At 63.5% G+C, this 53,832-nt stretch carries 59 protein-coding genes and 1 tRNA gene (1 of these 60 only partly in view); 41 read left to right on the top strand and 19 right to left on the bottom strand.

All coding sequences use genetic code 11. The features are described from left to right. Positions 1 to 368: the 3' portion of a DedA family protein gene (locus C2I19_RS08265; RefSeq protein ID WP_103902225.1), read on the top strand. The gene continues 250 nt to the left of window position 1, outside the view; 368 of the gene's 618 nt are visible here — the last part of the coding sequence; the start codon falls outside the window, past its left edge; its stop codon occupies positions 366 to 368. A gap of 64 nt (positions 369 to 432) precedes the next feature. On the opposite strand, the gene C2I19_RS08260 is transcribed toward C2I19_RS08265, so the two are convergent. Then, positions 433 to 759: an FKBP-type peptidyl-prolyl cis-trans isomerase gene (locus C2I19_RS08260; protein WP_103902224.1), complete on the bottom strand. Its 327-nt coding sequence runs from the start codon at positions 757 to 759 to the stop codon at positions 433 to 435. Positions 760 to 897: 138 nt separating this feature from the next. On the opposite strand from C2I19_RS08260, the gene C2I19_RS08255 reads away from it, so the two are divergent. Beyond that, positions 898 to 1,695, top strand: a complete 798-nt coding sequence (locus C2I19_RS08255) for a DUF2189 domain-containing protein (RefSeq protein WP_103902223.1) — start codon at positions 898 to 900, stop codon at positions 1,693 to 1,695. A gap of 10 nt (positions 1,696 to 1,705) precedes the next feature. Further along, positions 1,706 to 2,656 (top strand): D-2-hydroxyacid dehydrogenase, encoded by a 951-nt coding sequence (locus tag C2I19_RS08250; RefSeq protein WP_103902222.1) that lies wholly within the window; start codon positions 1,706 to 1,708, stop codon positions 2,654 to 2,656. Positions 2,657 to 2,798: 142 nt separating this feature from the next. On the opposite strand, the gene C2I19_RS08245 is transcribed toward C2I19_RS08250, so the two are convergent. Next, on the bottom strand, positions 2,799 to 3,278 hold the full coding sequence (locus tag C2I19_RS08245; protein ID WP_199181114.1) for a DUF1841 family protein: 480 nt from the start codon (positions 3,276 to 3,278) through the stop codon (positions 2,799 to 2,801). A 119-nt stretch (positions 3,279 to 3,397) separates the two neighbouring features. Here C2I19_RS08245 and C2I19_RS08240 point away from each other — a divergent pair, with 119 nt between their 5' ends. Next, positions 3,398 to 3,877 (top strand): glutathione peroxidase, encoded by a 480-nt coding sequence (locus C2I19_RS08240; protein WP_103902221.1) that lies wholly within the window; start codon positions 3,398 to 3,400, stop codon positions 3,875 to 3,877. A gap of 141 nt (positions 3,878 to 4,018) precedes the next feature. Here C2I19_RS08240 and trmB read toward each other — a convergent pair whose 3' ends face one another. Together trmB and C2I19_RS08230 are read right to left on the bottom strand one after the other, a co-directional pair. Further along, positions 4,019 to 4,699: a tRNA (guanosine(46)-N7)-methyltransferase TrmB gene (gene trmB / locus C2I19_RS08235; protein WP_103902220.1), complete on the bottom strand. Its 681-nt coding sequence runs from the start codon at positions 4,697 to 4,699 to the stop codon at positions 4,019 to 4,021. Between the two features lie 37 nt (positions 4,700 to 4,736). Beyond that, a complete protein-coding gene (locus C2I19_RS08230) occupies positions 4,737 to 5,654 on the bottom strand; it encodes an NAD(P)H-binding protein (RefSeq protein WP_103902278.1) in 918 nt (305 codons plus the stop codon). A 39-nt stretch (positions 5,655 to 5,693) separates the two neighbouring features. On the opposite strand from C2I19_RS08230, the gene C2I19_RS08225 reads away from it, so the two are divergent. The 6 genes from C2I19_RS08225 to arcC all read left to right on the top strand — a co-directional run bounded on the left by C2I19_RS08225 (position 5,694) and on the right by arcC (position 12,441). Then, on the top strand, positions 5,694 to 6,722 hold the full coding sequence (locus tag C2I19_RS08225) for a CDP-6-deoxy-delta-3,4-glucoseen reductase (RefSeq protein ID WP_103902219.1): 1,029 nt from the start codon (positions 5,694 to 5,696) through the stop codon (positions 6,720 to 6,722). A 162-nt stretch (positions 6,723 to 6,884) separates the two neighbouring features. Continuing rightward, a complete protein-coding gene (locus tag C2I19_RS22720; RefSeq protein ID WP_255410693.1) occupies positions 6,885 to 7,016 on the top strand; it encodes a DUF3149 domain-containing protein in 132 nt (43 codons plus the stop codon). A gap of 466 nt (positions 7,017 to 7,482) precedes the next feature. Further along, complete coding sequence (gene arcD / locus C2I19_RS08220; RefSeq protein WP_199181113.1) at positions 7,483 to 8,934, top strand: arginine-ornithine antiporter; 1,452 nt, start codon at positions 7,483 to 7,485, stop codon at positions 8,932 to 8,934. Between the two features lie 73 nt (positions 8,935 to 9,007). After that, positions 9,008 to 10,240, top strand: a complete 1,233-nt coding sequence (locus C2I19_RS08215) for an arginine deiminase (RefSeq protein WP_103902218.1) — start codon at positions 9,008 to 9,010, stop codon at positions 10,238 to 10,240. Between the two features lie 136 nt (positions 10,241 to 10,376). Beyond that, positions 10,377 to 11,387: an ornithine carbamoyltransferase gene (locus C2I19_RS08210; protein WP_103902217.1), complete on the top strand. Its 1,011-nt coding sequence runs from the start codon at positions 10,377 to 10,379 to the stop codon at positions 11,385 to 11,387. Positions 11,388 to 11,496: 109 nt separating this feature from the next. Continuing rightward, positions 11,497 to 12,441, top strand: coding sequence for a carbamate kinase (gene arcC / locus C2I19_RS08205; protein ID WP_103902216.1), 945 nt, complete (start codon positions 11,497 to 11,499; stop codon positions 12,439 to 12,441). A 71-nt stretch (positions 12,442 to 12,512) separates the two neighbouring features. Here the strand turns inward: arcC and C2I19_RS08200 are convergent, their stop codons facing one another. Next, entirely contained in the window at positions 12,513 to 12,767 is a 255-nt protein-coding gene (locus tag C2I19_RS08200; protein WP_103902215.1) for a RebB family R body protein, read from the bottom strand. Between the two features lie 78 nt (positions 12,768 to 12,845). Beyond that, on the bottom strand, positions 12,846 to 13,883 hold the full coding sequence (locus C2I19_RS08195) for a patatin-like phospholipase family protein (RefSeq protein ID WP_103902276.1): 1,038 nt from the start codon (positions 13,881 to 13,883) through the stop codon (positions 12,846 to 12,848). A 270-nt stretch (positions 13,884 to 14,153) separates the two neighbouring features. Here C2I19_RS08195 and C2I19_RS08190 point away from each other — a divergent pair, with 270 nt between their 5' ends. The 5 genes from C2I19_RS08190 (at position 14,154) to C2I19_RS08170 (ending at position 18,212) form a co-directional block, all read left to right on the top strand. Beyond that, positions 14,154 to 14,495 carry a PadR family transcriptional regulator gene (locus C2I19_RS08190; RefSeq protein WP_103902214.1) on the top strand — a complete coding sequence of 114 codons (342 nt, stop codon included), beginning with the start codon at positions 14,154 to 14,156 and terminating at the stop codon, positions 14,493 to 14,495. Beyond that, positions 14,492 to 15,598: an HAAS signaling domain-containing protein gene (locus C2I19_RS08185; RefSeq protein ID WP_103902213.1), complete on the top strand. Its 1,107-nt coding sequence runs from the start codon at positions 14,492 to 14,494 to the stop codon at positions 15,596 to 15,598. Before C2I19_RS08190 ends, C2I19_RS08185 begins: the two co-directional genes overlap by 4 nt. Before the next feature lie 29 nt (positions 15,599 to 15,627). After that, complete coding sequence (locus tag C2I19_RS08180) at positions 15,628 to 15,921, top strand: DUF1700 domain-containing protein (RefSeq protein ID WP_103902212.1); 294 nt, start codon at positions 15,628 to 15,630, stop codon at positions 15,919 to 15,921. Positions 15,922 to 15,940: 19 nt separating this feature from the next. Further along, on the top strand, positions 15,941 to 16,699 hold the full coding sequence (locus C2I19_RS08175; RefSeq protein WP_103902211.1) for a hypothetical protein: 759 nt from the start codon (positions 15,941 to 15,943) through the stop codon (positions 16,697 to 16,699). Positions 16,700 to 16,787: 88 nt separating this feature from the next. Then, complete coding sequence (locus C2I19_RS08170) at positions 16,788 to 18,212, top strand: S41 family peptidase (protein ID WP_103902210.1); 1,425 nt, start codon at positions 16,788 to 16,790, stop codon at positions 18,210 to 18,212. Between the two features lie 49 nt (positions 18,213 to 18,261). Here the strand turns inward: C2I19_RS08170 and C2I19_RS08165 are convergent, their stop codons facing one another. Both C2I19_RS08165 and C2I19_RS08160 read right to left on the bottom strand, forming a co-directional pair. Further along, positions 18,262 to 18,819, bottom strand: a complete 558-nt coding sequence (locus tag C2I19_RS08165; RefSeq protein WP_103902209.1) for an adenine phosphoribosyltransferase — start codon at positions 18,817 to 18,819, stop codon at positions 18,262 to 18,264. Between the two features lie 114 nt (positions 18,820 to 18,933). Next, on the bottom strand, positions 18,934 to 20,247 hold the full coding sequence (locus C2I19_RS08160; RefSeq protein ID WP_304529148.1) for an NCS2 family permease: 1,314 nt from the start codon (positions 20,245 to 20,247) through the stop codon (positions 18,934 to 18,936). Positions 20,248 to 20,397: 150 nt separating this feature from the next. On the opposite strand from C2I19_RS08160, the gene gmk reads away from it, so the two are divergent. The 10 genes from gmk to C2I19_RS08110 all read left to right on the top strand — a co-directional run bounded on the left by gmk (position 20,398) and on the right by C2I19_RS08110 (position 29,471). After that, positions 20,398 to 21,030 carry a guanylate kinase gene (gene gmk, locus C2I19_RS08155; protein WP_103902207.1) on the top strand — a complete coding sequence of 211 codons (633 nt, stop codon included), beginning with the start codon at positions 20,398 to 20,400 and terminating at the stop codon, positions 21,028 to 21,030. Positions 21,031 to 21,113: 83 nt separating this feature from the next. After that, positions 21,114 to 21,320, top strand: coding sequence for a DNA-directed RNA polymerase subunit omega (gene rpoZ, locus C2I19_RS08150; protein ID WP_043578754.1), 207 nt, complete (start codon positions 21,114 to 21,116; stop codon positions 21,318 to 21,320). A gap of 19 nt (positions 21,321 to 21,339) precedes the next feature. Next, on the top strand, positions 21,340 to 23,496 hold the full coding sequence (locus C2I19_RS08145; protein WP_103902206.1) for a RelA/SpoT family protein: 2,157 nt from the start codon (positions 21,340 to 21,342) through the stop codon (positions 23,494 to 23,496). Then, complete coding sequence (gene thiS, locus C2I19_RS08140; RefSeq protein ID WP_103902205.1) at positions 23,493 to 23,702, top strand: sulfur carrier protein ThiS; 210 nt, start codon at positions 23,493 to 23,495, stop codon at positions 23,700 to 23,702. The genes C2I19_RS08145 and thiS overlap by 4 nt, the downstream gene beginning before the upstream one ends. Positions 23,703 to 23,752: 50 nt before the next feature. Beyond that, positions 23,753 to 24,547, top strand: a complete 795-nt coding sequence (locus C2I19_RS08135) for a thiazole synthase (protein ID WP_103902275.1) — start codon at positions 23,753 to 23,755, stop codon at positions 24,545 to 24,547. Between the two features lie 164 nt (positions 24,548 to 24,711). Further along, entirely contained in the window at positions 24,712 to 24,924 is a 213-nt protein-coding gene (gene rpsU / locus C2I19_RS08130; protein WP_043578765.1) for a 30S ribosomal protein S21, read from the top strand. Positions 24,925 to 25,034: 110 nt separating this feature from the next. Further along, on the top strand, positions 25,035 to 25,481 hold the full coding sequence (locus tag C2I19_RS08125; RefSeq protein ID WP_103902204.1) for a GatB/YqeY domain-containing protein: 447 nt from the start codon (positions 25,035 to 25,037) through the stop codon (positions 25,479 to 25,481). 22 nt (positions 25,482 to 25,503) lie between these two features. Continuing rightward, complete coding sequence (gene dnaG, locus C2I19_RS08120) at positions 25,504 to 27,297, top strand: DNA primase (protein ID WP_103902203.1); 1,794 nt, start codon at positions 25,504 to 25,506, stop codon at positions 27,295 to 27,297. Between the two features lie 74 nt (positions 27,298 to 27,371). Then, entirely contained in the window at positions 27,372 to 29,300 is a 1,929-nt protein-coding gene (gene rpoD / locus C2I19_RS08115) for an RNA polymerase sigma factor RpoD (RefSeq protein ID WP_103902202.1), read from the top strand. 92 nt (positions 29,301 to 29,392) lie between these two features. Then, positions 29,393 to 29,471, top strand: a tRNA-Ile gene (locus C2I19_RS08110). A 35-nt stretch (positions 29,472 to 29,506) separates the two neighbouring features. Here C2I19_RS08110 and C2I19_RS08105 read toward each other — a convergent pair. After that, entirely contained in the window at positions 29,507 to 30,490 is a 984-nt protein-coding gene (locus C2I19_RS08105; protein WP_103902201.1) for a zinc-binding dehydrogenase, read from the bottom strand. Positions 30,491 to 30,590: 100 nt separating this feature from the next. Between C2I19_RS08105 and C2I19_RS08100 the strand changes: the two genes are divergently transcribed. The 4 genes from C2I19_RS08100 (at position 30,591) to C2I19_RS08085 (ending at position 33,736) form a co-directional block, all read left to right on the top strand. Further along, positions 30,591 to 31,481, top strand: a complete 891-nt coding sequence (locus C2I19_RS08100) for a LysR family transcriptional regulator (protein WP_103902200.1) — start codon at positions 30,591 to 30,593, stop codon at positions 31,479 to 31,481. Positions 31,482 to 31,544: 63 nt separating this feature from the next. Then, positions 31,545 to 32,297: a DUF1223 domain-containing protein gene (locus C2I19_RS08095; protein WP_103902199.1), complete on the top strand. Its 753-nt coding sequence runs from the start codon at positions 31,545 to 31,547 to the stop codon at positions 32,295 to 32,297. 89 nt (positions 32,298 to 32,386) lie between these two features. After that, positions 32,387 to 32,734 (top strand): hypothetical protein, encoded by a 348-nt coding sequence (locus tag C2I19_RS08090; protein WP_103902198.1) that lies wholly within the window; start codon positions 32,387 to 32,389, stop codon positions 32,732 to 32,734. A gap of 99 nt (positions 32,735 to 32,833) precedes the next feature. Next, positions 32,834 to 33,736, top strand: coding sequence for a DUF3667 domain-containing protein (locus tag C2I19_RS08085; RefSeq protein ID WP_103902197.1), 903 nt, complete (start codon positions 32,834 to 32,836; stop codon positions 33,734 to 33,736). Positions 33,737 to 33,768: 32 nt separating this feature from the next. On the opposite strand, the gene mltA is transcribed toward C2I19_RS08085, so the two are convergent. Beyond that, entirely contained in the window at positions 33,769 to 35,019 is a 1,251-nt protein-coding gene (mltA, locus tag C2I19_RS08080) for a murein transglycosylase A (RefSeq protein ID WP_103902196.1), read from the bottom strand. A gap of 210 nt (positions 35,020 to 35,229) precedes the next feature. On the opposite strand from mltA, the gene C2I19_RS08075 reads away from it, so the two are divergent. Beyond that, positions 35,230 to 35,544, top strand: coding sequence for a BON domain-containing protein (locus tag C2I19_RS08075; protein ID WP_233201146.1), 315 nt, complete (start codon positions 35,230 to 35,232; stop codon positions 35,542 to 35,544). Between the two features lie 63 nt (positions 35,545 to 35,607). Here C2I19_RS08075 and lysA read toward each other — a convergent pair whose 3' ends face one another. Beyond that, entirely contained in the window at positions 35,608 to 36,840 is a 1,233-nt protein-coding gene (gene lysA / locus C2I19_RS08070) for a diaminopimelate decarboxylase (protein ID WP_103902194.1), read from the bottom strand. Between the two features lie 120 nt (positions 36,841 to 36,960). On the opposite strand from lysA, the gene C2I19_RS08065 reads away from it, so the two are divergent. Beyond that, positions 36,961 to 37,881: a LysR family transcriptional regulator gene (locus C2I19_RS08065; RefSeq protein WP_103902193.1), complete on the top strand. Its 921-nt coding sequence runs from the start codon at positions 36,961 to 36,963 to the stop codon at positions 37,879 to 37,881. Here the strand turns inward: C2I19_RS08065 and C2I19_RS08060 are convergent. Further along, positions 37,878 to 38,582, bottom strand: a complete 705-nt coding sequence (locus C2I19_RS08060; RefSeq protein ID WP_103902192.1) for an alanyl-tRNA editing protein — start codon at positions 38,580 to 38,582, stop codon at positions 37,878 to 37,880. The genes C2I19_RS08065 and C2I19_RS08060 overlap by 4 nt on opposite strands. Before the next feature lie 154 nt (positions 38,583 to 38,736). Between C2I19_RS08060 and C2I19_RS08055 the strand changes: the two genes are divergently transcribed. Further along, entirely contained in the window at positions 38,737 to 39,414 is a 678-nt protein-coding gene (locus tag C2I19_RS08055; RefSeq protein ID WP_103902191.1) for a pseudouridine synthase, read from the top strand. A gap of 68 nt (positions 39,415 to 39,482) precedes the next feature. Here the strand turns inward: C2I19_RS08055 and queF are convergent, their stop codons facing one another. Both queF and murJ read right to left on the bottom strand, forming a co-directional pair. Then, entirely contained in the window at positions 39,483 to 40,316 is an 834-nt protein-coding gene (gene queF, locus C2I19_RS08050; RefSeq protein ID WP_103902190.1) for an NADPH-dependent 7-cyano-7-deazaguanine reductase QueF, read from the bottom strand. A gap of 46 nt (positions 40,317 to 40,362) precedes the next feature. Continuing rightward, positions 40,363 to 41,898 carry a murein biosynthesis integral membrane protein MurJ gene (gene murJ, locus C2I19_RS08045; protein ID WP_103902189.1) on the bottom strand — a complete coding sequence of 512 codons (1,536 nt, stop codon included), beginning with the start codon at positions 41,896 to 41,898 and terminating at the stop codon, positions 40,363 to 40,365. Positions 41,899 to 42,027: 129 nt separating this feature from the next. Between murJ and rpsT the strand changes: the two genes are divergently transcribed. Then, complete coding sequence (gene rpsT / locus C2I19_RS08040; protein WP_046155534.1) at positions 42,028 to 42,291, top strand: 30S ribosomal protein S20; 264 nt, start codon at positions 42,028 to 42,030, stop codon at positions 42,289 to 42,291. Between the two features lie 142 nt (positions 42,292 to 42,433). Next, positions 42,434 to 42,847, top strand: coding sequence for a tetratricopeptide repeat protein (locus C2I19_RS08035; RefSeq protein ID WP_103902188.1), 414 nt, complete (start codon positions 42,434 to 42,436; stop codon positions 42,845 to 42,847). Positions 42,848 to 42,907: 60 nt separating this feature from the next. On the opposite strand, the gene C2I19_RS08030 is transcribed toward C2I19_RS08035, so the two are convergent. The 3 genes from C2I19_RS08030 to fabI are packed head-to-tail and all read right to left on the bottom strand — an operon-like array spanning position 42,908 to position 45,799. Beyond that, positions 42,908 to 44,059, bottom strand: coding sequence for an acetate/propionate family kinase (locus C2I19_RS08030; RefSeq protein ID WP_103902187.1), 1,152 nt, complete (start codon positions 44,057 to 44,059; stop codon positions 42,908 to 42,910). Next, positions 44,056 to 44,991: a phosphate acetyltransferase gene (locus tag C2I19_RS08025; protein WP_103902186.1), complete on the bottom strand. Its 936-nt coding sequence runs from the start codon at positions 44,989 to 44,991 to the stop codon at positions 44,056 to 44,058. The genes C2I19_RS08030 and C2I19_RS08025 overlap by 4 nt, the downstream gene beginning before the upstream one ends. A 10-nt stretch (positions 44,992 to 45,001) precedes the next feature. Next, positions 45,002 to 45,799 (bottom strand): enoyl-ACP reductase FabI, encoded by a 798-nt coding sequence (gene fabI, locus C2I19_RS08020; protein WP_233201145.1) that lies wholly within the window; start codon positions 45,797 to 45,799, stop codon positions 45,002 to 45,004. A gap of 234 nt (positions 45,800 to 46,033) precedes the next feature. Between fabI and C2I19_RS08015 the strand changes: the two genes are divergently transcribed. The 5 genes from C2I19_RS08015 to C2I19_RS07995 all read left to right on the top strand — a co-directional run bounded on the left by C2I19_RS08015 (position 46,034) and on the right by C2I19_RS07995 (position 50,136). Next, complete coding sequence (locus C2I19_RS08015) at positions 46,034 to 46,288, top strand: FmdB family zinc ribbon protein (RefSeq protein WP_103902185.1); 255 nt, start codon at positions 46,034 to 46,036, stop codon at positions 46,286 to 46,288. Further along, complete coding sequence (locus tag C2I19_RS08010) at positions 46,288 to 46,965, top strand: DUF502 domain-containing protein (protein WP_103902184.1); 678 nt, start codon at positions 46,288 to 46,290, stop codon at positions 46,963 to 46,965. The genes C2I19_RS08015 and C2I19_RS08010 overlap by 1 nt, the downstream gene beginning before the upstream one ends. Before the next feature lie 77 nt (positions 46,966 to 47,042). Then, positions 47,043 to 48,836, top strand: coding sequence for an aspartate--tRNA ligase (aspS, locus tag C2I19_RS08005; RefSeq protein WP_103902183.1), 1,794 nt, complete (start codon positions 47,043 to 47,045; stop codon positions 48,834 to 48,836). Between the two features lie 203 nt (positions 48,837 to 49,039). Beyond that, entirely contained in the window at positions 49,040 to 49,309 is a 270-nt protein-coding gene (locus C2I19_RS08000) for a hypothetical protein (protein ID WP_103902182.1), read from the top strand. Positions 49,310 to 49,521: 212 nt separating this feature from the next. Beyond that, positions 49,522 to 50,136, top strand: a complete 615-nt coding sequence (locus tag C2I19_RS07995; protein ID WP_103902181.1) for a peroxiredoxin — start codon at positions 49,522 to 49,524, stop codon at positions 50,134 to 50,136. Positions 50,137 to 50,200: 64 nt separating this feature from the next. On the opposite strand, the gene C2I19_RS07990 is transcribed toward C2I19_RS07995, so the two are convergent. Together C2I19_RS07990 and C2I19_RS07985 are read right to left on the bottom strand one after the other, a co-directional pair. Continuing rightward, a complete protein-coding gene (locus tag C2I19_RS07990) occupies positions 50,201 to 51,415 on the bottom strand; it encodes an MFS transporter (RefSeq protein ID WP_103902180.1) in 1,215 nt (404 codons plus the stop codon). A 125-nt stretch (positions 51,416 to 51,540) separates the two neighbouring features. Then, positions 51,541 to 52,116 (bottom strand): arylesterase, encoded by a 576-nt coding sequence (locus tag C2I19_RS07985; RefSeq protein ID WP_233201144.1) that lies wholly within the window; start codon positions 52,114 to 52,116, stop codon positions 51,541 to 51,543. 19 nt (positions 52,117 to 52,135) lie between these two features. Here C2I19_RS07985 and C2I19_RS07980 point away from each other — a divergent pair, with 19 nt between their 5' ends. Together C2I19_RS07980 and C2I19_RS07975 are read left to right on the top strand one after the other, a co-directional pair. Then, on the top strand, positions 52,136 to 52,834 hold the full coding sequence (locus C2I19_RS07980) for an ABC transporter ATP-binding protein (RefSeq protein ID WP_103902178.1): 699 nt from the start codon (positions 52,136 to 52,138) through the stop codon (positions 52,832 to 52,834). Then, positions 52,831 to 53,832: ABC transporter permease (locus tag C2I19_RS07975; protein ID WP_369406685.1), on the top strand; the 1,002-nt coding region annotated here is incomplete at its 3' end. The genes C2I19_RS07980 and C2I19_RS07975, both read left to right, overlap by 4 nt.

Here is a 53,832-nt window from a genome sequence, read left to right as displayed (position 1 = left end):
TCAAACCCATTGCCCGCATCCTGACCCAGGAGCGTTTCCAGGCGGTGCAGGAGAAGTTCGAGAAATACGGCAACTGGGTGCTGTTCGTCGCGCGCTTCCTGCCGGGCCTGCGTTCCCCCATCTTCATCACCGCCGGCATGACGCGGCGCGTGCCCTACTGGCGCTTCCTGTTGATGGATGGCTTCGCGGCCTTGATCTCGGTGCCGGTCTGGGTTTATCTCGGCTATTACGGCGCGGCCAACCGCGAGTGGCTGATGACCATGGTGCATCGCGGCCAAGCCGGCATCCTCAGCGTGGTGGCTTTGCTGCTGCTGGTGGTGGGCGGTGTCTGGTACAAACGTCGCCGCGAATCCTGCATCAAGAAGTGAGCGGATCGAATGCAAATGAAAAGGCCATCCCGCGGGATGGCCTTTTTGCTGGAAACGAAGCGGATCAGCCGACCTGCAGCAGCTCCACGTCGAATACCAGCGTGGCGTGCGGCGGAATCACGCCGCCGGCGCCGCGCGCGCCGTAGCCCAGCTCGGACGGGATGGTCAGCTTGCGCTTGCCGCCGACCTTCATGCCCTGCACGCCCTGGTCCCAGCCCTTGATCACATAGCCGGCGCCCAGAGGGAAGCTGAACGGCTGCATGCGGTCCTTGCTGGAATCGAACTTGGTGCCGTCGGTCAGCCAGCCGGTGTAGTGGACGGTGACTTCCTGGCCGGACACGGCTTCGGCGCCTTCGCCGACGACCAGTTCTTCAATGATCAATTCGCTCATGCGGTTTCCTTCGCGCAAAGGGTGGCAACGCCGCGATTGTAGCAGCCGGATCGATGGTTTGTGTTTTCCCTTGCTTGGCATATAACGAAATTCAGACCACCCGGTCTTCGTTCTCTCCGCTACCCAAGGGGGTGTGCCATGGATGTTCTTCATCACGATCATGATCACGATGCGCCGCAGGTGAAACCGGTGGCGCGCAAAGTGGAGCTGGCGCAGACGATGCAATGGCTCAAAAAAGGCTTTCGCGACTTCCAGAAGGCGCCGGCAGACTGCCTGTTCTACGGCGCGCTGTTCGTGCTGATGGGCTATCTGCTGGGCGCCTATGTCGAGCAGGCGCCCGAGCTGGTCATCACTTTCGCCACCGTTTTCCTGCTGGCCGGCCCTTTTCTCGCCATCGGCCTGTACGACATCGCCAAGCAGATGGAAGCCTTCGACGGCCATGGCCGCGTGAAGCTGTTGCACAGCGTCACCTCCTGGCGCGTCAATATGCCGGGCTTCAGCCTGTATGCCGTGTTGCTGGCGGTGCTGGTGTTCGGCTGGTTCCGCGTGTCGCTGCTGATGTTCGCGCTGTTCTACGACACCGCCGCGCTGCCCAGCCTCAATGAAATCGTCGCCGACGCGTTCAAGGCGGGCAATGTGGAATTCCTGGTCGCCTACTTTGCTGTTGGTTTCCTGTTCGCCCAGTTGGTGTTCTCGGTCAGCGTGGTGGCTATCCCGCTGCTGCTGGACAAGGAGGTGGACACCATCACGGCGATGATAGCCAGCGTGCGGGCGGTCTATCGCAATGTGCTGACGATGGGCGTGTGGGCCGCTATCATTGTGGCCATGTCGGTGGTGGGTTTCGCCACCTATTACCTGGGCCTGATCATCATCATGCCGGTGCTGGCGCTGGCCAGCTGGCATGCCTATCGGGATTTGATCACCTTCGAGAGATGACCGCCACGCAATGACGCACAACGTCGTGTTTCTGGACCGGGACAGCCTGCCTGTCCCGGTTCCCGTTTTCAGCTTCCCCGCCCATTACCGCGAATACCCGTCCACTTCCATCGAGCAGATCGCCGTCCGCGCGGCCGAGGCCGATATCGTCATCAGCAACAAGGTGCCGCTGTCGCGCGAGACCATAGCGGGGTTGCCCAATCTGAGGCTGATCGCCATCGCCGCCACCGGCTATAACCACGTGGACCTGGACGCCTGCCGCGAGCGCGGCGTGGCGGTGTGCAATATCCGCCATTACGGCGATCACACGGTGGCCGAGCATGCTTTCACGCTGATGCTGGCGCTGATGAAGAATCTGCCGGCCTACCAGCGGGACGTCGCCGCCGGCATTTGGAGCCAGAGCAAGCAGTTTTGCCATTTCGGCGCGCCGATACGCGAGCTGCGCGGCGCTATGCTGGCCATCGTCGGAGGCGGCGGCATCGGACAACAGCTGGCCGCCATGGCGCGCGCTTTCGGCATGGAAGTGATCTTCGCCGAACGCAAGGGCGCGGCGCAGGTGCGCGAGGACAGGGTGTCGTTTGACGAGGCGCTGGCGCGCGCGGACGTGGTGTCGCTGCATTGCCCGCTGACGGAGGACACGCGCGGCATGATCGCCCAGCCGGAGCTGATGGCGATGAAGCCGGGCGCCATTCTGATCAATACCGCGCGCGGCGGCCTGGTGGACGAGGCCGATCTGGCGGCCGCCTTGAAGTACGGCCAATTGGGCGGCGCTGGTTTCGATGTGCTGAGTTCGGAGCCGCCGCCGCCGGATAATCCGCTGCTGAAGGCCCGGCTGCCCCATCTGATCGTCACGCCGCACGTGGGTTGGGCCAGCGGCGAGGCGATGCGCCGGCTGGCCGCGCAATTGGCCGGCAATATCGAGGCGTTTGCGCGCGGCGAGGCGCTGAATCGTCTGGTGTAGCGCCGGCGCGGAAGGACTTTGAGTTAAAAGCTTTGAAGTGTATTAAGAGTTTACTATGCTGAAATCACTTGGCCGGCTTGTCCGGCCAAGTTGCCCCGCTTGTTGAGCCGTGGCTGGTCCTCCCGCCACGGTATTTTTTCGCCTAGTCCGGGATATCGTTGGGATTGACGCGCGCTTGCTCTTCCTCGCCCATGCCGAGCTTGCCGCGGACGCAGGAAATGTAGCGGTTGACGTCGGGGCCGCCGCCATAGCGCTGGGCATGCCAGATCATCTCGCTCAGGCACTCCATAAACTCATGCTGCGCGCGATGTTCGTCGCCATGGCGCAGCGCTAGCTGGGCATACAGCGAGCGGATGCCGAAGGGCTGATCGATGGAGCGTTGCTCCTCGATAGCCACGTGCAGGCCCAGATGGAGGAAAGGATTGGTCTCGCCCATGTCCGGCGTCCATTCCTGCTCCATGAAGGCTTCCGGATTCTCCAGGATGGGATGGTACTCCGGGTGGTCTATAAGAATGGTTAGGACGATTTTCTCCAAGTCGGACAGAGGCTGGCCGGATTTGGATTTGTTCCAGGTGTCGAAGAAGAAGCGGCGGGCATCCTGGCGGCTGGGATTGAACAACATTGTTAAGACCTCGGGCGGTTTCTGGCGTGGCTCGCATCGGGCGCGCCTTGGCGCGGCAGGGGTCGGCGAGGCGCGCGGCCGCTGTGCGGGCTGCGGCATTATACGGTAGGGAGCTTGCCATGACCACGCTCTACGATTTCAGCGCCCATCGGGCGGACGGCGCTCTCGAGGCGCTTTCGGCCTACGAGGGCCAAGTCATTTTGCTGGTGAACACCGCCAGCGAGTGCGGCTATACCCGGCAGTACGCCGGCCTGCAGGAGTTGCAGGATTATTTCGCCGGCCAGGGTTTCCACGTGCTCGGCTTTCCATGCAATCAGTTTGGCGGACAGGAGCCGGGCAGCGAGGAGGAGATCGTCGCCTTCTGCCAGGGCCGTTTCGGCGTGTCGTTTACGCTGTTCGCCAAGGTGGAGGTCAATGGCGACGGCGCGCCGCCCTTGTGGCGTTGGCTGACCCAGGCAGAGTCCACGCATCCGCATCCGGTGAAATGGAATTTCACCAAGTTCCTGATCGATGGCCGCGGACGCGTGGTCAAGCGCTATGAGCCGGCGGTGGAGCCGCATGAGCTGGTGGAGGACATCAAGGCGTTGTTGGCGAGGTGAGGGGACTCGCCTTGTCGAGGCTGGGCGATGATGTCGGCTGCGGGCATGGCTTTGGGGCCAGCCTGTGTCGCCTAGGTCAGGGAGAGGGGCGCATGCGCGGGTATGGCCTATTGGGCCAACCCGCGCGACGGGAAAGGCGTTTTATTTGCGGCGGAAGATCACATCCCACACGCCGTGGCCAAGCTTGATGCCGCGGGCTTCGAACTTGGTCAGCGGGCGGTAGTCCGGGCGCGGGGCGTAGCCGTCGGCGGTGTTTTCCAGGTCGGCGTTGCCGCTCATCACTTCCATGATCTGGATCGCGTAGTCTTCCCAATCGGTGGCGGCGTGCAGATAGCCGCCCGGCTTCAGCTTCTTCACCAGCTTTTCCACCAGCGGCGACTGGATCAGACGGCGCTTGTTGTGGCGCTTCTTGTGCCACGGGTCGGGGAAGAAGATATGCACGCCGTCCAGGCTGCCGTCGGCCAGCATGTGGTCCAGCACTTCCACCGCGTCGTGGCGCATCAAGCGCAGATTGCTCAGCGCTTTCTCTTCGATCAGCTTGCACAGATTGCCGACGCCGGGGCCGTGCACCTCTATGCCTAGATAATCCTTGTCCGGATTGGACGCGGCGATCTCGGCGGTGGCGCCGCCCATGCCGAAGCCGATTTCCAGGATCTTGGGCGCGGCGCGCCCGAAAGCCTGTTCCAGGTTGATCGGCTCGGGACGGTATTCAATGCCCCATTTGGGCATGCCTTCGTCCATCGCCCGCTGTTGGCCCGAGGACAGATGGCCCTGGCGCAGCACGAAGCTGCGGATCGCACGTTTGAAAGCCGGATTTTCCATTTTGCTGGCCTGCTGAAAACTCAAAAAAACCGCGATGTTACCGAATCTCGGCGTAGCTTGCGAGTATCGCGGCCCGTCGCCGCTCATCTTGCCCCAAGGCGTCCAGATAATCGAGCGCGCTAGGCCACTGCAGGCGGACGCGCAGTTCGCGCCGCAGCCTGCCGTTGTCCAAGCGTCGGGATTCGGCCAAGAATGACCACAACTGGGGCGGAACGCTGGCCTTGGCCTGTTCGCGCGGCAGCTGCGGCGGGCAGGGCAGGTCCAGGGTTTCGCCCAGCGCCCGGTACCAGCGGCTGACCGGCAGCGGCAGGTCGTCGCAGGCATTGTAGACGCGAATGCCGGCGCGGCGGGATAGCGCGGCCACGCATAGCCGAGCCAGATCGTCGGCGTGGATATGGTTGCTCCAGCTATCCTCGGCATCGACGATCAGCGGCGCGCCGCTGGCGAAGCGGGCCAGCGGCAGCCGTTCGTCTGCATAGATGCCGGGCGCGCGCAGTATGGTCAGCGCGCTGCCGCGGCGAATCGCGAAACGCCGCAGTTGCGATTCGGCGTCGAGGCGGCGTCGCGCGCGATCGTTGGCGGGACGCAGGGGCGAGGTCTCGTCCAGCAGTCCGCCGCCGGCATCGCCGTAGACGCCTGTGGTGCTGATGTAGATCCATTGCTGTGGTATGCTGTCGGCTTTTGCCAACGCGTACAACAACTTGCGCATTCTCGGGTCGCTTTTGCCGCTAGGCGGAGGCGGGGCCGTCAGCAGCGCGGCGTCGGCCAAGCCGGCCAGCCGTCCCAGGCTCGCGGCGTTGTCCAGATCGCCGAGCATCGGCCGGGCTCCCAGCGCGCGCCAAGGCGCGGCGGCTTCTTTGGTCCGGCACAGGACCAATACCCGCCAGCGGCGCAGCAGCAGGGGGAGGGCGCGCCGCGCGACATCGCCGGCGCCGATGATAAGTAAGGTACGCATGGCGTGCATTTTAGCCAGAATTCGGGATTGAGAAACGACATGACTTGCCAGGTGAAGGTGCTCCCCAGCGGGCATACATTCGGTGTGGAAGCGCACGAAACCATTCTTGAGGCCGCTTTGCGTCAGGGCGTGGGCTTGCCTTATGGTTGCCGCGACGGCGCCTGCGGCGCCTGCAAGGGCAAAGTGGTGGAGGGCGAGGTGAGCCAGGACGGTTTCCAGGAAAAGGCGCTGAGCTCAGCCGAGCAGGCCCAGGGCATGGCGCTGTTCTGCTGCGCGCGGCCGAAGGGCGACATCAGCATCGAGGCGCGCGAAGTGACAGGCGCCGGCGATATCCAGATCAAGACGCTGCCGTGCCGAGTTGAGAAAATCGAAAAGATGCACGATGTGGCGGTGCTGAAGCTGAAGCTGCCGGTATCCGAGCGCCTGCAGTTTCGCGCCGGCCAATACATCGACATTCTGATGAAAGATGGCAAGAAGCGCAGCTTCTCCATCGCCAACGCGCCGCATGACGACGCTTTCCTGGAACTGCACATCCGCAATCAGCCGGGCGGCTCGTTCTCCGAATACGTGTTCCACCAGATGAAGGAGCGCGAAATCATGCGTTTCAAGGGACCGCTGGGCTCCTTCTTCCTGCGGGAAGATTCGGACAAGCCCATCGTGTTCATCGCCAGCGGCACCGGTTTCGCGCCGGTGAAGGGCATCATCGAGCACGCGATCCAGCATGGCATCACCCGCCCGATGATTTTCTACTGGGGCGCCCGCAGCAAGGCGGACCTGTATATGGCGGACTTGGCCGAGAGCTGGGCCGCGGCGAATCCCAATATCCGCTACATTCCGGTGTTGTCCGAGGCCTTGCCCGAGGACAACTGGACCGGCCGCACCGGCTTCGTGCATCAGGCGGTGCTGGAGGACTTCTCCGATCTGTCTGGCCATCAAGTGTATGCCTGCGGCGCGCCGGTGATGGTGGAGGCTGCGCATGGCGCTTTTACCCGCGAACGCGGCTTGCCGGAAGACGAGTTCTTCTCCGATGCCTTTTTCCTGGCCAAGGACATGGGCGGCGGAAAATAGACAAGCGATTGATCTGTATATAGAAAGCCCGCGACGGATGCCGCGGGCTTTTTTATTTCCACGGATGACATCCGATTGATTTGGGTCAATTCCACTGATTTCTACAGGGTTATTATGTCGTTGGCAAGGCGCTGGATCGCGGAATCTGGATGGGAGAACACGATGGAGTTGCTGACCTTGATGTTGTCGGACGACGTGGGGCGTCTGAGTTTGTTGACCATAGTAGTGGCTGCGCTGGTGGTGCTGGGCGCGTTGTGGGCGATCTTCCGCAACCACGGCAAGCCGGGCAAGTAAGCATTTACCCCCTGTAATTTTGGCATTTCCTCTTGATGTGTGTGTTGGCGGATACGGTGGTGGGCCGTATCCGCTCTTTTTTTGTCCGCACACTCCTATCTGAAAATTAGATATCTCTAATTTTTATGAATCCTAATGCTTTGATTTGTATCGGCTTTTCAATTTCCTTGCTCTGGGTCAGACATTGCCCGGCGCGGGCTTTCCTTCTCCTTGGCTTGTTCTATTCTGAGGGCTGTTGCTGGCTTGGCTTCGCATTTGCGAATGACTGCCAGTTTCAATGACGCTTTGACGTAAGCCTGAGTCGCAAATTCTGTAGTTCGGCGATTTCAGCGAAAAGGGGCTTGATGCATGTCAATCGAGCCGGTGACTCGTCTGGAAGGGCGGAATTCTCGCGGTATACCATCATTTCAGATGATAAGAATTTAATAATAAATGACGCCTTACCTCTTTAGATCGGAGAATGAAAATGTCTACTGAAACTGCAAGCCAAGCCGGCGTGACCGAGGGCGCATCGCCCCGGTTGAAGCTAGGCGCGCTGACGGCCCTGGTCGTCGGCTCCATGATAGGCGGTGGGATTTTCTCGCTGCCGCAGAATATGGCGGCCGGCGCCGGCGCCGGGGCCATTTTGATAGGTTGGGCCATCACCTTCGTCGGCATGCTGGCGCTGGCCTTCGTGTTCCAGATGCTGGCCTCGCGCAAGCCTGAAGTTTCGGGCGGCGTGTATGGTTACGCCAAAGCCGGTTTCGGCGACTACATGGGCTTCAACTCGGCCTGGGGTTACTGGATTTCCGCCTGGATCGGCAATGTGTCGTACTTTGTGGTGATGTTCTCGGCGCTGGGTTTCTGGTTCCCGGTTTTCGGCGACGGCAATACGCCCACCGCCATCATCTGCGCCTCGGTCGTGTTGTGGTGCCTGCACTTCCTGGTGTTGCGAGGCGTGCATGGCGCGGCCTTCATCAACACCATCACCACCATCGCCAAGCTGGTGCCGCTGGCCCTGTTCATCGCGCTGATCGTGTTCGCCTTCAAGGTGGATACCTTCAATCTCGAGTTCTGGGGCAACGCCAAGCTGGGCTCCATCGTCGATCAGGTGAAGAGCACCATGCTGGTGACGGTGTGGGTGTTCATCGGCATAGAGGGCGCGTCGATGTTCTCCGGCCGCGCCGAGAGCATGAGGGACGTGGGCAAGGCCACCGTGATCGGTTTCCTGTTGACCATCGCGCTCCTGGTTGCCGTGTCTGTGCTGTCGCTGGGCGTGATGACCCAGCCGGAACTGGCCGCGCTGAAGAATCCGTCCACCGCCTACGTGCTGCAAAAAGCCTTCGGCTCCTTCGGCGCCAATCTGATGAACGCCGGCTTGGTGATTTCGGTAGGCGGCGCGCTGCTGGCCTGGACCCTGCTGGCTGCGGAAGCGCCTTACCTCGCCGGCAAGGATGGCGTGATGCCCAAGGTGTTCGGCACCGTCAACGCCAATGACACTCCGGCCGCCTCGCTGTGGCTGACAAATGGCCTGATCCAGCTGTTCCTGCTGATCACGCTGAAGAGCTCCGCGGGCTACCTGGCGCTGCTGTCGCTGGCCACCTCGATGATTCTGATTCCCTACCTGCTGTGCTCCGGCTACTCCTGGCTGGTGGCCCAGCGCGGGGAGGGCTACGCCGAGGGCGAAAGCCGCGGCAAGGAACTGGGCACCGCCATCCTGGCCACAGTTTATGGCGCCTGGCTGATCTACGCCGCCGGTCCCAAGTATCTGTTCCTGTCCATGGTGTTGTACGCCCCGGGCCTGCTGTTCTACCTGTGGGCCAAGAAGGAACAGGGCCAGAAACCGTTCAATATGATCGAAGCCGTGCTGGCCGCCATCGTGGTGGTGCTGGGCGCGATCGCAGTCTACATGCTGGCAGCCGGTCAGATCGGCCTGTAAGCGAAGATTTTGAAACCAGTCGGGGGGGCGGCTTGCCCGTCCCTAAAGCAGACAAGACTCAAGGAGTATCGTTATGACCAAGTTTGGTGTTCATTCCGAGTGCGGCAAGCTGCGAACTGTCATGGTGTGCCGTCCCGGCCTCGCCCACAAGCGCCTGACCCCGGACAACTGCCACGACCTGCTGTTTGATGATGTGATCTGGGTGGAGCGCGCGCAGAAAGACCACGCTTACATGGTTGAGCAGATGCGCGCCCGCGGCATCGAAGTGATCGAGGTGCACGACGCGCTGGCCAAGGTGCTGGACGACAAGGCCGCCCGCAACTGGGTGCTGGACCGCAAAGTCAAGACCGACAACGTGGGTATTGGCATGCTGTCCGACCTGCGCAGCTGGCTCAACGAAATGCCGTCTTCGCAACTGGCCGATCACCTGGTTGGCGGCATCGCCAAGTTCGAACTGCCATTCGACCCGAAAGGCCTGTTCGGCGGCTATCTGGACCGTTCCGAATTCGTGCTGCCCCCGATCCCGAACAGCCTGTTCCAGCGCGACCCGTCTTGCTGGATCTATGAAGGCGTGACGCTGAATCCGATGTACTGGCCGGCCCGCCGCCAGGAAACGCTGATCCTGCAATCGATCTATCAGTTCCATCCGTACTTCGCCGGCAAGGTGAACGTATGGTGGGGCGATTGCGACAAGGACCATGGCCCGGCCACGCTGGAAGGCGGCGACGTGATGCCTATCGGCAACGGCGTGGTGCTGATCGGCATGGGCGAGCGCACTAGCCCGCAGGCTGTGGTGCAAGTGGCCAAGAGCGTGTTGCACAAGGATGGCGGCGCCAAGCGCGTGATCGCCTGCCAGATGCCCAAGTCCCGCGCGGCCATGCACTTGGACACGGTGTTCAGTTTCCTCGACATCGACCTGTTGTCGGTGTTCCCGGACGTGGTGGACGACATCACCTGCACCAGCATCTATGCCGGAGACCGCGAAGGCGAAGTCCGCTTCGAGCGCCATGAGGGCCGCAAGCTGGTGGACGTGGTGCGCGAGGCGCTGAATCTCAAGGAAATCCGCGTGATCCAGACCGGCGGCGACGCCTACCAGCGCGAACGCGAGCAGTGGGACGACGGCAATAACGTGGTGGCGCTGGACCGCCGCGTGGTGGTGGCCTACGACCGCAACACCTACACCAACCGCCTGATGCGCGAGCACGGCGTGGAAGTGATCGAAATCCCGGCCTCCGAACTGGGCCGCGGCCGCGGCGGCGGCCACTGCATGACCTGCCCGATCATCCGCGACGAAGTGAAGCTGTAAGGCTGCAAGGCCCGGCCGGCGCGTCCGGCCGGGGCTGAAATACCGAATACCGTTTATTTGCAAAAATGACAGGTTGACCGCCGGCTCTCCCGGGAGCGACGGCCCGCTTGCCCAGACTCTAATCAGGAGCAACATCATGGCTTTCAATCTGCGCAACCGTAACTTCCTCCGCATGCTGGACTTCACCCCGCGCGAAATCCGCTACATGCTCGACCTGGCCCGCGATCTGAAGCGCGCCAAGTACTCCGGCACCGAACAGCAACACCTGAAGGGCAAGAACATCGCCCTGATTTTTGAAAAGACCTCCACCCGTACCCGCTGCGCGTTCGAAGTGGCCTGCTACGACCAGGGCGCCAATGTCACCTACCTCGGGCCGTCCGGTTCGCAAATCGGCATCAAGGAATCGATGAAGGACACCGCCCGCGTGCTGGGCCGCATGTACGACGCCATCGAATACCGCGGCTTCGACCAGCACATGGTGGAAACCGAACTGGCCAAGTTCGCCGGCGTGCCGGTGTACAACGGCCTGACCGACGAATGGCACCCGACCCAGATGCTGGCCGACGTGCTGACCATGTGGGAAAACAGCGACAAGCCGATCTCGCAGATCAGCTACACCTATCTGGGCGATGCCCGCAACAATATGGGCAATTCGCTGCTGGTGATCGGCGCCAAGCTGGGCATGGACGTGCGCATCGGCGCGCCTAAGCACCTGTGGCCGACCGACGAACTGGTGGCCGAGTGCCGCGAGATCGCCGTCAAGACCGGCGCCCGCATCACGCTGACCGAAGATGCCAAGGAAGCCGTCAAGGGCACCGACTTCATCCACACCGACGTCTGGGTGTCCATGGGTGAGCCGGCAGAAGTGTGGGCCGAACGCATCCGTCTGCTGAAGCCGTACCAAGTGAACAGCGCGCTGATGGCCGCCGCGGAAAACCCGCAAGTGAAGTTCATGCACTGCCTGCCGGCCTACCATAACAGCGAAACCAAGGTGGGCAAGGAAATCGCCGCCCAGTATCCGGACCTGGCCAACGGCATCGAAGTGACCGAGGACGTGTTCGAGTCCGAAGCCTGCATCGCCTTCGAGCAAGCCGAAAACCGCATGCACACCATCAAGGCCATCCTGGTGGCTACCCTGGGCGACTAAGCTTGGGCTTGGGCCGGCGAAGTCCGGCCCGATCACACATCAACCGGCCAAGGCCTCCTGACCGGGAGTCTTGGCCGGAGCCGTTGAAAGAATTGGGAAGGATAGATTTATGCGAGTCGTCGTAGCCTTGGGCGGCAATGCCCTGCAACGTCGTGGCGAAGCCATGACCGCCGATAACCAGCGCGCCAACGTCAAAGTGGCCGCCGAGCAACTGGCCGCCGTGACCCGGTTGGGCCACAACCTGGTGATGTGCCATGGCAACGGTCCGCAAGTGGGCTTGCTGGGCCTGCAGAACGATGCCTACGCCCGCCACGTGGACGACACGGTGACGCCGTATCCGCTGGATGTGCTGGGTGCCCAGACCGAGGGCATGATCGGCTATATGGTGGAGCAGGAACTGGGCAATGTGCTGCCCTTCGAGGTGCCTATCGCCACCATCCTGACGCAGACCGAGGTGGACGCCAACGATCCGGCGTTCAAGAACCCGACCAAATTCGTCGGCCCGGTCTACACCAAGGAGGAGGCCGAGAAGCTGGCCGCGGAAAAGGGCTGGGCGGTCAAGGCCGACGGCCAGTACTACCGCCGCGTGGTGCCCAGCCCGAAGCCGAAGCGCATTTTTGAAATGCGTCCGATCAAGTGGCTGATCGAGAAGGGCGTGGTGGTGATCGCCGCCGGCGGCGGCGGCATTCCCACCATGTACGAGGGCGACAAGCTGGTGGGCGTGGAGGCGGTGATCGACAAGGATCTGGCCTCCGCCTTGCTGGCGCGCGAAATCGAAGCGGATTACTTCGTGATCGCCACCGACGTGAAGACCGTGTTCGTCGGCTGGGGCACGCCGGAGGCCAAGGCCATCCGCCAGGCGCACCCGGACGATATGGACAAGCTGGGCTTCGCCGCCGGCTCCATGGGCCCCAAAGTGGAGGCCGCTTGCGAGTTCGCCCGCCTGACCGGCAAGAAGGCCGTGATCGGCGCGCTGGAAGACATCGAGAAGATCGTCAAGGGCGAGGCCGGCACCGTGATCTCCACCGAGAAGCAGGGCATCGACTGGTACTAAGCCTGCTAGTGGTTTGAGCCAGTCCAAGGGCTGCCGCGAGGCAGCCCTTTTCGCATGGCGCGAGGAACGCCTTATTCCGATTTCAGCTGACGGATCAAGGCTTCCAGTTCTTCCGCATCGGGCTTGGCCGCTTCCGGCGAGGCGAGATCGGCTTCGTTCGGCTGCTGCTGATTGCTCACTGTGTTTTGCAGCGTGAGGTTCAGATTGCGGATCGCGTTCTGATACAGCTCGCCGGCGGCCATGGCGGGCATGTCTCCCAGGACCTTAGTGTTGGCCTGGGTGATGGCATCGGTGATCTGGCTGTTGACGGCGGAAGGGGCGGCCATGGCGGTCTCCTTGTGCGTGCGATGGCTGAGCGGCGGCCGGGTAGCCGCCGCAGTATGGCCGCGCGCGGTTGGCTGTTGTTACAGGCCAAACTGGCGAGCGTACTGCTGGCAGGCCTTCTTGCCGGCCTGGTAGCCGGTCTGGTACAGCCGGTCCAGATTGGAGTAGGACCAGTCCAGTTGTTCGCGCTGGCCTTCGGGGTTGAGCTGGTCTTCGAAATCTATTTTCAGCACCTCGGTGCGCGGGCGGCCGTCCTCGTCCCGGTTGTGCAGGGCCTGGAATAGCTTCAAGTCGTCGCGGGCGATGGCGGTCAGCGGAACAATGATGGATTGCACCCAGGCGTCGTACAGGTCGCGCGGCGGATGCAGCAGCTTGTCGCTGCCCAGCACATCGAACACGATGGTGTAGTCGATGTGGGGGTGCAGCTCGAACAGGCGCTTGAAGTTCAGCGTGTCTATGGCCGCGCCTTCGATGTAGTAGCCGTCCTCCAACTGGTAAGGCGGATAAATGAAGGGAAAGGACAGCGCGGCCAGGAAGTGGTCGTGGTTGATCTCGCGCTTGTCCCAGCAGCGCATGAGGCCATGGGTGATGTTATAAGCGTTCAGGTAGAACTCTGGCTGAATGTCCTTCAGCTTGTCGAAGTCGACGATCTGCTCGATGAAGGGCACATGGGCGCACAGGCCCTGGCTGTCGCTGCTCAAGCCGCTCGGGCATAGCGAGGCCATCATCAGCGAGGTCCAGTCGGCTAGCAGGCGCTGAGCGGGGCCGCTGTCGGCCTGTTGCTGGATGGCTTGCAGCAGCGGATTGCGCGCCTGCATGGTGCGCCAGGCGTCGGCCAGCAGGCCGGGCTTGTTGAATACCTTGTAGTTGACCGGAAACAGATTGTAGATAGGGTCGGATACGCCCATGTCGGCCAGCTTGCTCAGGGCCGATATGGCATCGCCCTGCTTGGGGGCGGCATAGAGCAGGCCGACGATGGCTCCGGCGCCGGATGCGGTGATGATATCGAAAGCCACGCCGGCTTCGGTGAGAGCCACCAGCGCGCCGGCCATCAGCGTGGCGTTGGGCGCGCCGCCGCCCAGCACCAGCGCGAGAGTCGGTTTGGATGTTTGCGCCATCTTCAATTCCTCCTGGTTGATCATGCCATTGGCTAGTAAACATGCATGGCTGAAGTATGGTTGGGAATTGTGCGTTTGCAATATATGGCGCGATGCGTCCCTGTAGCGAAAAAGCCGCAATACCATATGGATGAAACTAAACAATGAAAGATACCTTGCGATGCAAGGTATCTTGTCATACAGTTCAGTCAGACATCCGGATGCAGCAGTTCACCGATGTTCCTTGTAATGCAAGGTATCGTGTATTGCCAGTCGGCTAGGAAAATCACTATGAAGACACAACTAAAGAAGGGCACGCTGGACATGTGCGTATTGGCGGTGCTGGCGCAGGCCGACAGCTATGCCTACGAGCTGGTCAGCAAGCTGTCGCAGGGCATGGACATCAGCGAAGGCACGATTTACCCGCTGATGCGCAGGCTGCAGAACGAATCATGGGTCAGCACCTATCTGGTGGAGTCGTCGTCCGGTCCCTCGCGCAAGTACTACAAGCTGACCGAAGCCGGCCGGCGCGAGCTGGCGACGATGCGGCAGGAGTGGCAGGAGTTTGTGGCCGAAGTGGAAAACGTGCTGCGCAGCGATGCGGCGGCACAGACCGAGGGAGCGCAGCAATGATACGCAAAGCATTCTTGAGCCAGTTGGAGCAGGGCCTGGCCGGGCTGAGGCCGGAGACGGTGCGCGAAATCCTGGCCGATTACGAAGAGTATTTCAACGACGCGTTGGCCGATGGCCGCGATGAGGCCGAGGTGGTGGCCGCGCTGGGCAGCCCGCAGAAGCTGGCGCGCGAATTGAAGGCGCAGACCCACTACAAGCAATGGCAGGAGCACCGCTCTTTCAGCAATCTATCGCGCGTGGTGGTGTCCATCGCGGGGCTGGGCGTGCTGAATTTCGTGCTGGCGCTGCCTTTCATGATCTATCTGTTGTTCCTGACCATAGGTTACATCGTGTCGGTGAGCTTCCTGCTGGCAGGCCTGACCGTGGTGCTGGCCTGGGGCAGCCATGGCTTGTTCGGCTGGCCGCAATTCAGCAGCGACGGCTCCGGCTGGTATATCGGCAAGCATGGCGATAGGGGCGCGGAAATGGCCTGGAGCAGCGATAGGGCGGACCACGAGGGGCAGGTCTGGATCGATGAGGGGCGGCTGAGGCTGAACCCGGACGAGGGCGATCGCTTCGAGCTGCGCACCCGCCAGGGCGACGCGCTGCTGGTCGCCAAAAAGCGCGGCAAGCTGCTGATAGACGCCAGTCAGCCGGCGACGCGTGAACTGGTTCAGGTCGATGGCGGCGAGGCCAGCATCAACGGCAGCGCAATCCGAGAGTTGACGCTGCATGAAGATAGCGGCGATGTGTTTACGGCCCGCGTCGATGACGACAAGCGCTTGGTGCGGCTGGAGGCGTCCTCCGGCGGCAGCGAGCTGAAGTTCGCGGCCAGCGGCCCGAAAGGCAGCCTGTCGATGAAGGATGGCGACAGCTCTCTGGAAATCACCGAAAGCAAGATCGCGCTGAAAGACGGCATGGACCATATCCAGATCGATGCGCTGCCGGGCTTGTCCCTGGGCATGAGCGTGCTGGTGGTGGGACTGATGCTGTTGCTGGGCGGCGCCTTGGGCCTGGTGTTCTGCGTCTGGCTGACCCGGCTGACCTGGCGCGCGCTAGTGGTCTATGTGAAGTATCAAATCGAGCTGGTGTCCGGCAAGGACCGCGAAAACGCGGCGGCTTGAACCTGACCCATGAAACGGGAGTGACGATCATGAAGAACGATGCCTGCCTGCAGCAACTGCAACTGACCCTGGTGGAGCTGCCGGAAACCGAGTTGCGCAAGATTCTCAACGACTACCGCGGCTATATCCGCGACGCGGCGTCCGATCGCGCCAGCGAGAGCCAGTTGCTGGCCATCCTGACCGAGACCCGGCAAATGGCCGTCGCCGCCTTCGCTCGCCGCCGCATTCTGCGCCACAGCCGGGAACAATTGGCGATCCGCGCGGCCGGCTGCCTCTCCGCCTTCGCGGCTTGCGCGGCGCTGTACGGCATGTTTTTGCACTGAAACCAAGGGAGACCATGTGATGCACGCAGCCAAAATGGCCTGCTGCCTGTTGTTGGCGGCGGGGGCGGCCCAAGCCGAAGACGCGGCGGGCATAGACCGCTTGAATTTCCGCGGCGATGCGTTGACGCTGGAGCTCAGCGCCGATGCCGGCAAACCGTACAAGCTGGATATGGAGAAGCGCAACTGGTCGGATCAGCATTGCAAGGTGAGCGTGAACCGCCAGGGCGGCGAGCTGACCTTCCTGATCGACTTGGGCGCGGTGGCCAGCGACCGCTGCGGCCTGGTAATCAAGGGCAATGTGAAGCCGGGAAAGCGGGTGACGGCCGATTTGCAGGCGCTGAACGGCAAGCTGTCCGGCCAGTTCGACCGCGTCAGCCTGCGCGGCCACGCGCTCGATATGGATTTGAAGGGCAAGTACAAGGCGGTGGCGCTGGAGGCTAACGCGGTCAAGGGCGAGTTGCGTGGCGACATGGACGAGCTGAAGGCCAAGGGCGATGCGTTGAATCTGGCGTTTGAGGGCGCGAGCCGCGCGGTGGCGCTGGATGGTCAGGCGGTGAAGGCCAAGCTGAAGCTGCTGGGCGCGCAGCCGGCGGCCAGCGTCGAAGCCCACGGCCAGATGGTGAAGCTCGATTTGCGAGCCAGCCGCCAGGCCAAGCTGGATTATCAAGTGCAAGGCCAGGCCAGCAAGGTGGATGGCGACTGGGCCAATACGCCGGGCGCGCCTTTGAAGCTGCGCGTGAGTGGCCAGGCGGTGAAGGTATCGCTGGATCAGGATTGAGTAGAGGTATGACTCCGTGTCCCTTGCCCGGCGAAAGCCGGGTTCTTTTTGCTTTATTGAAATTCAAATGTCATTACTGGAGGAGGCGATGAAAAAAATAAGCATAAGTTTGGGCGTGCTGGGGGCTGTGCTGGCCGGCGCCGCATCGGCGCAGGGCGAGGATTGGCAGGAGCGGGCGCGCGAGCAACTGGCGTATGCGCATCAGACCTTGCGCGACGCGCACCCCGGCGCCATTGACAGCGCAAACCCGGACTTTGGCCGTTGGCTGGAGCGGGGTTATGCCGAAGCCTTGCTGCTGACTAGGGAGGTCAAGAGCCAGGAACAAGTCTTGGGGCCGCTGCAATACTATTTAGTGGGGTTCAAGGATGTGCATGTGGTGCTCAGCGCCTCGCCCAAGATGCGCTTCTATCAATGGCAAGGCTGGACGGCCAAGCCGCAAGGCGAGCGTTGGCTGGTGGATGTGGCGGCCAAGGATTGGCCGACGGCCCTGCCGCCGCAAGGCGCGCAATGGCTCGGTTGCGACGGCAAGCCGGCGGAAGCGGTGCTGCGGCAAGACGTCATGCCCTATCTGGACCGGCGCGAGCCATTGGAGGGCCAGCGTTGGGACATGGGGTGTTATGCGGCGATGCAGTCGGCGCAGCTGCATGCCATGAGCCCCCTGCCGGCGAGCTGCCGTTTCCGCTTGGCCGACGGCAGCGAGAAGGATTACGCGATGAGCGTGCGCCGTTTCGACCGTTCGCCCCTGCCGCAGCCGGCCAGCTTCAAACCGGAAATCCGCGATCTGGGCGACGGCCGTTACTGGGTGCAGGCGGCGGACTTCATGCCGCAGGGCGAGCGCATCCAGCAGATGCAGGACGTGATCGCCGGCATGCCGGCCTTGCGCGCGGCCAAGCTGGTGGTGCTGGACACTCGCGGCAACCGCGGCGGCAGCAGCCAATATGCGACGGATTTGCTGGAAGGCTTGTACGGCAAGGCCGATGCGGCCTGGCTGGAACTGCGGGCGGATGGCGATTCTTATGTGGAATGGCGGGTTAGCGAAGTGGCGGAGCGTTTTCCGCAAATCGCGCTGGCCCATCCCGGCGTGCCGGCCGCCATGCGCGTCTGGGCGGAAAGGCTGCAAACGCAGTTGTCGCAGGGGCGAAAGGAGGGGCGAGCGTGGTTGCGTGAAGACGACGTCGACGCGGAAAAAGCGTCGGGGACGTTTGGCGGCAAGCCTCGAGTCGCCTTGATCACGCGTTCGGACTGCGCCAGCTCCTGCCTGATGTTCGCCGATCTGGTGAAGCAGATTCCGGGCAGCGTGCAGCTGGGGCAGATGACCAACGCCGACACCATGTATATGGATGTGACCAACGAGCCGCTGCCTTCCGGTCTTGGCGTGTTGCACCTGCCGATGAAGGTGATACGTCACCGCCAGCGCGGCAGCAATCAACCGTATCTGCCCGACGCGCATTACGATGGCGACATCGACGATACCGAAGCCTTGCAGGCTTGGGTATTACAGCGAATGGGGTGAGGCGGAAATGAAAAAGGAGCCGGTCGGCTCCTTTTTCGTCGGGGCGGGCTCAGTGGCCCTTGTAGCTGCAGACGGTGAACAGGTCCAGGCCGCCGTTGCGGACCAGCTGGCCGCCGCCCAGTTCCGGCAGCTCGATGATGGCCGCGGCTTCCAGCACGTCGGCGCCCATGCGCTTGAGCAGCTTGTAGCCGGCCATCATGGTGCCGCCGGTGGCCACCAGATCGTCGATCAGGATCACGCGGTCGCCCGGCTTGCAGGCGTCGGTGTGCATTTCCACTGCCGCGTTGCCGTATTCCAGCTCGTATTCCTCTTCCACCGTGGTGAAGGGCAGCTTGCCCTTCTTGCGGATGGGCACGAAACCCACGTTCAGCTCGTAGGCCAGCACCGAGCCGATGATGAAGCCGCGCGCGTCCAGGCCTGCCACCAGGTCCACTTTTTCCGTCATGTAGCGATGGACGTAGATGTCGATCAGCATGCGGAAGGTCTTGGGGTTCTGTAGCAGCGGGGTGATGTCGCGGAACATCACGCCTTGCTGCGGCCAGTTCGGTACGGTGCGAATCCAGCCCTTCAGGTAGCTGGAGTAGTCGAGATTGCTGAGGTTTTCCATAGCGCTATTGTACTTCGAAATCAAGAGACTGCGTGGTTTGCCGACGGGTGGCGCTCAACAAAAAGGCCTGCCGCAAAGGCGGCAGGCCAGATTTGCAAACCGATTATTGTGCTTTTAGGCGAAGAACGCCAGTTTGAACACCCACAGCGCGGCGATCACCAGCACGGCCGGCTTCAGGTCGGCGAAGCGGCCGGCCAGGATCTTGATCACGGCGTAGCTGATGAAGCCGAAGGCGATGCCGTCGGCGATGGAGAAGGTGAATGGCATGGCCAGCGCGGTTATCACCGCCGGGGCGGACTCGGTCAGGTCGTTCCATTCGATCTCGGCCAGGCCGCGCGCCATCAGCACGGCGACGTAGCACAGCGCCGGCGCCGTGGCATAGGCGGGCACGGTGGCGGCTAGCGGCGACAGCCACAGCGCGGCCAGGAACAGCAGGGCCACCACCACGGCGGTCAGGCCGGTGCGGCCGCCCACGGCGGTGCCGGCGGCCGATTCGATGTAGGCGGTGGTGGACGAGGTGCCCATCACGGCGCCGGCGGTGATGGCGATGGAGTCCGCCATCAGCGCGCGCTTCAGGCGCGGCAGCTTGCCGTCCTTGTCCAGCAGGCCCGCGCGGTGCGACACGCCCACCAGCGTGCCGGTGGTGTCGAACAGATCGACAAAGAAAAACACGAAGATCACGCCGATCAGGCCGGCGTGCAGCGCGCCCTTGATGTCCATGGCCATGAAGGTGGGCGCCATGCTCGGCACCGGGGCGACGATGCCCTTGAACGGCGACAGGCCCATCGTGATGGACAGCACGGTCACCACCAGGATGCCGATGATGATGGAGCCCGGCACCTTGCGGTATTCCAGCGCCACGATCAGGAAGAAGCCTAGAATCGCCAGCAAGGTGGTGGGGTTGTGGATGTCGCCCAGCGTCAGGTAGGTGGCCGGATGCGCGGCGATCACGCCGGCGTTCTTCAGCGCGATGATGGCCAGGAACATGCCGACGCCGGCCGAGATGGCGAACTTCAGCGACTGCGGAATGGCGTTGACGATGGCTTCCCGAACCTTGAACAGGCTGACGGCCAGGAACACGATGCCGGAGATGAACACGGCGCCCAGCGCGGTTTCCCAGGACAGGCCCATGCCCTTGACCACGCTGAAGGTGAAGTAGGCGTTCAGTCCCATGCCCGGCGCCAGCGCGATCGGGTAATTGGCCACCAGGCCCATGATGGCGGTGCCCAGCGCGGCGGCCAGGCAGGTGGCGACGAAGACCGCGTTCAGGTCCATGCCGGTGGAGGACAGGATAAGCGGGTTGACCAGCACGATATAGGCCATGGTCAGGAAGGTGGTGAATCCGGCGATGACTTCGGTCCGGACTGTGGTGCCGTGTTCTTTCAGCTTGAACAAGCTTTCCAGCAGTTGCATTCGGCGCGACTCCAAGGTGTGTATTGCGTCAAAACGAAAACGGCGCATTATCTGCGCTAGGGGGCTCAAACACCTAAATCTTGATGTGAAAATATGTCTTCGCTTAACAACTTGCATCCTGCTGTGCTATCCTGAAAAATTACTCTTTGGCAAAGCTTGTGGATCATGGACCAGCCCATCGGTAACATTTACATCGTGGTGGCGCCGTCCGGCGCCGGCAAGACCTCGCTGGTGGCGGCGTTGCTGCAGGCGGAGCCCAGCGTGGAGCTGTCCATTTCGTATAGCACGCGCCAGGCGCGCAAGGGCGAAATCGACGGCCAGCACTACCACTTTGTGGATCGTTCGGTCTTCGATGCCATGATCGCGCGCGGCGATTTCCTGGAATGGGCCGAAGTCTACGGCAATTGCTACGGCACCAGCGCGCCGTGGATACGCGGCCGGCTGGCGGTCGGCCAGGACATCCTGCTGGAAATCGATTGGCAGGGCGCGGAGCAGGTGCGCAAGGTGTTTCCGGACGCCATCGGCATCTTCATCGCGCCGCCGTCCATCGAGGAGCTGGAGCGTCGCCTGCGCGGCCGCGACACGGATACGGAAGAAGTCATCCTGCGCCGTCTGGCCTCGGCGCGCGCCGAGATCGACAAGATCGCCGAGTACGACTACATCGTGGTCAACGACGATTTCGAGCGCGCGAGGCTGGACCTGATCAGCATCGTCCGCGCCCAGCGCCTGAAGAGCGCGCCGCAGTGCCGCCGTCTGGCCGAGATGCTCCGCCGCATGGGTACGGCCGCCGCGAAGTGAAAATTGTGCTGTCAGGCCGATGCCTGGCGGCGCGAAAATCGATATAGTGAATCCTGTAACCGTCATTTAGCTGAGAAAAAACCATGGCCCGTATTACCGTTGACGACTGCCTGGATCGCATCCAGAACCGTTTTGACCTGACCTTGGCCGCCGCCTACCGCGCGCGCCAGGTGGCTTCCGGCGCCAGCGCCTTTGTCGAGCCGGGCCGCCATAAACCGACCGTGGTCGCCTTGCGTGAAATCGCCGCCGGCCATGTCGGCAAGGAAATCCTGAACCGCGGCAAGGCCTGATAGCGTTACGGAGCGGACGATGGCCAGCGGCATTGAGACAGGCATAGACTACGACGCCCTGATCGAGTCCGAAGCGGCGGTTTTCTTCGGAAACGCCGCGCGCTACCTCAAGCCGGAAGACGTCGCGCTGCTCAGGCAGGCTTTCGCGGTCAGCCGCGAGGCGCATGAGGGGCAGACCCGCAAGAGCGGCGAGCCCTACATCACCCATCCGCTGGCGGTGGCGACCATGCTCACCGACTGGCGGCTGGATGTGCAGGGCCTGGCCGCGGCGCTGCTGCATGACGTGCTGGAAGACACCGGCGTCACCAAGCCGACGCTGATCGAGAAGTTCGGCAAGATCGTCGCCGATCTGGTGGATGGCCTGTCCAAGCTGGAGCGTCTGGAATACCAGACCAAAGAGGCCGCTCAGGCCGAGAGCTTCCGCAAGATGGTGCTGGCGATGGCGCGCGACATCCGCGTCATCATCGTCAAGCTGGCGGACCGGCTGCACAATATGCGCACGCTGGACTCGATGCGCGAGGACAAGCGCCGCCGCATCGCGCTGGAAACGCTGGAAATCTACGCGCCCATCGCCAACCGCATCGGCCTGAACAAGGTCTACCGCGAGCTGCAGGATCTGGCGTTCAAGCATCTGCACCCGCACCGTTACAGCGTGCTGTCCAAGGCGGTGCGCGCCGCGCGCGGCAACCGCCGCGAAGTGGTCAACAAGATTCTGCTGGCTGTCAGCCAGCGGCTGGTGCAAAGCAATATCGAGGCGACCATCAAGGGCCGCGAGAAAAACCTCTACAGCATCTACAAGAAGATGCAGGAGAAGCACCTTTCCTTCTCTGAGGTGCTGGACATCTACGGCTTCCGCGTCGTGGTCAACGACGTTCCGGCCTGCTACCTGGCGCTGGGCGCCTTGCATAGCCTGTACAAGCCGATTCCCGGCAAATTCAAGGATTACATCGCCATTCCCAAGGGCAATGGCTACCAAAGCCTGCATACCACGCTGTTCGGCCCTTACGGCACGCCGGTGGAAATGCAGATCCGCACCCGCGAAATGCATAACGTGGCCGAGGCGGGCGTGGCTTCGCACTGGATGTACAAGAGCGGCGAGGGCGTCAATACGGCGCAGCAGCGCACGCACCAATGGCTGCAGAAGCTGTTGGACATGCAGGAGGAGAGCGACGACGCCGTCGAGTTCCTCGAGCATATCAAGATCGATCTGTTCCCGGACGAAGTCTACGTGTTCACGCCCAAGGGCAAGATCATGGTGTTGCCGCAGGGCTCCACGCCGGTGGACTTCGCTTATGCCGTGCATACCGATGTCGGCCACCGTTGCATCGCCGCGCGCGTCAATCACGCGCTGGTGCCATTGCGCACCGCGCTGCGCAACGGCGACACGGTGGAGATCATCACCTCCACCCAGGCCAAGCCCAATCCGTCCTGGCTGGCCTTCGTGCAGAGCGGCCGCGCCCGCTCCGGCATTCGCAATTACCTGAAGAGCCTGCAGCGGGAAGAGGCCGTCTCGCTGGGCGAGAAGCTGCTGCGGCAGGCGGTGGGCGCGCTGGCGACCACGCCGTTGGCGGTCAGCGAGGAGCTGCGCGTTGAATACTTCGCCGCCTATGGCGAGAAAATGAACGGTTTCGACGACGTTCTGGCTGAAATCGGCGCCGGCAAGCTGCTGCCCATCGTGGTGGCGCGCCGCATGCTGGAATTGGCCGGCGAGCGCCTGGGCGAGGGCGTGCGCGTCGGTCCCATCACCATACGCGGCAACGAGGCGGGCATGGTGCAGCTGTCCAGTTGCTGCCATCCGCTGCCCGGCGACGACATTCTGGGCGTAATTACCAAGGGCCAGGGCCTGGTCATCCATCGCGTGGATTGTCCGAACGCGCGGCGCGCCGATCACGACAAGCTGCTGGAAGTGAACTGGGAGGCGCAGCGGGACCGGATGTTCGGCGTCACCGTCGGCGTGCTGTCGCGCAATGAGCGCGGCGCGCTGGCCGACATCGCCACCGCCATCTCGCAGGCCTCGGCCAATATCGAAAGCGCCGACACCCAGGACAGCAGCCGCGACGGAGACGGCCTGTTCAATATCCACTTCCGACTGCAGGTGGAGGGCGTGGAGCACCTGGAGCGCGTGCTCGCGGCCGTCCGCCAACTGGCGGTGGTGCAGCGCGTGGAGAGAAAATGAGTCAATTGAATCTGAGCATCAACGGCGAGGCGCGCAGCTTCGCCGGCGTCGTCACCTTTGCCGATCTGGTGGTCGAGCTGGGTCTGGCCGGCAAGCGCATCGCCATCGAGCGCAACGGCGATATCGTGCCGCGCAGCCTCCATGCCGAGGCGCGGCTGGCGGACGGCGACGTGCTGGAAATCGTGGTGGCTGTGGGGGGCGGCTAAGCCGTCCGCGCTGGCCGTGCTGTGTCAACGGATAGGGAAGGGGTGTGCAGGTGAGCGATCAACTGGTGATAGCCGGCAAGACGTTCAGTTCTCGTTTGCTGGTGGGGACGGGCAAGTACAGCAGTTTCGAGCAAACGGCGGAGGCGCTGGAGGCGTCCGGCACTGAGATCGTCACCGCGGCGATTCGCCGGGTGAACCTGGGTCAGAATCCTAACGAGCCGAATTTGCTGGACTTTTTGCCGAAAAGCCGGTATAACCTGCTGCCCAATACGGCGGGGTGCTACTCCGCCGAGGATGCGATCCGCACCCTGCGTCTGGCGCGCGAGCTGCTGGACGACCACCGCTTCGTGAAGCTGGAGGTGCTGGGCGATCCCAATAATCTGTATCCCAATGTCAGAGAAACGCTGAAGGCCGCGGAAGTGCTGGTGGCGGAAGGTTTCGATGTCTTGGTCTACACCTCGGACGATCCCATCGTCGCGCGCGAGCTGGAGCAAATCGGCTGCTGCGCGATCATGCCGCTGGCCAGCCTGATCGGCTCCGGCATGGGCATCCTGAATCCGTGGAATCTGCAATTGATTATCGAGCAGTCCAAGGTCCCCGTGATCGTGGACGCCGGCGTCGGCACCGCGTCCGACGCGGCGGTCGCGATGGAGCTGGGCTGCGACGGCGTGCTGATGAACACAGCGATCGCCGGCGCGCGCAATCCGGTGTTGATGGCGCGCGCAATGAAACTGGCCGTGGAAGCTGGCCGCGCCGCCTATCTGGCCGGCCGGATGCCGAAGCGTTTTTATAGTGCAACGCCAAGTTCTCCTAGTGAGGGGGTGATTTCTTCCGTCAAGTCGTGACGTTTTTTCGGCCCGAGCGCCCGCTGCCCCGCAGCGCAAAACGCCACATCCAGGCCTGACGAAGCTTTTTAGACTTTAACAATCGCAGCAACATTGCTAAAATGCTGTTTTTACAGGCAGAGCCATTGGCTGTGCCCTTAAAGAAATCAAGGACCCTTAAGTAAATGCCGAATATTCGCGTTAAAGAGAACGAACCGTTCGAAGTAGCTCTGCGTCGCTTCAAGCGCGCTGTGGAAAAAACTGGTCTGCTGACCGAACTGCGCGCCCGCGAGTTCTACGAAAAGCCGACCACCGAGCGCAAGCGCAAGCACGCTGCCGCCGTTAAGCGCCATTACAAGCGCATCCGCAGCCAGATGCTGCCGCCGAAACTCTACTAAGAGTTTTTCAGGCACCACGCAGGACCGCAGGCCATGCCTGCGGTTTTGCCATTTGTACTCCCGCATTTCCATGCTGCCGATCGCAGCGCGCAATTTCAAGTGAGCACGACATGAGCCTCAAAGTTCGCATCACCGACGACATGAAGTCCGCCATGAAAGCCAAGGAAGCCGTGAAGCTGGCCGCAATCCGCCTGCTGCTGGCCGCCGTCAAGCAAAAAGAGGTGGACGAGCGCGTGGAGCTGGATGATGCCGGCATTGCCGCTGTCGTCGACAAGATGATCAAGCAGCGTCGCGACTCCATCGCCCAGTACCAGGCCGCGCAGCGCCAGGACCTGGCGGACAAGGAGCAGGCTGAGGTGGACGTGCTGATGGCCTACATGCCGCAGCAGCTATCGCCGGCCGAGATCGAGGTGCTTATCGTCCAGGCCGTGGCCGATACCGGCGCCGCCGGCATGCAGGACATGGGCAAGGTGATGGGCGCGCTGCGCCCGCAGCTGGCCGGCCGCGCCGACATGGCGCAGGTGTCCGCCCTGATCAAGGCCAAGCTGACCGTCTGATCGGTTCCGCAGGCAACAGCGCTTGATTCCGCAGGATTTCATAGACCAATTGCTGTCCCGCGTCGACATCGTCGACGTGGTGGATCGTTACGTCCCCTTGAAAAAGGGCGGCCAGAACTATATGGCCTGCTGCCCCTTTCACAAGGAAAAGTCGCCCTCATTTACGGTAAGTCCCAGCAAGCAGTTTTACCACTGTTTCGGCTGCGGCGCGCACGGCTCGGCCATCGGTTTCGTGATGGAGTACCAAGGCATCGGCTTCGTCGATGCCGTCAAGATGCTGGCCGAGGGCATAGGCATGCAAGTGCCGAACGAGCGCAGCGCCAATCCGGAAGCCAGCCGCAAGGCGCGCGAGAAGCAGGTGTCGCTGGAGCAGCTGATGCAGCAGGCCAGCGACTTCTACCGCCGCGAGCTGAAGGGCGCGGCCAATGCCGTGGCCTATTGCAAGGGACGCGGTCTGTCCGGCGAAGTGGCGGCCCGCTTCGGCCTCGGCTACGCGCCGGACGGCTGGCAGAACCTGGAAGCCGCGGTCCAGAACTATCAGGACGACAAGCTGGTGGAAGCCGGCCTGGTCATCGTGGGCGAGGACAGCGGCCGTCGTTATGACCGCTTCCGCGACCGACTGATGTTCCCCATCCGCAATCAGCGCGGCGCCATCGTCGGCTTCGGCGGGCGGGTGCTGGGCAAGGGCGAGCCGAAGTACCTGAATTCGCCGGAAACCCCGCTGTTCGAAAAGGGCCGAGAGCTGTACGGCCTGTACGAGGCGCGGCAGGCGATACGGGATAAAAACCGGGTGCTGGTGGTCGAAGGTTATATGGACGTGGTGGCGCTGGCGCAATACGGCATAAGCTACGCCGTGGCCACGCTGGGCACGGCCACCACGGGCGAACATGTGCGCAAGCTGCTCAAGCATGCCGACCAGATCTACTTCTGCTTCGACGGCGACGCTGCCGGGCAGAAAGCCGCCTGGCGCGCGTTGGAGAACAGCCTGTCGCAGCTGGTGGACGGCAAGGCGCTGAACTTCCTGTTTCTGCCGACCGAGCACGATCCGGACAGCTATGTGCGTGAGTTCGGCGCGGAGGCGTTCGAGGAGCTGCTGGTCCAGCACAGCTTGCCGCTGTCGGTGTATTTCACGCGCGAGCTGTGCCGCGAGGTGAACCTGTCCACGCCGGAAGGGCAGGCCGAGCTGATACGGCAGGCGACGCCGCTGCTGGCGCAGATCGTCGCGCCGGCCTTTGGCTACATGATACGCAAGCGTCTGGCCGAGATGGCCGGCGTGGATGTGGACGAGCTGGACATGCTGACCGGCGGCAAGCCCAAGCCGCGGCGCGAGCGCGGCGGCGGTCGGCGCGATTACAAGCTGCCGGCGGAGTCGCAGCGTCCGCTGAACACCACCATGGTGAAGAAGCTGATCAAGTGGCTGCTGATGAATCCGCAATGGGCGGGCGACGTCAAACTGCCGGATAGCCTGGCGCTGTCGGACGAGCTGGCCTGCTTCGCCATGTTGGCTGAGCGGGTGCTGGAGCACGGCGACGCGCCGAACACGGCGCAGCTGATAGAGGGCCTGCGCGGCACGCCGCACGAAGGCCTGATAGACAGCGTGCTGCAGCAGGCGATGCAGGATCCGGACGAGTTCGCGGATCCGGGCGACGACGACAGGCAGCTATTCCAGGACGGCAACGCCAGGCTATTGAAAATGCTGCATGAGGCGCAGCTGGAACGGCTAAAACAGAAGGACCGGCACGAAGGTTTGACGCCAGAGGAGAAGGTCTTGATGGGACAGCTGTTGCGGGAAATGTTCTCGCCGCCGAACGGATAGTTTCGGCGGAAAAGTTCAGGTAGTTGTGTTATAATCAACTGTTTTTTTCGGCTTTTTTTCAAGCAGGAAGCGAAATGGCGGCCTCTCCCGAAAACCAGAAAGATGTGCAGGACAGCCAGCAGGAAGTGATGAGTCTGGAAGAGCAGCGGAAACGCTTGCGCCAGCTGATCGCGCTGGGCAAGGAGCGTGGGTACCTGACCTACGCCGAAATCAATGACCACCTGCCGGAAGACGTCTCCGACGCCGAGCAGATCGAGAACATCGTCACGATGATCGCGGGTCTGGGCATTCAGGTATGCGAAGAAGCGCCGGACGCCGAGACGTTGCTGATGTCCGACGCCACGCCGTCCGTGGCGGATGAGGACGCCGTGGAAGAAGCCGAAGCGGCGCTGTCCTCGGTGGACTCGGAATTCGGCCGCACCACCGACCCGGTGCGCATGTATATGCGCGAAATGGGCTCGGTCGAGCTATTGACCCGCGAGGGCGAAATCGAGATCGCCAAGCGGATCGAAGACGGCCTCAAGTACATGATCCAGGCCATCTCCGCCTGCCCCGGCACCATCGCCGAGGTGCTGGAGCTGATGGAGCGCGTGGCGCGCGATGAAATCCGCGTCGACGAAGTCGTGGACGGCTTCATCGACCTCAACGCCCCGACCGAGGACGAAGCCCAATTCGCCGAGCCCGAAGACAGCGACGAGCTGTTGGACGAAGAGGACGAAGAGGAAGAGGACGAGGACGGCGAGGTCGACGCCGACGCCGACGCAGCGGCCAATCTGGAAGAGCTGAAGCAACACGCGCTGGAGCACTTCGCCGGCGTGCGCATGCTGTTCGATAAGATGGTCAAGGCGCTGGGCGCCAAGGGCCATCAGAGCAAGGAATACCAAGAGCTGCAGGACGCGATCACCACCGAATTCATGCTGGTGCGCTTCGCCACCCGCCAGGTGGAAAGCCTCTGCGAGTCGCTGCGCGGCCGCGTCAACGAGATCCGCACTTACGAGCGCGACATCCAGGACATCTGCGTCAGCCGCGTGCGCATGGATCGCGCCCACTTCATCAAGGTGTTCCCGGGCAACGAGACCAACCTTGACTGGGTGGAAAACGAGATCGATTCCGGCAAGGCCTGGAGCGAGGCGTTGACGCGCTTCAAGCACGCCATCATCGAGAAGCAGACCCGCTTGTCGGATCTGCAGGATCGCGCGATGTTGTCGATCAAGGCGCTGAAGGAAATCAACCGCCAGATGTCGGCCGGCGAGTCCAAGGCGCGCCGCGCCAAGAAGGAAATGATCGAGGCCAACCTGCGTCTGGTGATCTCCATCGCCAAGAAGTACACCAACCGCGGTCTGCAATTCCTGGATCTGATCCAGGAAGGCAACATCGGCCTGATGAAGGCGGTGGACAAGTTCGAATATCGTCGCGGCTACAAGTTCTCGACCTACGCCACCTGGTGGATTCGCCAGGCCATCACCCGCTCCATCGCGGACCAGGCGCGCACCATCCGCATTCCGGTGCACATGATCGAGACCATCAACAAGATGAACCGCATCTCGCGTCAAATCCTGCAGGAAAGCGGCCGCGAGCCGGATCCGGCGGAACTGGCCGAGAAGATGGAGATGCCGGAAGAGAAGATTCGCAAGATCATGAAGATTTCCAAGGAGCCCATCTCCATGGAAACCCCGATCGGCGACGACGACGATTCCCATCTCGGCGACTTCATCGAGGACCAGAACAACCTGGCCCCGTCCGACGCGGCGATGTATTCCAGCCTGAAGGACGCGACCAAGGAAGTGCTGGACACCCTGACGCCGCGCGAGGCCAAGGTTCTGCGCATGCGGTTCGGCATCGACATGAACACCGACCATACGCTGGAAGAAGTGGGCAAGCAGTTCGATGTGACCCGCGAGCGTATCCGCCAGATCGAGGCCAAGGCGTTGCGCAAGCTGCGCCATCCGACCCGCTCCGAGCGTTTGCGCAGCTTCCTGGACAATGAGCCGGGCGGCCAGTAAGCGGCTGGATTGAAATGTAGCGAATCCCCAAGTGCCTTGAATAAAGGGCTTGGGGATTTTTATTTTCCTCGCTATAATGGCCAACTCTTCCAGGGCCTCTAGCTCATGCTTGGTTAGAGCAGCGGACTCATAATCCGTTGGTGCGGGGTTCGACTCCCCGGGGGCCCACCAAGATTCAAAAGGCCGCGCGTAAGCGCGGCCTTTTATCATTCCAGCGTCACCACGATTTTCCCGCCCGCCGTTTGCGCGTCCAGCAATCCATGCGCCTCCTGAATTTGCTCAAAGGCGAATATTCGCGCCGGCTTGGCCGGGATCGCGCCGCTTTCCGCCCACTCCACGATGCTTTGAAACGGGATATCCGAAAGAGGGTAGTCGCGGCTGCCGAAGACCAGGGCGCTGGCGAAGAAGCTCAATTGCCTCCCGCTCGGCAGGTGGGCCATGGGGTCGAAGCCAGCCAGCGGCTCGTGTCCGCCCAGGAAGCCGGCCACGCAGACGCGGCCATCGCGTTTGGCCAGCCGCAGCGAATCGAGCAGGGTCGAGGTGCCGACCAGATCCAGCACTTTAGCTATGCCGTCACCGGCGATTTCCGCCAATTCCGCGCCAAGTTCGGCAGACTCTACGCGCGCGATGTCCGCGCCCAGCTCGCGCGCCGCCTGCAGCCGGGACGCGCGGCTGACGGTGGCGATGACGCGCGCGCCATGCTGTCTGGCCAGCGCCATCGCGGCTTGACCCAGGGCGGACAGCGCGCCGCGGATCAGCAGCGTGTCGCCGGGTTGCAGCGCCAAATTGCCGTGCAGACAGGTCCAGGCCGTGGCGTAGGACTCAGGCAAGGCGGCCAGTTCGCTCCAGTCCAGCGTAGTGCGGACTGGAGCCACATTGGCGGCCGGCACGCTGACGAACTCCGCGTAACTGCCGTTGCGGCTGCGGCCCATGCCGCCCATCAGCGCGAGCACGGTTTGGCCGGCGGGCAGGATGCCGCAGGGGTCATGCGCCACTTCGCCCGCGCATTCGATGCCGGATACCGCCGCCACTTCTCCCCACAGGCCCTGGCGGAAATATTGCTCGGCCCGATTCAGGCCGAAAGCGCGGACGCGGATCAGCACTTCATTGGCGCCGGCCGTGGGCGTCGGAATGTCCTGGATCCGCAGTTGTTCCGGACCGCCATATTGTTGTCTGACGATTGCGCGCATGGAAGAAACTCCTGTTTCGTGAATGACAGCGGCAGTCTAGCGAGAGATGGTTTTAGGAAAAATTCAAAAGATTGGCCAATGATTGTAAGATTAAATAACAATGGATTTCACACTACACGAATTGGCCTGCCTGGATGCCGTATTGAGCGAGGGCAGTTTCCAGGCGGCGGCGCTGAAACTGCACCGCAGCCATCCCGCCATTCACGCCGCGGTCAAGAATCTCGAGGCGCGGCTAGGTTTGAACCTGCTGGACCGTTCCTCCTATCGCGTCCGGCTGACGCCGCAAGGCGAGGCGTTTCATCGCCAGGCCAAAACCTTGTTGGGCCAGGCTGCCAGCCTGGGAGCGGTGTGTGGGCAGCTGCAGCGCGGAGAGGAGACCGATCTGCGCGTGGTGGTGGGCGATCTGACGCCCAACGCCGAGGCGCTGGGCCTGCTGCAGCGTTTTTTCCGGAGTTGGCCGAGCACCCGCCTGCACTTGCACTTTGAAGCGATAGGCGGCCCGTGGGAGAGGCTGCTGGCCGAAGAGGCGGATCTGATCCTGCATCATGTGGACAAGTCCGATGCCCGCTTTGAATGGGCGGATGTCTGCCGGGTGGAACTGGTGCCGGTGGCGGCGCCGGGTTTTCTGGATGTTCCCTTCCGCCGCGATCTGGGGCCAGAGCAGATGGCGGGGCATGTTCAGGTAGTGATACGGGACTCCGCGCAGACGCCGGGGCGCGATTATTTTGTGGTGAAGGAAGCGCCGAGCTGGACGGTGGCGGATCAATACACCAAGAAAGATTTGATCGTGCGCGGAATGGGCTGGGGGCATATGCCCCTGCATCTGGTGGCGGACGAGTTGCGCAGCGGCGCGCTGCTGTCGCTGGAGGGGAGGCATTTCCGGCGCAGCGCGCTCGACATCGTCGCTGCCCGGCTGCGCGGTCGCCCCGCCGGCCCAGTGGCGTCCGCGCTCTGGTCGTTTCTGGCCGAAGCGTGGGAGGCGCGCGTTTAGGGGCTGTCAGATTGCGCGCCGCGGTTCGACTCATGTCTATCGCCGAAGAGGGGAGTGCGGATCATGTGGATGCGTTTCGTTTTGGCCTGCCTGGGGTGGGCCGTTTGCCAAACCGCGGCGGCGGCCTGCTCCGTCCAGGCGGAGAGCGGCGCGCGGCGAGTTGCCCTGCTGGAGCTGTACACTTCCGAAGGCTGCAGCAGTTGCCCGCCGGCCGATGCCTGGCTGTCGGGGCTCGCCGCGGCGGGCATTGGCCGGAGGCAGGCGGTGCCGCTGGCTTTTCATGTCGATTACTGGGATGGTTTGGGTTGGCGCGACCGCTTCGCCAGCGCGGACTACTCGCGCCGCCAGCGCGAGGCGGCGGCGCGGGATGGGCGGGGGCTGGTCTATACCCCGCAGCTGCGTTTGAACGGACAGGATTGGTCCGCCGCCGGCTATGAGGGCTTGCGGGCCGCCTTGTCGGCCGGCGCCGCCGCGCCGTCTTTGACGTTGACGCTGGCCGCATCCGGCGATGGCGTGGACGTTTCGGCGCAGGCCGCGGGCGCGCCGGCTTCCGCGCGGCTGATGCTGGCTTTGTACGAGAATGGGCTGCAAAGCCGGGTGGCCGCCGGCGAGAACGCCGGGCGGCTGTTGCGGCACGACGCGGTGGTGAGGATGCTCGTCGGCCCGCTGCCGTTGCTGGCGGGCAAGTCGACGCTGCGCCGGCATCTGGCCTTCGCGCCTGGCCAGCGCGAGGCATCCAGCGGCGTGGCGGCCTGGCTGGAGGATGAGGCGGGGCATTCCTTGCAGGCGGTGGCGGCGGTCTGCTCCGGTGGCTGAGAGGACAGGCGGCTGCGGCGCGCCGCGCGGCGCTGTTAGGCTGTGCCTTGCCGCGCAAGGGGCGCGGAACAAATAAAGGAGATCGCGCCATGTCGCCAGCCGAAGCCAGCCATATCCTGTCTGCGCTCGCCAACGGGGTAGACCCGTCTAGCGGCGAGCCGCTGCCAGCCAATGATGTTTTCAATCAGCCTGACGTGATCCGCGCGCTGTTCCTGGCGGAGCGCGCCTTGCATGCCTTCAAGCCGCAGCGCGGCGCGCCGGGCAACGCAGGACGGGAATGGACCGAAGACGAGGAGGCGCGGCTGTTGCAGGCCTACGATGCCGGCGCGGAGCTGAAGCAGATCGCCGCGGATCACGCGCGCAGCCGCGGCGCGATTGCGGCGCGGTTGGCTAAGCTCGGCAGGCTGGCGCCGGATGCGGATGCTTCCTTCGCGTGAGGCGGCGGCTGTCGCGCGCGGATTGGTTCTGATTGAAAATGTAATTGGCATTATCCGCGCGCGTGGCTAAGATCGGGTTTTACTTTTTTCCGCGCGCAGATGAGCCGACATCGCCCTTCACCATCGCCCGAGCAATGCGCCAATTGCGGCCATGCCGTCGGCGGCCGTTTTTGCCCGGATTGCGGCCAGAAAACGCATATCGAAATTCCCTCGCTGTGGGAGTTCATCCATGAATATCTGCACCACTATGTCAGCCTGGAGGGCGCGTTGACGCGCAGCCTGTGGCTGCTGGTGGCGCGGCCGGGCCATCTGACCGCGGAGTATCTGCGCGGGCGGCGCCAGCGTTACGTCAAGCCGTTCCAGCTGTATCTGAGCATCAGCTTCATCTTCTTCGTGTTGCTGGGCCTGGCCGGCCCCAGACTCGATGATGGCGGGCAGACGCATGCGCTGGATATTCAGCTGAATGCCGCGTCGACGCAGGAGAAAGGCGCGGTGGAGAGCAAGCTGATCGATATCCGCTCCCATAGCGGGGTGGTGGAGCTGGCCGGCGCGTCCGGCCAGCTTGAGCCTTTGCTGAAACCATGGCTGCAGCATGTGCAGCGCACGGTGAACCGGTTTCAACATGATCCGGGCGAGGTGGCGGAGGAACTGCTGCACACCATGCGCGGCCGCGCGCCCTATGTGCTGTTCGGCCTGATGCCGCTGTTCGCGCTGCTATTGTTGCTCGCCTATATCGGCCGCCATCGGGTGTATGGCGTCCATCTGGTGTTCACGCTGCACTTCCACGCCTGGCTGTTCCTGGCGCTGTGCCTGGGCTTCGCCTTGCCCAAGGTTTCCGCCTGGCTGTTCTTCGCCGGCACGCCTGTTTATCTATGGCTGGCGCAGCGCAGGGTGTACGGCGGCGGCGGATGGTCGGCCGCGTTGCGAACCTTGGGTTTGTTGGGCGTCTACACCTTGCTGGTTTGCCTGGGCATGGTGGTGTTGCTGCTGGTGTCCTTATAGGCGCAGCGCAAACGGGGCCGCAGCCCCGTTTGTCACAATGCCGCGGCCGGCGTCAGGCCTTTGGGCAGCAACAGCCACATGCTGCCTTGCTGCTTCATGCGGCCGGCGTACATGCCGGCCTCGGTGCCGTAGCCCCAGAACAGGTCGGCGCGCAGCGCGCCCTTGATGGCGCTGCCGGTGTCCTGGGCGTTGACCAGGCGCACCAAGGGCTCGGTCGAGTGCGGCCAGGTGGTGGACAGGTAAACCGGCGCGCCCAGCGGGATGTAGCGTGGATCCACGGCTATGCTGTAGCCGCCGCTCAGCGGCACGCCCAGCGCGCCTATCGGCCCGCCGTCGTCGCCGGGCAGCTGCTTGAAGAAAATGTAGCTGGGGTTGACGGCGAACAACTCGTCGCGGCGCTGCGGATTGCGCGCGATCCAGTCCTTGATGCCCTGCATGGAGGCGTCGCCCAATGTCATCTCGCCCTTGTCCACCAGCCATTTACCTATGGATTGGTAGGCATAGCCGTTTTGATCGGCGAAGCCGACGTGCAGGAAGCTGCCGTCATCCAGCTGGATGCGGCCGGAGCCCTGCACTTGCAGGAAGAACAGCTCCACCGGGTCCTCCACCCAGGCGAGCACCGGCGCGCTGCCGGCTATGCTGCCCTGATTGATCTGGTCGCGGGTGAAATAGGGCAGCAGCCGCGAACCGGACAGCCGGCCTTTCAGCCGGATGCCGCGCGGGTCGACGGCGAAGTCGGCCGGGTTGATCTCGATATTGCCATTGGCGGCCAAGACCAGCCGATTGGGCCCGGCTTGCTTGGCGCGCAGCGCGCCGCGGCTGCGCTGGCTCATCGGCACGTCCACGCTGACCAGATCGCGCGGCGCGCCGTAAACCGGCCACGGCGTGCGTTCGGAGCGGAAGCGGCTGCCGTTCAGCAGCGGCTCGTAATAACCGGTGACCAGGCCGTTGTCGCGTCCGCCGTCCTGCAGCTTCCAGGCGGTGAAGCGGTTTTCGAAGAAGCGGCGCGCGGCGTCGGCGTCGCTGGAGGGCAGGGCGGCGGCCTCAAGGCAGACGCCGCTCCAGGCCGGTTTTTTCTGCAGCGCGCGGCAGCTTTGGCGCAGGCCTTGCAGGGTATCGCCCAGAGATTGCCGGTTCCAGTCAGGCAAAGAGGCTGGGCTGTCGCTGGCGGCGGTCGAGGGCGATGGGATGACGGGCGCGCGCGGGGGGGCGGTGCCGCAGCCGGCCAGCGCCAGCAGGGCCAGCCAGAGCGGCCAGCCGGTAGTGAATGGTTTCAACTTCATGCTTCCAGACAGGTGGCGTGTCGTGTAGTGAGTTGCGCGATTGTAACTCGCGCGGCCTGGGTCGTGTCGCGGACGCTGCGCGTCTAGCGTGATGTCATTGAGTCGCAACAAAACTGAAAAGTTTCCCCGTTAACATGGTGGCATTCCGAGCAATCCGTCGCCAAGCGGATCTTGGCCTGGGACATTTGTCGCGAGAAATTGGAGAGAATGATGAAACGTGTTGCAAGCCGTATCCTGATGCTGGCCGCCCTGAGTCTGTCCGGCGTGTTCGCCGCCCACGCGGCTTATGCCGAGGATGCCGCCGTTGCCGCGCCGACCGACGAGCAACTGGCGGTCAGCGTCAAGCAGGCGCTGGACGCCGAGCCGGAACTGAAGGCGCTGGAGCTGAAAGTGTCCAGCAAGAAGGGCGAAGTGACCATCGAAGGCCTGATGACGGAAGACCAGCAAATGTTCAAGGCCGGCCAAGTGGCCGAGAAGGTGCCGGGCGTCAAATTCGTCATCAACAAGATGGAACAGAAGAGCTGATCATCCGCAGTTGACGGAATGTGCGGAAAAGCCGGGCTTGCCCGGCTTTTCCGCATTTGGCGCTCAGGCCTCCAGCGCCAGCAGCTCCGCCATGGTCTGGCGGCGGCGGATCAGCCGGACTTCGCCGCCATCCGCCAGCGCCTCCGCCAGCAAGGGGCGGCTGTTGTAGTTGGAGGACATGGTCGCGCCGTAGGCGCCGGCGTCGTGAAACACCATCAGGTCGCCGACTTGGGCCGGCGGCAGCGGCCGGGTTTCCACTGTGCCGCCTTCCTGCTGGGTGAACACGTCGCCGGATTCGCACAGCGGCCCGGCCACCACGGCGTCGACTGCGCCGGTCTTTTCCGCGCCGTCCGCGTCCAGAACAGTGATGCGGTGATAGCTGCCGTACAGCGAGGGACGCATCAAGTCGTTGAAGCCGGCGTCCACCAGCACGAAATGGCGGCTGCCCATATTCTTGACCGCGCGCACTTCGGCCAACAACACGCCGGATTCCGCCACCAGGAAACGGCCGGGTTCGATCTCCAGCCTCACGGGATGGCCCAGTTGCGCGGCGATGCGTTGCCGCGCGGCGTCCCATAGCTGGAAGTAATGGCTGGCGTCGACGCGCGCGTCGCCGTCGCGGTAAGGGATGGACAAGCCGCCGCCGGCGGAAATGGCCTCGATGTCGCAGCCCAGCTGTTGAACCAGTTCCGCCATCGCGCCGCAGACGCGCTCCAGGTGGCGGTAGTCGACGCCGGAGCCAATGTGCATGTGGATGCCTATCAGCTTCAGGCCATGCCGGCGCACTTGCCGCAGCGCCTCGGCCAGGTCGCCGTGCCAGATGCCGTGCTTGCTGTTTTCGCCGCCGGTGTTGGTCTTCTGGCTATGGCCGTGGCCGAAGCCGGGATTGATGCGCAGCCAGACCGCGTGGCCGGGCGAGCGCTCGCCCAGTTGGCGCAGCATGTCGATGGAGCCGGCGTTCACCGGGATGCCGGTTTCCACCACCTTGTCCAGCGTGGCGCGGTCCAGCACGTCGGCGGTGAAGACGATGTCTGACGGCTCGCCGCTTCCGGTTTGGTAGCCGGCGGCCAGCGCGCGTTCGATCTCGCCCAGCGACACCGCGTCCACCTTGACTCCCTCGGCCCGCATCAGCCGCAGGATATGGGTGTTGGAGTTGGCCTTCTGCGCGTAGCGTATGGTGTCGAAGGCTTTCAGCTCGGCGATGCGGCCGCGTATGGTGTCGGCGTGATAGACCCAGAGCGGCGAGCCGAAGCGGCGGGCGATGTCGGCGAGCTGGCGGGTGTCGAACGGGTTCATGGCGGGGCTTTCCTGTGGCTATCGCTCCATGATCGTGCCTATCAGAACAAAAATGAAATAGTATTGTTTCGGTGCGGCTTTCATTTTTGATATGGCCGCGTCGCAGTATGGAGGGAGGGGATGGCGGTCAATCTTAGGCATATCGAAGTATTCCGGGCGGTGATGACCAGCGGCAGCGTCAGCGGCGCGGCGCGCATGCTGCATACCTCGCAGCCCACTGTCAGCCGCGAGCTGGCTCGTTGCGAGCAATTGCTGGGCCTGGCGCTGTTCGAGCGCGGGCGTGGCCGGCTGCGGCCCACGCAGCAGGCGCTGCAGCTGTTCGCCGAGGTGGAGCGCAGCTTTGTCGGGCTGGAGCGCATCGTCGGCAGCGCGACTGCCATCCGGCAGTTTGCCGGCGGCCAGTTGAGCATCGCCTGCCTGCCGGTGTTCGCCCAGGCCTTGCTGCCTGGGGCCTGCGCCCGCTTTCTGGAGCGGCTGCCGGAGGTCGGGGTGGACATCAGTCCGCAGGAATCGCCGTGGCTGGAGGAATGGCTGGCGGCGCAGCGTTTCGATCTGGGGCTGATCGAGCAGGATCAGGCGCCGGCCGGTTGCCAGTTATTGCCCTTGTGGCAGGGCGACGAGCTGTGCGTGATGCCGGCGGATCATCCGCTGGCGGGCAAACGCAGGCTGGCGGCCCGGGATTTCGAAGGCCTGTCCTTCGTCAGCCTGGCGCCCAGCGACGCGTATCGCCAGCAGGTGGACGCCTGGTTCGCGGAGGCCGGGGTGCGCCGCCGCATGCAACTGTCTACGCATAGCGCCGCCGCGGTATGCGCCATGGTGCGGCAGGGGCTGGGCGTGGCCATCGTCAATCCGCTGACCGCGCTGGACGAGGCCGGCAAGGGGTTGGCGCTGCGGCCGCTGGAGGCGTCGATTCCGTTCGCCATGCGGCTGGCGCTGCCTCAGTTCCGCCCGCCCTCGCATCTGCCGCAGCAGTTCATAGACTGTCTGCGGCAGGAGGCGGCGGCGGTGGAAGGCCGGCTGGCCGCGCTGCTGGCGTCTTAATCGACCAGCTCCACCACCACCCGCTTGTTGCGGGCGCCCTTGCTTTCCAGCTTTTTCACCCGCATCCGGCCGACTTCGCCGGTCCGCGCGACATGGGTGCCGCCGCAGGGCTGCAGGTCCACGCCGGCGATTTCGATCAGGCGGATTTCCGGCAGATGCAAGGGCGGCGTCACCGACATGGTGCGGATCAGCTCCGGCTGCGCCTTCAGGGCTTCGCCGCTGGTCATGCTCACGGTGACGGGCAGATCAGCCGCGACCAGCCGGTTCAGCTCGGCCTCGATGCGCTCCTTGTCCAGCTCCATGTCCTCCGGCACGTCGAAGTCCAGCCGGCCGGACTCGGCGGTCATATTGCCCCCGGTGACGCCGGCTTTGATCACCACGCCCAAGAGATGCAGGCCGGTATGGATGCGCATGTGGCGGTAGCGGCGCGCCCAATCCAGCTCCAGCGTCACTTCCGCGCCGGGCGCGAGGCGGATGTCGCCCTCGGTCTGGTGCAGGATGGCGCGGCTTTCGCGGTCGCGCCGGGTGTCGACGATGCGCAGCGTCGCGCCGTCGGCCATGGTCAGCGTGGCGCTGTCGCCGGGTTGGCCGCCGCCCAGCGGGTAGCACAGCGTGCTTTCCAGCGCGAGGCCGGCGTCGTCGTGGCGCAGCACGCGGGTGGAAAGGCGGGTCTGATAGGGATCTTGGTAAAACTGTTCCATGGCGATTCGTCCTTGTCTGTCGTTGTCATGACAGATTGATGGCTGAAAGCGGCGTTTTCAAGTGACAGCGCCTTGGGGAATCGACGGTAACAGCTTGTCGTCCAAGGCCTTAGCGCCGATAATCGCCGCCAACCGTTTTTCTGAGCCGTATCCGATGCAAAGACACAATCTCGAACACTACAACCCGCCGCCGGACACCGGCCTCAATGTGATCTATGTCGACGACTGCATGCTGGTGCTGGACAAGCCCAGCGGGCTGCTGTCGGTTCCGGGGCGCGGCGATGACAAGGCCGACTGCCTGATCAGCCGCGCGCAAAAGGTCTACCCGGACGCGTTGACGGTGCATCGCCTGGACATGGACACCTCCGGCCTGGTGGTGATGGGCCGCGGCCCGGAAATGCAGCGCGCGTTGTCCATCGCCTTCATGGACCGCAAGGTGAAGAAGCGCTACATCGCGATGGTGGACGGCATTGTGGAGAGCAATAGCGGCACCATAGACCTGCCGCTGATCATAGATTGGCCGAACCGGCCGCGGCAGAAGGTGGACTTTACGGAAGGCAAGGAGGCCATCACCCGCTACCGGGTGATCCTGCGCGACACCACGCGCAATGTCAGCCGGATGGAGCTGGACCCGCAGACTGGCCGCGCCCATCAGCTGCGCATGCATATGCTGCACCTGGAGTCCGGCCACCCGATATTGGGCGACAATATCTACGCGCCGCCTGAAGTCCTGGCCAAGGCTGATCGGCTGCTGCTGCACGCGTCGCGGCTGGTGTTGCGCCATCCGGTGACCTTCGAGGAAATGGATTTCGAGGCACCGGCGCCGTTCTGAGGCCGGATTCGGCCCGCAAAAAAAGGGATGCTTTCGGCATCCCTTTTGTTTTGCGCGGCTCGATGGCCTTATTGCCGCGCGGTACGGGTGTTGTCGCACGGCGCGGCGTCCGCATTGCTGCGCCACGGGTTGATGTCCAGGCCGCCGCGGCGGGTGTAGCGGGCGTAGACGGTGAGCTTAGCCGGCGCACAGGCGCGCAGCACGTCGACGAAGATGCGCTCCACGCACTGCTCGTGGAATTCATTGTGCTGGCGGAAGCCTATCAAATATCTCAGCAAGGCCTCGCGGTCTATTTTGGGGCCAGTGTAGCGGATGGAGACGCTGCCCCAGTCCGGCTGGCCGGTGACCAGGCAGTTGGACTTCAACAGATTGCTGCACAGCGTTTCGCTGACGATGTCGGCGGCGTCGGCCTGGAGCGCCTCCGGACACGGCGCGTAGTTGTCGACCTCGATGTCCAGCTCGTCGATGTATTCGCCTTCCAGCTCGCGCACCTGCTCGGCGGCGAAGGCCTGCGGCAGCATGATGGAAACGGCGACTTGCGCGCCGGCGGCGGCGGACAAGTCGCGCGCCAGCTGGGCGGTCAGCGCGTCCACGCCGTCCATGCGCGTCTGGTTATAGCTGTTCAGATACAGCTTGAACGACTTGGATTCGATCAGGCGCGGGCTGTCCGCTGGGATGCGGAAGGTGGCGATGCCGATCTGCGGCTTGCCGCGGGCGTTGAGCCAGGACAGCTCGAAGCCGGTCCAGATGTCCACGCCGGCAAACGGCAGCGCGGCTTCATCCACGCCTATCTCGTCGCGCTTGGTCTTGCGCGCGATGGGGAACAGCAGGCTGGGGTCGTAATGGTCCTGGTAGCTGACGGTCTTGCCCAGCGGCGAATGTTCGGGCGTCAGATGGCTCATGGTCGCGACTTTCTATCCGGATACAGTGAAATCATAGGCTGGCGGCTCATTGCTCGCGCCGCATGAAATGGCGCGGGCGGAAGCCGAGGGCGAACAGGGCGGTGAAGTATACCGTCGCGCCCACGCCTACCAGCAGCAACAGCCAAAGCGCGCGCTGCCAAGCATGGCCGTGCCAGTCTATCGGCAGCCACCACTGGCAGGCCAGCAGCGCGGCCGTCATGGCCAGGATGGAGAGGGTGAGCCGGGTGAGGAAGCTGCGCCAGCCCGGCTCTGGCCGGTATATGCCGCGCTTTTGCAGCGTGTACAGCAGCAGGCCGGCGTTGACGCAGGAGGCGAGGCCGATGGATAGCGCCAGGCCGGCGTGCTTCAGCGGGAATACGAAGATCAGGTTCATCAGTTGGGTGGCGATCAGCGTCTTCACCGCGATGCGCACCGGCGTCTTGATGTCCTGGCGCGCGTAGAAGCCCGGCGCCAGCACTTTGACCAGAATCAGCCCCAGCAGGCCCAGGGAATAGGCGATCACGGCCTGCTGCGACATCCAGGCGTCGTGAGCGGTGAATTTGCCGTACATGAACATGGTGTACAGCAGCGGGCCGGACAACAGGCCCAGGCCGACGGTGGCCGGCACCGCCAGCAGCAGCGACAGCCGTATGCCCCAGTCCAGGAGCACGCTGAATTCGGCCTCGGACTTGCTGGCGGCGTGTTTGGACAAGGACGGCAGCAGGATGGTGCCCAGCGCCACGCCCAGCACGCCGGACGGGAACTCCATCAGCCGGTCCGCGTAATACATCCAGGACACGCTGCCGGTGGGCAGAAAGGAGGCGAAGGTGGAGTTGATCAGCAAGGAAATCTGCGCTACCGACACGCCGAAGATGGCCGGCCCCATCTGCCGGATCACGCGCCATACCGCCGGGTCGCGGAAGGCGAAGATGGGCGTGGCCAGCATGCCTATCTGTTTCAGGAAAGGCAGCTGCCATACCAGCTGGATCAGGCCGCCGACGAATACCGCCCAGGCCAGCGCCATGATGGGCGGGTGGAAGTAATGGGTGAAGGCCAGCGCGAACACGATGAAGCTGAGGTTCAGGAAAGTGGGCGTGAAGGCTGGAATCGAGAATTTTCCCCAGCTGTTCAGAATGCTGCCGGTCATCGACGACAGCGAAATGAAGAAGATATAGGGGAAGGACACGCGCAGGATGTCGGCGAACAGCGCGGCCTTGGCCGGCTCGCGGTAGAAGCCGGGGGCCGAGATCCACATGATGGCCGGCGCGGCCAACATGCCTAGAGCGGTCACCAGGAACAGCACCGAGCCGAGCACGCCGGTCACCTTGGCGACGAATTCGCGCGTTTCCTCGTGCGTCTTGTTCTGCTTGTATTCGCCCAGGATAGGCACGAAGGCTTGGGAGAACGCGCCTTCGGCGAACAGCCGGCGCAGCATGTTGGGGATTTTGAAAGCGGCGTTGAAGGCGTCGGCGGACATGCCGGCGCCGAAAGTGCGGGCGATCAGGGTATCGCGCACGAGGCCGAGCACGCGGGACACCATGGTCATGCTGCTGACTGCAGCCAGGGCCTTTAACAGGTTCATTTTATTGGGTCGTGCGACAAGAGGCGGATTGAGCAAGGCCGCTAGTTTACGCTGGCGGGATTCCTGTTGCAAAACCTGTGTTTAGGGCTTAGAATCGCGGGTTTCAGATTCCGCTATCAGGAGAAATTCATGGCTAACAGCGCACAAGCTCGCAAGCGTGCACGCACAGCCCTTAAGCAGCGCGCGCACAACGCCAGCCTGCGTACTGCGTTCCGTACCGCAGTGAAGAAAGTGCTCAAGGCTATCGAAGCCGGTGACAAGGCCGCCGCTCGCGTAGTGTTCCAGACTTCCGAAAAAGTCATCGACCGCATCGCTGACAAGGGCGTGTTCCACAAGAACAAGGCTGCTCGTCACAAGAGCCGTCTGTCCGCCCAGATCAAGGCCATGGCCTAATCGATCGACAGCCCAGGCTGCAAGAATACGCAAAGGCTCCGCAATCGCGGGGCCTTTTGTGTTTTTGGCGCGTGTGAATCGCCGGACGCGCCGCGCTGCGATATCATGTCGACAGCACATTTCTTGATACGGAATAGACGAGATGACCGCCTTGCCTTCCATTCTGCACGAACCCGTTCAGGCCCTGCTGGACGAGGGCGACGAGTTGTTCGATCAGGGTAATTTCGACTCTGCGCTGGCGCGCTATCAGGAAGCCTTCGAGATGCTGCCGCTGGAGGTGGAGCGCTGGGAGGCATCCACCTGGCTGCTGACCGCCATAGGCGACACCCATTTTCAGTTGGGCGACTGGCGCCAGGGCGTGGACACCTTGGCCTTGGCCATGCGTTGTCCGCAGGGCGCGGAGAATCCATTCATCCTGCTGCGCTTGGGCCAGTGCGAGCTGGAGATGGGCCGCGAGGAAGCCGCGCGCGAGTTGTTGAAACTGGCGTTCTCCCTGGGCGGCGACGAGGTGTTCGAGGATGAGGACGACAAGTACCGCGCCATGCTGGACAACTGAGGAGCCGGGCGACGGCAAGAGAAAACGGCATGCGCGAAGCATGCCGTTTTTGTTGGCGGCTTACAGCAGCGCGGCGGCCTGCCGCGCCATTTCGCCTTCCTCGTCGGTGGGCAGCGCATAGGCCGGCAGCCGGCTGCCGGCGGTGGTGAGCCGCCGCGCATGGGACAAATTGGCCACATGGTCCAGCTCGAATCCCAGCCAGGCCAGCTGCTGCAGCACGCGGCCGCGCACCTCGGCGGAGTGCTCGCCTATGCCGGCGGTGAAGATCAGCCCGTCCAGGCCGCGCATCGCGCCGGCCAGGCTGGTCGCCTCGCGCGCCACGCGGTAGCAGAACAATTCCACCGCCTCGCGCGCCGCCGGCAGCTCGCTGGCCATCAATTCGCGCATGTCGGCGGATACGCCGGACACGCCCAAGAGGCCGGAGTTCTTGTACAGCTCGCGCCGCACGTCCTTCACGCCCATGCCTTCGTGCTCTTGCCAGTACAGCACCACTTCCGGGTCGATATAGCCGGGGCGAGTGCCCATCATCAGGCCATCCACCGCGGAGAAGCCGGTGCTGGCGGCCACGCTCTGGCCGGACTCTATGGCGCAGGCGCTGGCGCCGCTGCCCAAGTGGCAGACCACCACCTTGCCGCGCGCCAGGCCCACCTCCGGCAGGCGCCGCGCGATGGCGGCATAGGACAGGCCGTGGAAGCCGTAGCGGCGGATGCCCTCGTCGTGCCAGTGGCGGGCGATGCCGAAGCGGGTGGCCACTTCCGGCTGGGTGGCGTGGAAGGCGGTATCGAAGCAGGCGATTTGCGGCAGGCGCGCGTCGATGCGGCTGAAGGCGTCTATCACCTCCAGGCTGACCGGCTGATGCAGCGGCGCCAGCGCGATGTAGTCGTCCAGCGCCGCGCGCACTTCGTCGTCCAGGCGCACCGGCTGGCGGAAGCGGTTGCCGCCATGCACCACGCGGTGGACCAGCGCCCGCGCCTCCAGGCCCTGGTCGGCCAGGCCGTTCAGCACAGCGGCCAGCGCCGCGCCGTGGTCGGCGTCCGCCAAAGCGCGCTCGGCCAGCGTCTGGCCCTTGGCGTCGGCCAGCGTCAGCGCCGCGTCCTTGCCGCCGAAACGGTCCACCATGCCGCGCGCCAGCAAGGTTTGGCCGTCCGGCGTAAAGGCGCGGAATTTCAGCGTGGAAGAGCCGGCGTTGATGGCCAGCAGGCAGCGATTCATGGGCGGCCTCCAGCCAGGCGGCGCTTGTGCGCCAGCAGGTTGGCGATGGCGCTGGAGGCCAGGCGGCCGCTGGCGTCGTCGGCGCGGCTGGTCAGCACCATGGGCACGCGCGCGCCCATCACGATGCCGGCAGAGGCGGCCTGGGCGAGATAGGTCAGCTGCTTGCCCAGCATATTGCCGGCTTCCAGGTCCGGCACCAGCAGGATATCCGGATCCCCGGCCACCGGCGAGACGATGCCCTTGCTGTCCGCCGCTTCCTTGGAGATGGCGTTGTCGAAGGCCAGCGGGCCATCCAGGATGGCGCCGGTGATCTGGCCGCGCTCCGCCATCTTGCACAGCGCCGCGGCGTCCAGCGTGGAGCGCATTTCCGGATTGATGGTTTCCACCGCGGCCAGGATGGCCACCTTGGGGCAGACGATGCCCAGGGCGTGGGTCAGGTCGATGGCATTCTGGCAGATGTCGCGCTTGGTCATCAGGTCCGGTTCGATATTGACCGCGGCGTCAGTGATGAACAGGTAGCGCGGATAGCTTGCCACCTTCATGATCCAGACGTGGCTGATGCGGCGGTCGGTGCGGATGCCGGTCTCGCGCGCGAGCGCGGCGCTCATGAACTCGTCGGTGTGCAGGCTGCCCTTCATCAGGATATCGGCGTAGCCGTCGCGCGTCAGTTGCACCGCGTGCTCGGCGGCGGCGTGGCTGTGCTCCACGTCTATGCACTCGAAGCGGCCCAAGTCCACTTCCAGCTCGTCGGCCAGCTTCTGCAGCCGCGGCAGCGGCGCGACCAGGATGGGGGTGGCGATGCCGTTTTCGGCCGCCTCCACCGCGCCCAGTAGGGATTCGCGGCTGCACGGGTGGGCTACCGCCATCGGCAGCGAGCCCAGTTGCCTCGCCTGTTGCAGGATGTCGTCGAATGCGTGGGTATCGTGAATCATGCCGCTCTCCTCAAGCTTTGATGTGTTGTCCGCCATCTACATAGATGGTCTGGCCGGTCAGGCCGCTGGCGGCGTTGGAAATCAGGAAGGCGCAGGTCATGCCGACTTCTTCGATTTCCACCAGCCGGTTCTGCGGCGCGCGGGCGATGGCGTCTTCTATCAGCTGGTCGAAGTGGGCGATGCCGGAGGCGGCGCGCGTTTTCAGCGGGCCGGGGGAAACGGCGTGCACGCGGATGCGCTTGGGACCGAGATCATTGGCCAGGTAGCGGCTGACGCTTTCCAGCGCGGCCTTGACCGGACCCATGATGTTGTAGTTCTCCACCACTTTGTCGGCGCCGTAGTAGCTCATGGTGATCAGGCTGCCGCCGTTCTTCATCAGCGGCTCGGCCAGGCGGGCCATTTCGATGAAGGAGTAGCAGGAGACGTGCATGGCCTGCTGGAAGCCTTGCAACGAGCAATCCACCACGCGGCCGTGCAGGTCCTCTGCCGGACAATAAGCGATGGAATGGATGATGAAGTCCAGCGCGCCCCAGCGCTTTTCGATCTGTTCGAACACGCTTTCCAGCTGTCCCGGCTGCTCGACGTCCAGCGGCAGGATCAGCGGCGACTGCAGCTGCTCGGCCAGCGGCCGCACGTATTTCTCGGCCTTCTCGTTCAGATAGGTGACAGCGCATTCGGCGCCCAGCTGGCGCAGCACGCTGGCGCAGCCGTAGGCGATGCTGTTCTCGTTGGCGATGCCGACGATCAAACCTTTTTTTCCGGCGAGGATATTGCGTATGCTTTCCATCTGACCTTCTTGGTAAACCATTTGGACCTCCGGGATAGCGTTGCAGGGCGCTGTTGCAGCAGGATGATGTAAAAGTGTTTTTTGTATTGCCGTTTCAGTTGGATATAATCATGGGTTTGCGGCGGCGCTTGAAGTTCCAGCGGCGGGCCGCATCTGTGCCTGTGGCACCTCTGTTTGGAGTTTAGTTCCGGATGTGGTGCGGTGCAGCAATAATGCGTATTATGCCATTGTGGTCATTGGGCGGGAAATAAAGCTATGCCGATCTATGAATATCGTTGCGGCGCCTGCGGCGTCGCCAAGGAACACCTGCAAAAACTCAGCGACGCGCCGGTCGCCGCCTGTCCGGAATGCGGCAGCGCGGATTACAGCAAGCTGCTGTCCGCTCCCGGCTTCCAGCTGAAGGGGTCTGGCTGGTACGCCACCGACTTCAAGGGCGGCTCGTCCAGCGCTTCCAGCAGCACGCCCAGCGCCGGCGGCCATAGCTGCGGCGCCGGCTGCGGTTGCGACTGATGTCGGTATCCCCAAAAATCAAGATGACCCTGAAGGGTTACCTGATCGCCGGCCTGCTGATCTGGCTGCCGCTGGCGATCACCCTGTGGGTGCTGAACCTGATCATCGGCTCGCTGGACCAGACGCTGACGCTGCTGCCGCAAGAGTGGCGGCCGGAGGCGGTGTTCGGCATGCACATACCCGGCCTCGGCGTGGTGTTCGCCGTGCTGGTGGTGATGGGCACCGGCATGCTGGCCGCCAATGTGCTGGGCCGCCGCCTGGTGGACTTCTGGCACGGCCTGTTGTCGCGCACGCCGGTGGTCAACTCGATCTACAACAGCGTCAAGCAGGTCAGCGACACCTTGCTGTCAGACTCCGGCAACGCGTTCAAGAACGCGCTGCTGGTGCGCTGGCCGCACCAGAACGCCTGGACCGTGGCCTTCCAGACCGGCACGCCGGCCCAGGACATCCAGCGCTACGCCGAGGACGGCGAGGAACTGGTCAGCGTCTACGTGCCGACCACCCCGAACCCGACTTCGGGCTATTTCATCGTGGTGCCGCGCAGCGACACCCGCGAGCTGAACATGAGCGTCGACGAGGCGCTCAAGTACGTCATTTCCATGGGCGTGGTAGTGCCTAACCCTCCGCCGCAGGCGCAGCGCCCGCGGCTGAACGACGAACATAATCGGCAGGGCTAGACCGCCACCCTGTCTAGCCCCAAATACGCCGTCTCCCAAGCCGGGAGCTTCAAAGATTCAATAAAAAGGTTTAAGCAATGCGTACCGATTACTGCGGACTTATCGACAAGAAATACCTCGGTCAAACCGTGACCGTCAAAGGCTGGGCCCATCGCCGCCGCGACCATGGCGGCGTGATCTTCATCGACCTGCGCGACCGCGAGGGCCTGGTGCAGGTGGTGATCGATCCGGACACCCCGGAAGCGTTCAAGCTGGCTGACAGCAGTCGCGGCGAGTACGTGCTGTCCATCAGCGGCATCGTGCGCGAGCGTCCGGCCGGCACCGCCAACAGCAAGATGATCTCCGGCGAGATCGAAATCCTGGCCAAGGAAATCGAAATCCTGAACGCCGCGGCCACGCCGCCGTTCCAGATCGACGACGAGAACCTGTCGGAAAACGTCCGCCTGACCAACCGCGTGATCGACCTGCGCCGCCCGGCGATGCAGAAGAACCTGCGGCTACGTTACAAGGTGGCGATGGGCGTGCGCAACCACCTGGACAAGCAGGGCTTCATCGACATCGAAACCCCGATGCTGACCCGCTCCACCCCGGAAGGCGCCCGCGACTACCTGGTGCCGTCGCGCGTGCATCCGGGCGAATTCTTCGCGCTGCCGCAATCGCCGCAGCTGTTCAAGCAATTGCTGATGGTGGCCGGCTTCGACCGCTATTACCAGATCACCAAGTGCTTCCGCGACGAAGACCTGCGCGCCGACCGTCAGCCTGAATTCACCCAGATCGATATCGAAACCTCGTTCCTGAACGAGGACCAGATCATGGACATCACCGAGACCATGACCAAGGAGATCTTCAGCGACGTGCTGGGCGTGACGCTGCCGACCTTCCCGCGCATGACCTACGGCGATGCCATGTTCTATTACGGTTCCGACAAGCCGGACATGCGCGTGAGCCTGAAATTCACCGAACTGACCGACGTGATGAAGTCGGAAGAATTCAAGGTGTTCCGCGGCGCCGCCGACATGGCCAATGGCCGCGTGGTGGCCCTGCGCGTGCCGAACGGCGCCAGCATCAGCCGCAAGGAAATCGACGACTACACCCAGTTCGTCGCCATTTACGGCGCCAAGGGCCTGGCCTACATCAAGGTCAATGACATCACCAAGCTGAACGAAGAGGGCCTGCAGTCGCCTATCGTCAAGTTCCTGTCCGCCGACGGCATCAAGGCCATCATAGAGCGCACCGGCGCGCAAAACGGCGACATCATCTTCTTCGGCGCCGACAAGGCCAAGGTGGTGAACGAGGCGATCGGCGCGTTGCGCATCAAGATCGGCCACGAACGCGGCGAGAAGGACGGCTACTTTGTGCGCGAATGGCGTCCGCTGTGGGTGGTGGACTTCCCGATGTTCGAGCATGACGAGGAAGCCGACCGCTGGACTGCCTGCCACCATCCGTTCACCAGCCCGAAGCCGGGCCACGAGGACCTGATGGAAACCAATCCGGGCGCCTGCCTGGCCCGCGCCTACGACATGGTGCTGAACGGTTGGGAAATCGGCGGCGGCTCCATCCGTATCCACCGCGCCGAGATCCAGGAGAAGGTGTTCGGCGCGCTGAAGATCAGCCCGGAAGAGCAGCAGAACAAGTTCGGCTTCCTGCTGGACAACCTGAAGTTCGGCGCGCCGCCGCACGGCGGCCTGGCTTTCGGCCTGGATCGCCTGGTGACGCTGATGTGCGGCGCGGAATCCATCCGCGACGTGATTGCCTTCCCCAAGACCCAGCGCGCCCAGTGCCTGCTGACCAACGCGCCGAACGCGGTGGACGACAAGCAGCTGCGCGAACTGAACCTGCGCCTGCGCCAAAAGGCCGAGCCGACCGCCTGATCACGGTAGGGCGGATGCCCCGCTTGCGGGGCGATCCGCCGATACTCTGTTATCAAGTGGCGAAATGCCGGCGGGAATGGCGCGGTACACGCTTGAGCAAGAGCGGACAGTGAGACTGTCCGCTTTTTTTGCGCTTTCAATTATCTATGTACATGTGTAAAATAAAAATGTACGCATGTACTTTGATTAATATGGAGAGAGCAATGGCGCAAGCAAGCGAAGCGAAAGACATCCTGGTGGAACGGACCCAGACCGGGGTCAAGATCGAAAAGCGCATCCTGAAGGTGCTGAAGGCGATGGCGGAATTCCACGACATCACGCTGGGCGACCTGCTGGAGGGCATTGTGCTGCACGCCTTTGACGGCAAAACGCCGTTCGGCGAGGAGTCGCTGGCCAAGATCCGCCAGCTGAAAGAGGTGTATGGCCTGGACCTGGATGCCAGCCACAGCCACCATCTGCGCGAAAAGAACTGAAGAATAGGCGGCGGGCTTGAAACTCCGGGCGGAAAGCCGCATCTGACCCTTATCGGCTTGTCCGCCCGCTGATTGCAAAACTTTATCGTCACGATATCGATTTACAATTTGCCGGGCCGGACCCGCTGTTTTATAAAGCCACGCATCCCGCGGCGTTTCCTGATGCCCGATTCAGGCAATGCCGTCATATCAAGACCTTTAAGGAGATACAAATGGCCGTACTCGTTGGCAAGCAAGCCCCGTTCTTCGCTGGTGAAAAGACTTTCTCCGCCGTGCTGGGCAATGGCGAGATCGTAGATACCTACTCCTTCAAGCAAGCTACCGCCGGCAAGTACGCCGTGGTGTTCTTCTATCCGCTGGACTTCACCTTCGTGTGCCCGTCCGAGCTGATCGCCTTCGACCACCGCCTGGAAGAGTTCAAGCAGCGCAATGTGGAAGTGATCGGCGTGTCCATCGACAGCCAGTTCACCCACGCCGCATGGCGCAACACCCCGGTGGAAAAGGGCGGCATCGGCCAAGTGGGCTACACCCTGGTGGCCGACATCCAGCACGACCTGTGCAAGGCTTACGACGTTGAAGCCGAAGGCGGTGTGGCCTTCCGCGGCTCCTTCCTGATCGACCGCTCCGGCGTGGTGCAGCACCAAGTGGTGAACAACCTGCCGCTGGGCCGCAACGTGGACGAAATGCTGCGCATGGTCGATGCGCTGCAATTCACCGAAGAGCACGGCGAAGTGTGCCCGGCTGGCTGGAACAAGGGCAAGAAGGGCATGAAGCCGTCCGCCGAAGGCGTGGCTTCCTACCTGGCCGAGAACGCCAAGGACCTGTAATCCGCCGCCTCGCGCGCCGAATCCTGCAACCCCGCCCGCGCAAGCCGGCGGGGTTTGTTTTTGCTCAGGCCGGCTGCAGCATGCGCCGCAGCGGGACATGCTGTAGGGCGGCGCTGCAACAGGCGGCCAGCGCGCACAGCCACCACAGCGCCGGACCGCCGGCGTGGCCGTAGAGAAAGGTGCCCAGCGCCGGCGCTGCCAGGGAGCGGCCGCTCCAGGCGGCGTTGTAGAGCCCCAGATAGCTGCCGCGCAGCCGGCCTTCCGATCGCTGCATCACTAGTTGCGAGTAGGTTGGGGAGAGCAGCAGTTCGCCCAAGGTCAAGGTGACGACCATCAGGATGGCCCAGACCGGGCCTTGCCCCGCGTTCAGCCAAAGAAAAGAGCCGCCGGTCAGCAGCGCGCCCAACTGGATGCAGCGCGCCACGCCCCAGCGCAGGATGCGGCGGCTGATCGGAATCTGCAGCCCCACCACCATCAGGCCGTTGATGGAGAACAAATAGCCTATCCATTGCGGGCCGAGCTGGTAATGCTCGCGCAGGAATAATCCCAGCGTCACATACATCTGGTCGAAGACCAGGGTGATCAAAATCAGCGAGGCGATGACGCGCAGAAACAGGCGGTCGCTCAAGGGGCCAGGCAGGCTGGCGTCCTCTTCGGCATGGCGCGTCGAGCGCAGCCGAGACGGCTCGCCCAGCCGGATATAGGACCAGGCCATCCAGCCCGCGCCAAGCAGCGCGCCGGCGGCGTTGGCGACATAAATCCACTGGTAGCCCCAGGCCGCGATGAAGCCGGCGGTGATGCCGGCGATGGCTACGCCCAGGTTGTAGGCCACCCGCAGCATGCCTTGCGCCAGCGGGCGCTGCTGCGGCGTGCACGGCTCCAGCACCAGCCGCTGGTTGATCGGCTTGAAGCCGCCGTCCGCCATGCCTGAGACCACCAGCAAGGGCATGAACAGCCAAACCGGCAGCCGCAGCGCGATGAGCAGCATGCACAGCCCAGACAACGCCAGCGCCGCGCAGGCCAGTTTGCGGCTGTCGAAATGGTCGGTCAGGCTGCCGCCCTTGAAGGAGCCGGTCAGCGTGCCGATGCCGTAGAAGGCCATCATCAGCCCGATCTGGCTATAGGGCAGGTGATAGCTTTCACGCAAGTAGAGCGGCAGGAACAGCTTGGACATGCCGCCCGCGTTGTTGATGAAGCTGCAGACGACCTGGATGTAGACGCTGGAAGGCAGGCCGCGGTAAGGACGGGAGAGGCGGCGTAACAATGGGACTTGGAACATGGCGTGGCAGCGCCGCCTGGCCGGTTTCGGCGAGGCGCTGAAACAAGGTTGACGGATCGCTGTATGATTATGCGATCCGCCTATTCTTTCGCTCGCGGCGATTAATAGTCAATTTCTTTGTTGCATTATTTCACTGGCAGTTTTGCTTTCACCGTGCGCATCATGGTGGCTTGCGACTCCGCGCGCGGATGCAGTCCGTCGCGCTGGAAGGCGGACAGGTCGCCGGCGAAGCCTTCGATCAGCAGCGGCACGTAGGCCAGCTGATTGCGTTTGGCCAGCTCGTCATAGACGGCGCGGAACTCGGCGCCGTAACGCGGGCCATAGTTGGGGGGCAGGGCCATGCCCACCAGCAATACCTGGACATCGCGCGCCTGGGCCATGTCTATCATCCGCTGCAGGTTGCGGCGCATTTCGGCCATCGGTAGGCCGCGCAGGCCATCGTTGGCGCCCAGTTCCAGCACCAGCACGTCCGGCTTGTGGCGGTTCAGCGCGTCCGGCAGCCGGGACAGGCCGCCGGCGCTGGTTTCGCCGGACACGCTGGCGTTGACCACCTTGTGGCGCGGCGCCAGTTCGCGGCCCAGCAGCGCGGCCCAGCCCTGGCCGGGCGACAGGCCGTAGCCGGCGGACAGGCTGTCGCCGAATACCAGGACGGTGGCGGCGAGCGCCGGGACTTGCCACAGCAGCAGCAAGGGGAGCAGCATTTTGCATATGACACAACGCATGAGTGATCCAGTCAAAAAAACGGCGGTGCTGGCCGCCAGTGGGTTGGCGAAAAACATCCATTTCCGCGGCGATGTGCTGCACATCCTGCGCAGCGCCACGCTGACGCTGTATCCGGGCGAGAGCGTGGCCATCGTCGGCACCTCGGGTTCGGGCAAGTCCACGCTGCTGTCGTTGCTGGCCGGCCTGGACCACCCCAGCGACGGCGAGGTGGCGCTGTTCGGCAAGCCGCTGTCGCGGCTCAGCGAGGACGCCCGCGCGCTGCTCAGGCGCGACAAAGTGGGCTTCGTGTTCCAGAACTTCCAGCTGATGCCGCAATTGACGGCGCTGGAGAATGTCATGCTGCCACTGGAGCTGGCCGGGCGCAACGACGCGCGCGAAGCGGCGCGGCAAATGCTGGAGCGGGTGGGGTTGTCGGCGCGGCTGGGCCATTACCCGCGCCATCTGTCCGGCGGGGAGCAGCAGCGCGTGGCGCTGGCGCGCGCCTTCGTCATCCATCCCGGCCTGTTGTTCGCCGACGAACCCACCGGCAACCTCGACCCGCAAACCGGCCGCCAGATCATAGACCTGCTGTTCCAGCTCAATGCCGAGCAGGGCACGGCCCTGGTGCTGGTGACCCATGACAACGAGCTGGCCAGCCGCTGCGACGCCATTTGCCGACTGGTGGACGGCAAGCTGAACGGAGCGCGCGCCGAATGACCCTGCTTGGACGCATTCGGCTGGTCGCTCGTTTCATCCGCCGCGAGCTGGTGGCCGGCGAACTGACCATACTGGGCCTGGCGCTGGTAGTGGCGGTGACGGCGATGAGCAGCGTGGCCTTTTTTTCCGACCGGGTGGAGAAGGCGCTGACCACCCAGGCGACGCAGTTGCTGGCGGCGGATCTGGTGCTGGCGGGCAACCAGCCGGCGCCGGCCGCCATCCGGGAGGAAGCCAGTCGGCGCGGATTGCTGATGGCCGACAACATCACCTTCCCGTCCATGGTGTTCGCGGGCGGCCAGGCGACGCTGGCCCAGTACAAAGCCGTCAGCGCGGGCTACCCTCTGCGGGGCGAGACCACGGTGCGGCTGGCGGACGGCAGCGAAAAAAGCGGCCGGCTGCAGCCGGCGTCGGGCGAGGCCTGGGCCGACGCCAGGCTGATGAGCCGGCTCAAGCTGAAGCCGGGCGACGAAATCGGCGTGGGCGACGCCAGGCTGAAGCTGTCCGGCACCATCGCGCGCGAGCCGGACGGCAGCATGGATGTATACAACTTCATTCCGCGGCTGATGTTCAACAGCGCGGACCTGCCGGCCACCGGTCTGGTGCAGGAAGGCAGCCGCATCCGCTGGCGGCTGCTGTTCGCCGGCGAAGACCGGCAGATATCCGATTTCCGCGGCTGGCTGCGCAAGCATAAGCCGCATGGCTCGCGGCTGGAGGATGTCGAGGAAATGCGGCCCGAAATCCGCGCCGGTCTGGAGCGGGCGCGGCGCTTTCTCGGCTTGACCGCGATGCTGACGGTGGCGCTGGCTGCCGCTGCCGTCGCGCTGGTGGTGCGGCGCTATCTGCAGCGGCACTGGCAGCAGGTGGCGGTGCTGCGTTGCCTGGGGCTGGGCTCGGGCGAGGTGTGGGGGCTGTTCGTCACCCTGTTCCTGCTGCTGGGCCTGCTGGCCGGCGCCATTGGCACCGCGGCGGGTTTCGGCGCGCAGCTGGGCCTGATGCGG

Origin of the sequence: Chromobacterium alticapitis (assembly GCF_002924365.1) — a bacterium.
GTDB classification, from domain to species: domain Bacteria; phylum Pseudomonadota; class Gammaproteobacteria; order Burkholderiales; family Chromobacteriaceae; genus Chromobacterium; species Chromobacterium alticapitis.
Note: the sequence above shows the minus strand (reverse complement) of the source record. Positions and strands in the feature narration are given on the sequence as shown.

Excerpts from the sequence above, each read along its gene's own strand:
- queF (WP_103902190.1), bottom strand. The coding sequence starts at position 40,316 with ATGAGCCATCTGACGCCCGAACATTCGCCGCTGGGCAAGACCGTCAGC.
- fabI (WP_233201145.1), bottom strand. The coding sequence starts at position 45,799 with ATGGTTTACCAAGAAGGTCAGATGGAAAGCATACGCAATATCCTCGCC.
- C2I19_RS08175 (WP_103902211.1), top strand. The coding sequence starts at position 15,941 with ATGCACGCAGCCAAAATGGCCTGCTGCCTGTTGTTGGCGGCGGGGGCG.
- C2I19_RS08170 (WP_103902210.1), top strand. The coding sequence starts at position 16,788 with ATGAAAAAAATAAGCATAAGTTTGGGCGTGCTGGGGGCTGTGCTGGCC.
- C2I19_RS08210 (WP_103902217.1), top strand. The coding sequence starts at position 10,377 with ATGGCTTTCAATCTGCGCAACCGTAACTTCCTCCGCATGCTGGACTTC.
- C2I19_RS08055 (WP_103902191.1), top strand. The coding sequence starts at position 38,737 with ATGCAAAGACACAATCTCGAACACTACAACCCGCCGCCGGACACCGGC.
- rpsU (WP_043578765.1), top strand. The coding sequence starts at position 24,712 with ATGCCGAATATTCGCGTTAAAGAGAACGAACCGTTCGAAGTAGCTCTG.
- C2I19_RS08000 (WP_103902182.1), top strand. The coding sequence starts at position 49,040 with ATGGCGCAAGCAAGCGAAGCGAAAGACATCCTGGTGGAACGGACCCAG.
- C2I19_RS08215 (WP_103902218.1), top strand. The coding sequence starts at position 9,008 with ATGACCAAGTTTGGTGTTCATTCCGAGTGCGGCAAGCTGCGAACTGTC.
- C2I19_RS08095 (WP_103902199.1), top strand. The coding sequence starts at position 31,545 with ATGTGGATGCGTTTCGTTTTGGCCTGCCTGGGGTGGGCCGTTTGCCAA.
- C2I19_RS08250 (WP_103902222.1), top strand. The coding sequence starts at position 1,706 with ATGACGCACAACGTCGTGTTTCTGGACCGGGACAGCCTGCCTGTCCCG.
- trmB (WP_103902220.1), bottom strand. The coding sequence starts at position 4,699 with ATGGAAAATCCGGCTTTCAAACGTGCGATCCGCAGCTTCGTGCTGCGC.
- C2I19_RS07995 (WP_103902181.1), top strand. The coding sequence starts at position 49,522 with ATGGCCGTACTCGTTGGCAAGCAAGCCCCGTTCTTCGCTGGTGAAAAG.
- C2I19_RS08260 (WP_103902224.1), bottom strand. The coding sequence starts at position 759 with ATGAGCGAATTGATCATTGAAGAACTGGTCGTCGGCGAAGGCGCCGAA.
- C2I19_RS07985 (WP_233201144.1), bottom strand. The coding sequence starts at position 52,116 with ATGCTGCTCCCCTTGCTGCTGCTGTGGCAAGTCCCGGCGCTCGCCGCC.
- C2I19_RS08065 (WP_103902193.1), top strand. The coding sequence starts at position 36,961 with ATGGCGGTCAATCTTAGGCATATCGAAGTATTCCGGGCGGTGATGACC.
- arcD (WP_199181113.1), top strand. The coding sequence starts at position 7,483 with ATGTCTACTGAAACTGCAAGCCAAGCCGGCGTGACCGAGGGCGCATCG.
- aspS (WP_103902183.1), top strand. The coding sequence starts at position 47,043 with ATGCGTACCGATTACTGCGGACTTATCGACAAGAAATACCTCGGTCAA.
- C2I19_RS08090 (WP_103902198.1), top strand. The coding sequence starts at position 32,387 with ATGTCGCCAGCCGAAGCCAGCCATATCCTGTCTGCGCTCGCCAACGGG.
- C2I19_RS08225 (WP_103902219.1), top strand. The coding sequence starts at position 5,694 with ATGACTTGCCAGGTGAAGGTGCTCCCCAGCGGGCATACATTCGGTGTG.
- C2I19_RS08195 (WP_103902276.1), bottom strand. The coding sequence starts at position 13,883 with ATGGCGCAAACATCCAAACCGACTCTCGCGCTGGTGCTGGGCGGCGGC.
- C2I19_RS08165 (WP_103902209.1), bottom strand. The coding sequence starts at position 18,819 with ATGGAAAACCTCAGCAATCTCGACTACTCCAGCTACCTGAAGGGCTGG.
- C2I19_RS08240 (WP_103902221.1), top strand. The coding sequence starts at position 3,398 with ATGACCACGCTCTACGATTTCAGCGCCCATCGGGCGGACGGCGCTCTC.
- C2I19_RS08255 (WP_103902223.1), top strand. The coding sequence starts at position 898 with ATGGATGTTCTTCATCACGATCATGATCACGATGCGCCGCAGGTGAAA.
- rpoD (WP_103902202.1), top strand. The coding sequence starts at position 27,372 with ATGGCGGCCTCTCCCGAAAACCAGAAAGATGTGCAGGACAGCCAGCAG.
- C2I19_RS08030 (WP_103902187.1), bottom strand. The coding sequence starts at position 44,059 with ATGAATCGCTGCCTGCTGGCCATCAACGCCGGCTCTTCCACGCTGAAA.
- thiS (WP_103902205.1), top strand. The coding sequence starts at position 23,493 with ATGAGTCAATTGAATCTGAGCATCAACGGCGAGGCGCGCAGCTTCGCC.
- arcC (WP_103902216.1), top strand. The coding sequence starts at position 11,497 with ATGCGAGTCGTCGTAGCCTTGGGCGGCAATGCCCTGCAACGTCGTGGC.
- C2I19_RS08035 (WP_103902188.1), top strand. The coding sequence starts at position 42,434 with ATGACCGCCTTGCCTTCCATTCTGCACGAACCCGTTCAGGCCCTGCTG.
- C2I19_RS08075 (WP_233201146.1), top strand. The coding sequence starts at position 35,230 with ATGAAACGTGTTGCAAGCCGTATCCTGATGCTGGCCGCCCTGAGTCTG.
- rpoZ (WP_043578754.1), top strand. The coding sequence starts at position 21,114 with ATGGCCCGTATTACCGTTGACGACTGCCTGGATCGCATCCAGAACCGT.
- C2I19_RS08010 (WP_103902184.1), top strand. The coding sequence starts at position 46,288 with ATGTCGGTATCCCCAAAAATCAAGATGACCCTGAAGGGTTACCTGATC.
- murJ (WP_103902189.1), bottom strand. The coding sequence starts at position 41,898 with ATGAACCTGTTAAAGGCCCTGGCTGCAGTCAGCAGCATGACCATGGTG.
- C2I19_RS08230 (WP_103902278.1), bottom strand. The coding sequence starts at position 5,654 with ATGCGTACCTTACTTATCATCGGCGCCGGCGATGTCGCGCGGCGCGCC.
- C2I19_RS08105 (WP_103902201.1), bottom strand. The coding sequence starts at position 30,490 with ATGCGCGCAATCGTCAGACAACAATATGGCGGTCCGGAACAACTGCGG.
- C2I19_RS08085 (WP_103902197.1), top strand. The coding sequence starts at position 32,834 with ATGAGCCGACATCGCCCTTCACCATCGCCCGAGCAATGCGCCAATTGC.
- C2I19_RS08015 (WP_103902185.1), top strand. The coding sequence starts at position 46,034 with ATGCCGATCTATGAATATCGTTGCGGCGCCTGCGGCGTCGCCAAGGAA.
- C2I19_RS08125 (WP_103902204.1), top strand. The coding sequence starts at position 25,035 with ATGAGCCTCAAAGTTCGCATCACCGACGACATGAAGTCCGCCATGAAA.
- C2I19_RS08025 (WP_103902186.1), bottom strand. The coding sequence starts at position 44,991 with ATGATTCACGATACCCACGCATTCGACGACATCCTGCAACAGGCGAGG.
- C2I19_RS22720 (WP_255410693.1), top strand. The coding sequence starts at position 6,885 with ATGGAGTTGCTGACCTTGATGTTGTCGGACGACGTGGGGCGTCTGAGT.
- C2I19_RS07980 (WP_103902178.1), top strand. The coding sequence starts at position 52,136 with ATGAGTGATCCAGTCAAAAAAACGGCGGTGCTGGCCGCCAGTGGGTTG.
- rpsT (WP_046155534.1), top strand. The coding sequence starts at position 42,028 with ATGGCTAACAGCGCACAAGCTCGCAAGCGTGCACGCACAGCCCTTAAG.
- C2I19_RS08060 (WP_103902192.1), bottom strand. The coding sequence starts at position 38,582 with ATGGAACAGTTTTACCAAGATCCCTATCAGACCCGCCTTTCCACCCGC.
- C2I19_RS08190 (WP_103902214.1), top strand. The coding sequence starts at position 14,154 with ATGAAGACACAACTAAAGAAGGGCACGCTGGACATGTGCGTATTGGCG.
- lysA (WP_103902194.1), bottom strand. The coding sequence starts at position 36,840 with ATGAACCCGTTCGACACCCGCCAGCTCGCCGACATCGCCCGCCGCTTC.
- C2I19_RS08180 (WP_103902212.1), top strand. The coding sequence starts at position 15,628 with ATGAAGAACGATGCCTGCCTGCAGCAACTGCAACTGACCCTGGTGGAG.
- mltA (WP_103902196.1), bottom strand. The coding sequence starts at position 35,019 with ATGAAGTTGAAACCATTCACTACCGGCTGGCCGCTCTGGCTGGCCCTG.
- gmk (WP_103902207.1), top strand. The coding sequence starts at position 20,398 with ATGGACCAGCCCATCGGTAACATTTACATCGTGGTGGCGCCGTCCGGC.
- C2I19_RS08100 (WP_103902200.1), top strand. The coding sequence starts at position 30,591 with ATGGATTTCACACTACACGAATTGGCCTGCCTGGATGCCGTATTGAGC.
- C2I19_RS08145 (WP_103902206.1), top strand. The coding sequence starts at position 21,340 with ATGGCCAGCGGCATTGAGACAGGCATAGACTACGACGCCCTGATCGAG.
- C2I19_RS07990 (WP_103902180.1), bottom strand. The coding sequence starts at position 51,415 with ATGTTCCAAGTCCCATTGTTACGCCGCCTCTCCCGTCCTTACCGCGGC.
- C2I19_RS08245 (WP_199181114.1), bottom strand. The coding sequence starts at position 3,278 with ATGTTGTTCAATCCCAGCCGCCAGGATGCCCGCCGCTTCTTCTTCGAC.
- C2I19_RS08185 (WP_103902213.1), top strand. The coding sequence starts at position 14,492 with ATGATACGCAAAGCATTCTTGAGCCAGTTGGAGCAGGGCCTGGCCGGG.
- C2I19_RS08200 (WP_103902215.1), bottom strand. The coding sequence starts at position 12,767 with ATGGCCGCCCCTTCCGCCGTCAACAGCCAGATCACCGATGCCATCACC.